Genomic DNA, 57,671 nt, shown 5'->3' with positions numbered 1-57,671 from the left:
GTCTAACCTTGCGATAATTAAAGCGCAAAGAAAAACAAGGAATTAATTTAACCATTTGAAAACAAGGTAAACAAAGGCGTTCCACTTATTTTCGAAATACAAAAATTCAAAATCCACAGCCGTTTTTTATTATTTTTTTAATTATTCATTATTTTTAATTCTCTCCAAAACACATCTTTATGTAAACCAAATTCTGCCACCAACAAGTTGTTGATATAAGGAATTTCAGCGAGCTGATAGGATTTCTTTTCGAAGATTCTTTCCAGATATAGCTTTCGGTAGGTGTTGTCTTTTAATTCTTCTTCCCAGCTGATGTTTCCCAGTTCGAGATCAAATCCGACTGCTGAATAATGGAAGCGTATTAAAATATTTTCCAGTAATTTAATCAAACGATCTTCGGGATCGGCCTGTTGCAAAGCCAGAATGATCTGCGGTACAAATCTTAAGGATAAATCTGCAGATAAGATGGCTGAAACATCTCTCTTTCCATTGAAAGGCGGAATTAATTTGTTTAAATCCTTTGCCGTATTTTCTCTTATTAAATACAGCTGGGCACTGTGATACAGAATTTTTGCAGCCCAGATTGCAGCTTCTTTGTCATAGCTGATGGTATCGGATAAAAACTCCAGCCGTTCTTTTTCAAATTCGGTTTCCAGATATTCGGCGGCATCATTTTCTTCTTTCCGGGAAATTTCCTGAAGTTCTGTGAAAATAGTGATGCATTCTTCTTGTCGAAGCAGAAATAAAGTGTCTAAAAACGGCGATTGGGCTTTCATGATGTAACAAAAATAGAATTATTTCTTTGAGAATAAAACTTTTTAATGCTGATTGGTTTATTATTTTAATAAATCTATCTCAACGAATATCACCTGAGTTAGCGATAGCATTATATTGCAATAGCGTCGGGCATTAGCCCGACATTTCAAATAATGAACAAATAAAGGCTTTAGCCGAAACTTATAATAGGTTTCGACTAAAGCCTGTATGGTTTTTTATTCATTAAATGGGTTAAAGCCCATTCCTATTGATATTACAAACTTCCCCTACCTCCAAATTGAGATTAATTGATTTTCTAATACAAAAAGAGCTTTACCTAATCCGTAAAGCTCTTGTGTGTTTATATTTTTATGTAACGACGGCTATGTCTTAAAAACTTTTCCAAGCAGATTCCAGTGCCAGCTCCATCATCGGTTTCAACGCTCTTTCCCTTTCGTCGGCAGAGATCTTTTCATGCGTTGGGATGATATCGGTAACGGTAAGAACCGTCGCTGCATTTTTGCCTAAATGTTTCGCATTGGCAAATAATCCGAAGGCTTCCATTTCTACCGCGGGGCAGTTGTATTTTGTCGCGATTGCAGGTACCGCAGGATCTTTCCTGTAGAAAATATCGCTGCTGTGAACATTGATGGCTTTTGTCTTTAACGAAAGTTCTTCTGCTGTCTTGTTAATAGTATCATAGATATTTCCCTGGTGTGGAAGTATTTCATCTTCTATTTCCCAGGCATATTTGGCATAGGTACTTTCACTGGCTGCGTTTTCAACATTTAAAATATCAAAAAGCTTCAGGTCGGTACTGTAGGCACCACAGGTTCCAATTCTGATGATCGTGTCTACGTCATATTCTGTGAATAATTCAAAAGAATAGATCCCAATGCTCGGAAAGCCCATTCCACTGGCGCCAACGGTGATTTCTTTTCCTTTATATAATCCTGTATAATAGAAAATACCTCTCGTTTTGCTTACCAGTTCGGCATGTTCAAGATATTTTTCGGCGATAAATTGTGCACGAAGTGGATCTCCCGGCTGCAATACGACTTTGGCAATATCTCCTTTGTTTGCACTAATGTGAATACTCATAACTTTATTTTCAGTGTGACAAAGATAACAAGAAAATATTTTTTGCGGCTCCGGCAACGAAAACTTTTAAGTTTTAACATTAAGGAATTAAGGAGTCTGTCTTATTTTTTTGCTTAAGAAACTTAATATCTTAATGTTGAAATTTAAGATAAACAAAGTTTATTGGGTTAAGTTAATTAAGCATAATGATTGCTTGGTCTGTAATTTTCCTGTAAGGCAAGATAACAAGAAAATATTTTTTGCGGCTTCGGCAACGAAGACTTTTAAGTTTTAAACATTAAGGAATTAAGGATTGATTCCTTTTTTGGCTTAAGAAGAACTTAATATCTTAATGTTGAAATCTAAGAATAAACAAAGTTTATTTGATTAAGCAAATTAAGTATTATGTAATTTCCTGTGGGGAAATATCAAGAATATATTTTTCGAGGGAGTCGTTATTTTTTATGCGGAATCGCTTTTGTTGTGAAGATGCTTTCGCAGATTGAGCGGATTGTACAGATTTTTTTTCAGATCTGCGTAATTACCAAGATCTGCGGGAACTTATTTTTCAGGTAAATTTAAAAAGACCTTACTTCATTTATCTGGTTAAGCAAATTAAGATTTACTGCTTCACTTTTCTTTTCTTATAGTGGGTAAGATAGATGCCTTTCTCCGAGTTTTTTGAAAAATTGGTCCCGAATTCCCAAAACAAACGGGCATTTTCCCTGGCTTTTTCGTTGGTGAAGTTTTCGTATTCGATTCTGTAAATAGAACTGAACAAGCGGGAACGCCCAACCCCGTGATGACAATGAATAAGAACAGGATAATTTCCCGGATCATCCATGATTTTCAAAAACTTCTGTACCGTGCTGTCCTGAGGGATCTGGTCGGTGGGTAAGTTATAATAATGGAGACCTGCAATTTTATCCGCTGCAAATTCTTCGGCATTTACCTGCTTTTTTGTTTCCGGATTTAAAGCGGTCTGTACCAGGCCGTCGCGTAAATCGACAATGGTTTTTATTTTGTGATCGCTTACGAAATCCGCCAATTTTTCCGGAGGAACAGCGCCCGAATTATAGACCTTGTTTTCTGATATCGTAACGAGATTATAACGCACTTTTTTCTGATATAATACAAATGCAAGAATCAGCACCGCTAAGATCACTAATGAAATTATCATTCTTTTAACAATATTATTTTTAAAACTCAGATTCATAATCTCTTTGAAATACAATTCGATCGTGCGAATCTACAATCTTTTTTTTAAGAAGAGAACAAAAATATACTGTTGATTGTAATATCTACGCCCTCTATACATTCCTGAGAATTTATTTGCTTAGCTGCGTCCCGGTCATGCTGTAATTTGCTTTCATTTTTTTTCTTTTAAAAATTTTCTTATTTTCGTTTCTCTTAAAAAAAACACAAGGTTTTATATCAATTAGTATTAACATAAAATCAAAAATGATGGGATTAACAAATTTGAACTCCACCCATTTGAGCAGTACAAAGATTACTGCGGCACAGGATGCCATTGCATTACTTGAAAGTGCACTTGCTGAAATTACAATCAATCTTTCTGCGGCTGACCGTAAAAAATATGGCAGCATCAATGAACAAAACAAGCTGTTCGTCAACAAAGTTCACGACTACTTTCAAAATCAGCCAAACCTCAGCTCTCCTGATGTCGACTGGGCCGAATTTGAAAGGGATTACACTTCCCGAAACCATATGGAAGGAATGATCAGCAGGCTTGAAAGCATCATTACAAGGCTGAACAACGCTAAAACTCTCCATGATTTTGATAATTATCAATATGCACTGGATGACTATTCTTTCACAGCTTACAGAGCAGGAACTGCGGCAGTGGGATTCGAAGACAAGTTTAGAGATCTGAAACAGTTCTTCGCCAAACCTACTCCACCCGAATCCGATTCGTCAACCAAAGAAAATAAAGAGAAAAAATAATATTAAATACCCCTTCGATTAAAACGGAGGGGTATTTTTATACTCTTAACTAACGTTTACTTCTCCCGACATGTGTTTGGATGGTCGGGAGACGTTGTTATGGGTTGCGATACGTCTTTCACGGGTCCAGCGACGTCTTTTAGGGCTCCGGTGACGTCTTTTATGGGTCCGGCGGCGTTCTTTACCCATCGCGAGACGTCTTTCACGGGTCCGGAGACGTTGTATAACGTGTTCTGAGACGTCCAAGACCCCGTTGGAGACGTCGATAACCCCGCCGGAGAGGTAACGAACGTGTCGAAAGGGGTTATACAACGTGTCGGAACCCTTACAGAACGTGTCTGGACCGGTCCGGAACGTGTCGCGATACGTTCGGGACGTGTCGGGAGGGGTTGGGAACGGTAAGTTTGTTTTTAAAGGACACGAGCGGGACGCTCGCGCCAGCGGTGCTTTTATGTAAATCTGAATTTAGGTTTTGGCTAAAGCCAAACGAGTTTGACTTATAAAAAACGGGCTGAAGCCCGTTCCTACTGAAAATATTATTACAATAAAAAAGTGCCTGCATTGCTGCAGACACCTCAACTCAAACTTCTTCTTACACATTGATCATTATATTAACACCATCATCTTTAATTTATTGTGTGTAATCATCAATTTTCGAATATTGTTAATTAAAATTCGAACTCACCAATGAGAATACCATCCTCATTTCTTCCGTTTTCTTTTTGATTCTGGAACACTACTATTTTTCTTTCCTGTTTACCGGTCGCATAATTGATGTAAATTTCCGCCATAATGGCTGTCGGACCAGCAATTCCTACCTGTCTTTCCCCAAAGAAATTGGTCTGGATCTTATATTTTCCTTTCAGTGCTTTTTTCAGGAGAAACTGTTCGGGGCCGAAGCCTCTGGTAAAATCGTCACTTAATCTGCCCCCGATTTCTGTTTCCTTATTTGAATAATAGCAGCGTTCATTGTTGGGATCGGTTACCCAGAGATCGATATCCGTATCATCTTTGTTCCAGTTGATCACAACGCGGATGTTTACCGGAAGATCTGCCATGATTTTTGGATTGATATTGTTAAGATTCAATTGTTTTCCATGATTTGCGATAAGCTGATTGATTTCCATGATAATAATTTCTTCAATTCCGTTGTCGCGATCGGCCAGCTCTTTTGTATAAGATTGGGTAAGCACTTTATACAGATTATAAAGAGCAGCCTGGTAATTTCCGTTGTCTTCAAAAGCCAGTGCAACGTCCCTGTAACTTTGAGGATCAAAAGGCCTCCATTCCAACACTTTCTGAGCTGCGAAAAGCTCTTTGTCATACACTTCCGCCTGCTTTAGTTTATAGGCTAATAATTTATAGAGTTCTTCATTCTCCAGATCAAGGTCTGCAATAGCGCTCAATACTTTCAGTCCAAGTTTCTTGTCATTATTTTTAAATAAAAGCTGTGCAACATCGAAGTAATATTGAGGAAGGTTCTCATATTCTTTTCTGTTTTGAAGATAGATGCCATAAATGGTTCCAGGATCATTTTTCCCGCTGAAGAGCTTCATATATTCCGCTTTCGATTCTACCTGAATGGTGGTGATTCTTCCGGGATTGATGAGCGCAGCGCTGTTTGAATATTCATTTCTGTATCCGACCTGAATTCCTGCAACTCTTCCTTGAAGTGCCTGAGGTGTATTTGATGCGATATAAGTCATTTCCTTTAGACTCATTTGTGCCTCGCGTCTTCTTTCAGAAACTGCTGATGTCTTCGCTTGTCCAAGCCCGGTTACCACTACTTCTTCAAGATCATTTTCTCTTGCCGTATCACTTCTTGAAACCGATGTAGGCGTAGGATATCGTTTTGGTTTTGGGGTATATTCTTTTTTCCACCATGCCTTCAGGTTTTCAGTCATTATTTCGGCTTGCTCCATCAGATCTTTCAGCCTTGCCTCTTTGGCAGTCCTGTTGTTTTTAACCATCGCATCAAACTGTGTTTTAAGCTCCAATGGCGGCGTGATATCATATCGTACATAGTCTTCAACATTTTCGAGAACCATCAAGCTCATGTTGCTGCTGACCAGGCCGAACTGCTGGCTCAGGTTTTTAATTTCGTCTTTATTTTGCTTTGAAAAGATTTCCAGTTCGTTAAGCTTTTTCTGTGCCCAGAACGCTGAGATTTCCCAATCTTTCACAGCTTGCTCCTGTGCATTTAAAGTAATAATCCTGGTTTCGGTGACTTCATTCCCATAACCGAATTTTGCTTTAAGGCTTGTCTGATTTCCATTTAAAATTCCGGTCAGCACAAAATCCTGTGAAATGGTTTGAGACATTGAGGGATATATTTCAGAAACGGCTGAATTACTTTCAATTCCTAAGAACTTCAGCGGTTTAAAAAGTAGTTTTCTCACTTCTTTTTTGGGATCACTCTCATTTAAATTTAAAAATCCTCCCTTTGTTTTGTTGCTGATGTACTTCAACTGATTAAAATTGGCCGTGTTGGATGATGAGATGGTATAAGTGGGCTTATTCCAAATTATTTTCATTTCGCCAAAAGATGATATTCCGTCTGTAAAGAACAGGATTTCGTCTTCTTGCAATGGTTTTAATTCTCCGAAATCAGTTCCCCCATCGTAAGAAATTTTTGATAAATAAGATTTGAGTTCATTCCAGTTTCCATCTGTTATTTTAAATGTTTTTCCTTTATCGAATGTATTGCTGATGAAATATGTTTTTACGGTAACATTTGTATTGGCTTTAAAATATTCATCCAGCAGTATAAATTCTTTGGTATGGTCGCGGTTCTTGCCGCTCAAGGAATTATCCCAAACCACAGCAAGCTGATTGGGCAGCTTTTTGGCTCTTTCATTCGGAAGCACATTCAGATTGGCCAGAAAATACGAAGAATTACCGGAAGCCGGCTGCATCAGAATGTTCTGACTGCCTTCACGTTGCGGAAAATTGATCTTCAGATTATTTCCTGGTCTGTAATTGATTTTATGGATTTCTGCGGTCCAAACATTCCCCTTTTGTACAAAATTATATTCTCCATCCGGTTTTTCTTCCAGTATGGGAGTTTCCGTATTCTGAAAGACTGTCGTTTTAATGATAAATTCCGGAATTTGCTGCGTATAATTTAGCGGCAAAAAGTATTGATAAACATTCCCGGATTTCTTTAGTTCATCATGATAGGTAATCTGCAGGGTTCTTTCGCCTCCGTTCGGAGCGATGGGATATACCGTTGTCCGGAAATTATTTCCTTCCACTTTTTCCAGCACACCGGGATCAACATTTCTTTTTTTAATGGTTTCATAAACCTCCTTGGCTTTTTCTTTTTCTACCGGAACCGCATTTCTAAGTTTTCCGTTAATATCGAGTGCATAACCGCTTGCGCTGATTCCTTCCGGAAGCGGAAAGGTAACCCGCCCCTCTCTCAGACGCCCGGAATTGTTCTTTAACACCATCGTGATGGTATTGGTAGAAATTTTCCCTACGATTTTTGTCTCAATCTGTAATTTCTGAAGGATAACCTGATCACTATTTTTATATCCTCCTTTACCATTGGCTATTTCAATCTTTGGAATCTGGGTAAGGAAGAAAACCGGCAAAAATAAAAGAATTTGTATATACAGCCTTTTCATAGATTTTGTATTTCATTGTTCTACAGATATAGATGCATGAAAACGAAAAAAGGTTGGAAATTTATATTAATGCTAAATTCATTGAGAGATTATGAGTACTGTCATAAAGCGAAAAAGCCTGTTGTCTCTAACTTTGAATAATTAGTCATCCACTTTTTGCAGCTTATTTTATTTTGAGAACTCTTCTTTTTTTAAAGGAGAGTTTTTTTTTTTAAACAGATTAAGTATTATGACTAAAATCTTCCAAGCAAACTTATATTGCCACCGAAGCCTGTATTTATTATAGAATTTTTAATATCAACCCCGCTCAGAAATCAAAATCTTTTGGTTCACCGTTCAGTTCTCTGCCTTTCAGGATTGCTTCTTTCCAATTTTTTCCAATATCCATATAAATTTTAAATTGTTGCTTTTCTCTTTCTGTACCGAGTGAAATTCCTAACTGATGGGTCGCCTTATATTTTTGGAAAGCCAAGGGTAAATGCTCTATGATCTTTTTTGATCTGTAACTTTCTACTGCTCTGTTTAAAGCGACGCGATAGTCGTTATGGGCTTCTATGGGAATTAATTCATCTTTTATCTCGGACAGATATTGCAGATTCTCATCTGCTCTTTCATTTTCATAAGTACGATGATGTTCGGTTCCTTTTAAGTATTCTGTTATGAGTTTACTGGTCTGTTTATCCTCTATAAGCTGTGCTAAAGCTATATGTAAGCTGGTATCAAAAATATTCATGTAGGGCTTTTCTAATTCCGGATCTTTTACATAGGAATTAGGAGGGGAATGCTTCCGGGAATCTTCAATACATAAATTTTGATAAAATTTCTCTTTTTTACCCCGAATATCGGGAAGAGTAAGAAGGACTCCATTTCCTGTTTTCCCGTTATGAAAATCATACCATTCGGGAAAGTTTCGGTTTTCGTTATCGGTTTCATAAGCTTCTTTTATTTCATCATAATTCTGCCAGTCCTGCAACCAGTCTTGTTCAGGCTCCACATTGTTTTGTGAGAGGTATTGGCAATACCAGTCTACCTCCTGTCGGGTAATTGGAGGTATAAAAGAACAATTGAGTATATCTTCTTCCCATGCTCTAAAGTCAAAACTGATTTCTACTTCTTTTATTTCCAGTTGCTCGGCCCTCCAAAGACATTGTGCATCAAAAAGCTTTTTTTGTTGTATAATGGAGAGGTGTTCGAATGCGGCATCAATCCATTCGTTTTGTTTTTGCTCATTTAATTTTTGGTACATTTCTCCCCATTTCAAACCGGATGCTTTCATGTTAGCATAGGCATTACAGAAACTTTCTATTGAATATTTTTGATACACCTTGCAGTAATCCTGTACGGCAGGGTTTTCCATGAGTTCTTTTGTCCATTGCTCACAAAATTGGTGGTAATCTGTTTTTTTTTCTTCGTTCATTGTTTTTTAAAAAAATTAGCAATTATGGATAAAGTTAAAAATTAAAACTTTTGCATTATTTACAGATCTCAACTTACTCAAATTTATTTTAATATTTCACCTTCAACATACTGAATAACAGTAATAAAAATACAGACAGACATATCGCTTAATGGGAATAGCAGTTTAAATATCTCAGAGCTTTAATACAAATCCATTTAGCTCTACATTTTTTGCAGGGATTTTATTTTATCTGCATTTTCATCATATACTCATCCATAACATTATTGAGAAGAGACTTCAGAAAGATTTGAGTGATGGTCAGACTGCTATGTCCCAGCATTTGTGATATCGCCTGCAATAGAAGATTCTCTAAACCGCATGAGTCGCAAAACTGTGTCTTGATACATAATAATTCTATAAAATCAGCGGAATAAAAATCTGCTTTTCAACTCCGCACATTGTCAATAAAATTTTTTACGGAGTTTCGATCTAATTCCATCAAGTATAAGTCAGCCTTATATGATTCATGCCATCTATAATCTTTTTTATGACGAATAATTTTAAATCCGTTGTTCAGGTATCTATGGTAGTTTTCAGCACTACATTTTATTAAAATTCTATCTGTTCTGATATAATTTATTATTTGATTTACAAAGAAAACCTCATAGTAATCACGCAAGTGTTTGTATTCAAAAAACTCGTATAATAATTCAATATAAGCTACTTCTTTATTTTTTTTAATTTCTAATTTATATCCTCCAATTAAACAGATATTGTTATTTACTTCCACGCAATATAATCTGTCAACAGACTCAATCTGTTCATTCACAAAATCTTCTGCATCATTTTCTTCAAAATAGTATGGAGTATTTATTAAATTTTGCACTGCTAGTTTAGAATCTTTTTTTTCATACTTTCTAAAGGAGTAATTATTTGACATAATATTGGTAAAACTATATACATTATTTTTGCTTGCTTTTATTGTAAAGCAGAAAACTTACGAAAAATTAAAACAACCCATTTTAGGGTATTATAAGCCAAAATTTACTTGCAAATTATGTGCAAATAAAAAAGAGCTACAAACGAAAACGTTGTAACTCTCTGATTTTAGCGTGGTCCCACTTGGGCTCGAACCAAGGACCACCTGATTATGAGTCAGGTGCTCTAACCAACTGAGCTATAGGACCGCAAAATTGGTTAAATTTTGTGACTGCAAAAATAACAAAATTTCTCGCACTACAAAATTTTTTATTGCTTTTCTTGACAAAGTTCTACCAGTACTCCATTGGTAGATTTAGGATGAAGAAAGACAATTAATTTATTATCAGCTCCTTCCTTCGGCTCTTCAGAAATAAATTCAAATCCTTCTTTTTTTAATCTTTCAATTTCTTTTATAATATTTTCCACCCCGAAAGCCAGATGATGAATCCCCTCACCTTTCTTATAAATAAATTTTGAAACCGGGCTTTCTTCTTTGCTCGCCTCCAAGAGCTCAATTTTACTCTCTCCCGCAGCATAGAAGGAAGTCGTGACACCTTCTCTTTCTACAGATTCTTTTTTGTATGATTCTTTTCCTAAAAGTTTTGTGAAAAGCTCATCGGAAATTCCTAAAGATTTTACGGCGATACCGATATGTTCTAATTTCATAAATATTTTATCTAATTAAATTGTAAATTTGATAAAGCTTCAAATTTTCAAAGGATCAATTCAAACAAAAGTACTAAATTTGCACCACTTATGGAGAGTAACAGACAACGAAAAGTAGCACAGATTATACAGGAAGATTTCGCAGAACTTTTCCGCAAGCAGGCTGCAGAAAGCAGACAAAGTATTTTAGTATCGGTTTCCGATGTGAAAGTGACCGCAGATCTTGGTATTGCTAAAATTTATTTAAGCATATTTCCGCAGGAATTCCGCGCAGCTGTGATGAAGGAAATTGAGGAAAACAAAGCACAGTACAGAAATTTTATCGGCCAGAAAATGGCAAAGCAGGTACGTGTAATTCCTAACCTTAATTTTTATCTGGACACTACTCTCGATGATGTTGAAAAATTAGACCGTGAGCTAAGAGGCGAAGGTGATAATCCTATTCTGTAAAAATTGAAAAACATTGCATTTTATATCGCTTCGAGATACCTTTTAGCAAAAAAAGGCAGTACTGCCGTTACGTTCATTACGTGGCTGGCCGTGGGAGCCATGACGGTTGCCGTCACTGCAATGTTTGTCATTATCTCCGTTTTTTCAGGGCTGGAAGATCTCAACAAAGAGCTGATTTCCAACCTTCATGCTGATCTTACCATTAAAAGCTCTTCAGGAAAGACACTGAAAGATTTTGATAAAATCAATTCGATTCTGAAAAACAATAAGGAAATCAGCAATTTTTCAAGACTGATTGAAGAAAAAGTCTACATTAGTTACAATGGCAAAGGCGACATCGCTTACCTGCGAGGTGTTGATTCTGCCTACACGAAAGTAAACCCCATTGACAAAGATATTTTCTACGGATCTTACCCGGGCTTCAAATATTCTAATGAGGTTTTGATGGAAAATTCGCTGGATAACAGACTTTCTATTCCGGTATCTTCGGATTCAGGATATGCCACTATTTTCATGCCCAAGCCAGGAACAGGAATCATTAATAAAGAAGAAGATATTTATAATAAAAAAGACATCCTCGTAACAGGGATTTTTCCGGGAAAAGATCAGTTGGATAATTATATCATTTCACCCATTGAGCTTACCGAAGAATTATTAAACCTTCCTAAACATTCGGCTTATCAGATTGTTATCAAGCTTAAAAATCCTGACAATTCAAACACGGTAAAGCAACAGCTTCTTTCTTCACTGGGAAAAAACGTTGAAATCAAAACCAAAGAAGAGGAAAATGCCGCTTTCTGGAAAATGATTAATACCGAAAAGCTGTTTATTTATTTAATTTTTGCTCTGGTTATATTTATAACAACTTTTAATCTGGCTGGTGCGATCATTATCTTACAGATTGATAAAAAGCAACAGGCAAAGTCTTTAATATCGCTAGGACTTCCTTTAAGCCATCTGCGACAAATTTATTTTTACACAGGAATTCTTATTGTCGTTCTGGGAATTATTTCAGGATTGATCATCGGGACTGCTCTCTGCTATTTTCAGCAATATACAGAGTTCTTTAAAGCGAATGACGTTTTACCTTTTCCTATTAAAATTGTGGGTAAAAATTATCTGATCGTTTCCTTTACTGCAGCTATCTTTGGCATTGGTATTTCATGGATATTCTCTAAAATCGGCAAAGACTACATTACCAAAAATTAATATTCACAAGTACAATTTTTTTTTACTTTTACCGACCAAATTTAAAAAAAATGAAACGTACATTATTCTCATTATTAATGAGTTTTGCATTTATTCATGCATTTGCTCAAATCCCTACCGGATATTATGATGGCACTATCGGTCTTTCAGGAGCCGCATTGAAAACCAAACTGAGCCAGATCATCACAAGCGGACATGTAGATCACGGTTATGGAGGGCTGTGGACAGGCTATGAAACAACAGACCGCGATAATATCGCAGGAATTCCCGGCTACGAAAATGACGGAACCATTCTGGATATGTATTCTGAAAATCCTAACGGATCCGATCCTTATACATTCACTTATTTTACAAATCAGTGCGGAACTTATGGTGTAGAGGGAGATTGCTACAACAGGGAACACATTGTTCCACAAAGTCTTTTCAACAGTACTGCACCCATGGTTTCAGATATTCATTTCATCAGACCGACCGACGGAAAAGTAAATGGGATGAGATCAAACTATCCATTCGGAATTGTGGGAAATTCAACGTTCACGTCTCAGAATGGGTCAAAAGTAGGAAATTCTGTATCGCCAGGATATTCAGGAATTGTTTTCGAACCCATCGATGCTTTTAAAGGAGATGTAGCAAGAATGATTTTTTATTTTATAACAAGATATGAATCTCAGCTTTCCGGATTTTCTACAGGGAATATGTTGGGAGGTTCTGCTTTCCCCGGATTACAGACGTGGGAACTTAATCAACTCTTGATCTGGAATACTTTAGATCCGGTTTCACAGACAGAAATTGCCAGAAACAATGCATCTTACGCCTATCAGGGAAACAGGAATCCATATATTGATCACCCCGAGTATGTTAATGAAATTTGGGGAACTCCCGTTATAGATACGGAAGCACCAACAGCACCCACCAATTTGGCAGCAAGTAACCCTACAACAAATTCAATTTCTCTAAGCTGGACAGCTTCTACAGACAATCTGGGTGTTGCTGCTTATGATGTTTATAAGGATGGTGTTTTAAACACAACAGTGACAGGAACTACTACCATAGTGTATGGGTTGATGCCTTCAACAACTTACAACTTTTATGTGATTGCTAAAGATACAAGTGGAAACCCTTCAGCACAAAGTAACGCAGTTACAGAAACAACTCTTTCAAGTGGTCAGACAGGAACCGTTTGTGGAACAGAAAATTTCACCAACATTCCTGCAAGCGCAAATAATTACACAACCAGAACATGGACTAGCAACGGTATTACCTGGAATGCAACTGATGCAAGAACAGATCAGACTATTAACGGAAAAGCCATTACCATCAGAGAAGGATATTTGTTGAGCTCAGCAATTTCGACTGGAGTTCAAAGTCTGACGGTTACCACACAGTTAAAATTTTCAGGATCGAACAGTGCATTAATCGTTGAAGTAAACGGAATTCAGGTGGGAACCATTCCTTACAGCTCAGCGGTAGGAACATTCACTATCAATAATATTAATGTCACAGGAAATGCAACCATTAAACTCATCAATCCTGTTTCTTCAAACAGAGTAGCCATTGATGATGTAAGCTGGACGTGCGCCGGGGTACTTGGAACTGCTGAAAATTCTAAAAATAAAGACAACTTTTCCATCTATCCTAATCCCGTAAAAAACAATGAGCTATTTGTAAAGGGTGAAAATCTTAATAAAATTTCAAAAGCACAGATCTATGATTTTTCAGGAAAATTAATCGAAACCATTGAAAATCCTTTTAAACATTCAAATAAAATAAATCTTAAGGGACTTTCAAAAGGAAATTATATCCTTAGAGCAGATTCATATTCAGTAAAATTCATTGTCGATTAAATCTTAAAATATTTTTATAAAGGCCGGCTTTTGTCTAGTTATGGTCGGAAGAAATTCCGACCATTTTTATGTTTTGAAAACCTTGGCAGGGTCACCACCTGCAAAAAGGATTAGAATGGCAGTAATCATATTGCAAAGTTCCATGGTAATGCGTCTCTTTGCCGTTTTGTATCCTAAGTCGTTTGCTTCCAGATAGGTTTTCCGGTGTACAGTTTTACCTTACTGTCTTTAATAACTTTCCAGCCATCCCATTCTACTGGACTTTCCGGTTTAAGAAAAGATTCGATCTCTTCAAATTTTCTGTTTTCTTTGGAGCGAACAATAAATTTTAGATCTTTTTCTTCAAATTCTTTTATGGTTCTGGTGGATTGTAAGCCCCGGTCTATGATATAAATATTATCGTGGTGTTCTTCTTTTTTTATCTGCTTCAAAATAGCCTCAGCAAGAGCATTGTCTTCTGGCGAATACTTTTGTTCCGTAAAAATCTCTACTGCCGAGGGTATTAAGTTATATTTTTCGATTTCGGCCCTGGAATAAAGTTCCGAAAATTTTCCGTACATCTGTTAGCTTTTGTCCGGTCTTTTTTTTAATTTTATCGTATGGATTCCAACAAAAAATTAGGCCTGATCGGAAGAAACATATCGTATTCTTTCTCTAAGAAATTCTTTGAGGATAAATTTCAGAAACTGATGCTGAAAGGCTATTCATATAATATTTTTGATTTAAATGAAATTGAGGAAGTGAATAACCTATTTTCCGTTCCGGAGCTTTTAGGATTTAATGTGACTATTCCTTATAAAGAAAAAATCATCGATTATCTGGATGACCTCAGTGATGAAGCCAAGATAATTGGTGCAGTAAACTGCGTTTTAATTGAAAACGGAAAGAAAACAGGTTACAACACAGACGCTTTCGGATTTGAAAAAACTTTACTTCTTCATAAAAAGCCTTATCAGAATTCAGCAATAATTTTAGGAAATGGCGGAGCTGCAAAAGCTGTAAAATATATTCTGGATAAAAATAATATTCCTTCAGTTACTGTTTCCAGAAAAACAGAAATCAATTATGAAAATCTGGACGAGAAAACTGTTGAAGATCACAAAATAATCATTCAGTGTACTCCTGTAGGAACGTTCCCTAACGTGGATGATTGCCTTGAATTTCCTTTCGACGGTATTACGAAAGAACATTTGATCATTGATTTAATTTACAATCCGAATTACACCCAATTTATTATCAAAGCATCAGCAAAAGGGGCCAAAACGGTGAACGGATATTATATGCTGGAACAGCAGGCAGAAAAAGCCTGGGAAATTTGGAACTTTCAAAAAAAATAACATAAATTAGTGCTATATTAGCTTTTTGCTATATATTTAGAGGATATTAATGCCACTCACAATAAACGATTTGCTATGATTACAGAAAACAATCTTTCTGAAAACGAGGAAAACAAAAATTCTAATCCTAAATCTTTGGAGGAAACTTCAGAAAATGTTGTACCTCAGGATGATCACGTTCAAAACGAAGAAAATGAACATGATGAAGAACCCGAAGAAGTAGACATCTCTCTGGCTGATGCTTTGAAGGAAATGGAAAAAATCATCAATGCTCCTAATGCTGGTGAGGATTTCAAAAAATTCAATCAGCTCAAAGAAAAAGCAAGTCATTATATCCACGATGAAGTAGAAGATAAAAAGCACGAATATACAGATGCAGGAAATGCACCTGAAAATTTCAGTTATGAGCATCCGTCTCAGGCAAAATTTTCAGCTTTGGTAAACATTTTCAGAGAAAAGCATGATGCTTACCAAAAAGGCCAGGAAGAAGAACAGAAAAAGAATCTTGAGCATCGTCAGAATATTATTGAAAGACTTAAAAATCTTTACACGAACTCCGAACCGGGAACCAATCTTTTCAAATCAATCAGAGAAATTAAAGAAGACTGGTCCAATGCCGGTCAGGTTGCAAAATCTGAATTTAAAATTCTCAACAATAATTATTTCCATCATCTGAACCAGTTTTACCAGATGCTGGATCTCAACAAAGAATTTCTTGAGCAGGAATACAGCCACAATCTTGAAAAAAGACAGCATATCATCGAAAGGGCAAAACAACTTGAACATGAGCCTGTCATTCAGAAAGCGCTTAACGAGCTGCAGTATCTTCATAAGCTCTGGAAAGAGGAAGCAGAGCCGGTAGCAGAAGAATTCCGTGAAAAGACCTGGGAAGAATTCAAGGAAATTTCCAATAAGATTCATGAAAGAAAATCTGAGCTTTCCGCAGCAATTGAAACAGAGCAAAATGAAAATCTTGAGAAGAAAAATCAGATTATTGCTGAAATAAAAAAGCTTTCAGAACCATCTGAAAATCCAAACCACAACTATTGGCAGAATGCGATCAAAAGGGTTGAAGAGCTAAGATCAGAATTCCTGAAAACAGGTAGTGTTCCAAGAAAACTGTCTAATCAGAACTGGAATGATTTTAAAACTACATTAAGAGCTTTCAACACAACAAAGAATTCTTATTATAAATCCTTAAAAGGTTCTCAACAAGCCAACCTTGAGGAAAAATTAAAACTGATCCAGACGGCTAAAGACAATCAGAACAATGAAGAATGGGACATTGCTGTTCCTTTATTTAAAAAGCTACAGGAAGACTGGAAGAAGATCGGACACGTTCCGAAAAGTATGACCAATAAAATCTGGGACGAATTCCGTGATGCCTGCAACGCATTCTTTAATAATTACAGAGAAAAAAGCAACGCTTCTACCGATAACTGGAAAGAAAATTATAAAAATAAGAAAGTTCTGCTTGACGAGTTGAAAACGGTTACCAATGAAGAAGGAAGCATCGAAAGAATTGAAGCTATAAAAACAGCCTGGAATAATATCGGAAAAGTTCCGAGAGATAAGATTTCAATCAATACGGAATTCAACAAAACATTAAGAGAAAAGCTTAAATTAAACAAAATCAATGAGCTGGAGCTTAAAGAAGAAGGGTTGTCTGAAAATCAGCTAACCGATAAAGCAAGAAAGATGAAAAGCCAGATCTCTGATCTTGAAGCGGAAATCGTAAAATTAGAAAATAACCTTTCTTTCTTTAAAAATCCGTCAAGAGAAAATCCTTTACTAAAGGAAACATTTGACTCAATTGATGAGAAAAAGGCTCATTTAGAAACTTTAAGACAAAATCTTCACAGCATTATTGCCGGAGAATAATATAAATTAAAAATTAATAAAGCGGAGCAAAGCAATTTGTCTTCGCTTTTTTCATTCAATATGCAAGACGAATTTTATATTAAAAGATGTATTGAGCTTGCCAGTAAGGCGATAGGGAAAACATATCCGAATCCACTGGTAGGAAGTGTAATTGTACATCATGATAAAATTATTGGTGAAGGCTATCATCATAAAGCCGGTGAAAATCATGCGGAAATCAATGCTATTAATTCCGTTGAAGACAAATCTCTCATTCCGGAATCAACAATCTACGTTTCTTTGGAACCCTGTGCCCATTACGGGAAAACCCCTCCGTGCGCTTTGAAAATAAAAGAACTGGGATTTAAAAGAGTCGTTATCGGAGCGATGGATTCTCATGACAAAGTAAACGGAAAGGGCAAAAAAATCATTCAGGATGCAGGAATAGAAGTAATTTCAGGAGTTCTTGAAAAAGAATGTGTAGCGCTTAACAAAAGATTTTTTACCTTTCATGAAAAGAAAAGACCTTATATTATTCTGAAGTGGGCGCAGTCCGGTGATGGATTTATAGATAAGGATTTCAAACCGTTTTCAATTTCAAATTCTTTGGTCAATCAGTTTGTTCATCAGTTGAGAGCCGATGAACACGCCATTCTTGTAGGAACACAAACTGCGCTGAATGATAATCCCAGCCTCACGGTAAGAAATGTAGAAGGGATAAATTCGGTAAGAATATTAGTCGATTTCGATCTGAAGGTCCCTGCGGATTTTAATATTTACAATACTAAGGCGAAGACAATTGTCATTAATGCTACAAAAGAAGAGATTCAGGATCATATTTATTTCATTAAAATTAATAAAGAAAATTTTCTTCAGGACCTGATGAATGTTTTATATAAAGAACAGATTCAATCGTTGATCATTGAGGGCGGCAAATTTACGCTGCAACATTTCATTGATGCGAATTTATGGGATGAGGCCATTATTATTAAAAATGAAAATCTTAAGCTTGAAAAAGGGACAAAAGCACCAATCATTTCCCATCATAAGCCCGTCAGGAATGAATTATTCAGAGACAATATTGTTGAATTTCACACATTGAATCCTTAATAGTTTAATAATCAAAGCTTAACACATTTTTCCTGTTTTTTAGATATTCTTTCAAAAATTTTACCTTTGAGTAATAATTCAATAATTCGAGCAGATCATTTTCCTACAATTAAATATGTTCAATTTTAAAACAATAGAATACCCGGTTGAAAATACTTTATTAAAAGAAAAAGGAAGCAAGTTCATTGGTTTTGCTTTTCCGGTGAATAATGAAGACGAACTGAAGAATGCATTGGAAAAAATACGCGCCGAACATCCGAAGGCCACCCATCATTGTTATGCCTTCAGAATGGGACTGAATGGAGAAAACTACCGTGCTAATGACGACGGCGAGCCTTCAGGAAGTGCGGGATTACCTATTTACAATCAGTTACTTGCTCACGAAATAACAAATATTCTTGTAATTTCCGTACGATATTATGGAGGAACAAAGCTTGGCGTTTCAGGATTGGTAAAAGCCTACAAAGAATCGGCAAAGATCACCCTCGAGGAAGCCAATATTATTACTAAGGAACTGGAAACTGTGGTTGAAATTCAGTTTAACTTTAATCAGCAGAATCTCATTTTTACACTCCTTTCAAAATATGATGCAAAAGTCATTAATTTTGATGCTGATGAGCAATGTGTTGTCACAGCATCTCTAAAATTGTCACAAAAAGAAAACATCTCAGACAAATTGTCCGAGATGCAGTATATAAACTTTAATTTTAAGAATTAATCTCTTCTGCCTCCCATAAGGAGTGATAGCCAGTATAAAAGCTGTGCGAGAGAGCCTATTGCAGCAATCACATATGTTCTTGCCGCCCATTTCAGGCTATCTTTTACGCCTACATATTCTTCAGTGGTCACAGTGCCGGTATCACGCAGCCATTTCATAGCTCTGTTGCTGGCATCGTATTCTACAGGAAGCGTTATAAATGCAAAAAGAGTCGTGAAAGCAAACATGATTACTCCTATTGCCAAAACCAATCTGTTTCCGGTAGGATTTTCAATGGATTGTGTAGCCACCATAATCATAATACCTGCAATAATAACAAACTGCATTAAATTCGAACTGATCTGCACAACAGGCACCAGTTTAGATCTTAATTGCAGCATAGAATATCCCACCTTATGCTGTACAGCATGTCCGCATTCATGCGCAGCAACTGCCGCTGCCGCTGCATTTCTCTGCATATAAACCGCTTCAGAAAGATTTACCGTTTTATTTTCAGGGTTGTAATGATCTGTCAATTGCCCCGGAACTGATATCACCTGGACATCATGTATTCCGTTATCTCTCAGCATCTTTTCCGCCACCTCTTTCCCGGAAAGCCCATTCCGAAGGTGCACCTTTGAGTAATATTCAAATTTCGACTTCAACCTGGAGGAAACCCACCAGCTTACAAGCATGGAAATTCCAATGATTATATAATAACCTATCATTTTATTAACTTTACAATATATTTTCACCCGTTATGATGTAAAAACTGTGCCAAAGTATTACATTTAATTGGTTATATTTGCTGATTAATTTGCCTTTCAAAACTATGTCTAAAGTTTCAGTAATTGAAGTAAAAACAACGGATGAGTTGAAGCTATTCGTAAGATTTCCTATGGATCTGTACAAAGACAATCCGTATTTTGTACCATCATTTATTAATGATGAACTCAACATTTGGAATCCGAAAGAAAATCCGGCGCTGCAATACTCTGAAGCGAAACAGTTTCTGGCATACAAAGATCATAAAATCGTAGGAAGAATTGCGGTAATGATCAATCACAAGGAAGAGCGAGAGCTTGGAATAAAAAAAGTACGTTTTGGATGGATTGATTTCATTGACGATACCGAGGTGTCAAAAGCATTGATCGATACAGCTATAGAATATGCAAAAGGAAAAAATATCGACAAAATAGAAGGGCCGATGGGCTTCACCAATCTGGACAAAGCAGGAATGCTGACACTCGGTTTTGACAAACTGGCAACGATGATCGGAATTTACAACCATGAATACTACCCGAAACATCTTGAAAATTTAGGTCTGACAAAAGAAAAAGAATGGGTAGAATTTGAAATCATGTTCCCAGATTCTTTACCGGAAAAAATTTATAAATTTAACGAGCTTATTTCTCAAAAATACAAACTTAAAGTTTTAAGATTTAAATCAAAAGAAGAAATCCTGCAATACGTTGACGCCATGTTCGACCTCCTCGACGAAACGTATAAGCATTTATCTACTTACACTCCAATATCAGACGAACAGAGAAAAACTTATAAAGAAAAGTATTTTAAACTGATCGATAAAGATTTCATTATCTGTATTGCCGATGCTGACAACAATCTTGTTTCTTTTGCGATTACGATGCCTTCCTATTCCAAAGCGCTGCAAAAATCAAAAGGTAAATTATTCCCGTTTGGCTGGTGGCACTTTTTACAGGCAGGCAAAAAAAATGACAGGGCCAATTTTTATCTTATAGGCATTCACCCGGATTACCAAAGACGCGGTGTAACATCAATTATTTTTAAAGAAATCTGGGATATTTTCAATAAAAAAGGAGTAAAATATCTGGAAACAAATCCGGAGCTTGAGGAAAATAAAAGCATTCAACTGCTGTGGCAGGATTACCATCCTGTAAATCACAAAAGAAGACGTACGTATTCTTTAGACATCAGATAATTTTTAATCTTAAAAAAGTAGACTTATTTGTCTTGATCTATGAAAACTCATCTCATTATATTCGGAATTTTAATTGCAGGATTTATTATATTCAATATTTTTCTGCAGTCAGGGAACGACAGAACGGATACTGCCGTCAATATTATTTACGCAAGTGTATTGTTTGCATACATTTCTTTTATGGCATTTTCTCTTCTTAAAAAAATGAAGAAATAGCGCTATTTTTATTCATTCTAAATTATCAGTTTTCTTCATTTTGAAGCGACTTTTAACCCGATAAATTTCATGCTTTCTTGTTTATTCGCTAAATTTGCAAATTGAGATAATAATGCAAAAATGAATTTACCTGAAAGTTATATTCCAATCCTTATACAAGCAGGTGTTGCGATAGGGTTCGTAGCCATTTCTTTGCTTGGAGCGCATTTTTTAGGTCCTAAACAGAAAAAAGGAAACTCTGTAAAAAACCAAAGCTGGGAGTGTGGAGTCCCGGTAGAAGGAAATGCAAGAACACCGTTTTCCATTAAATATTTTTTGACTGCGGTATTATTCGTACTATTCGATATTGAAATCGTATTTTTTTATCCCTATGCTGTAAACTTCAGAGAATTCGGAATGGAAGGATTCCTGGCAGTACTCACATTCGTGGCGATTTTTTTCATGGCATTTTTCTATGTCTGGAAACGTGGCGCTCTGGACTGGGATAAATAACGAAATAGAAAATTTAAATAAGAATTTTAGACAGTAAAAATCTTTGTAAAACTAACATTAACACTGATTTTCAATCTAAAAAGTAAATCTTAAATCAAAAAAATGTCAGATAACAAACCAGTAATAAGAACAGATGCACCTGCTCCGGAAGGATTTGAAGGAGAAGGGTTTTTCGCAACGAAACTGAGCAGTGTAATCGGGATGGCAAGAAAGTTTTCTCTTTGGCCGCTACCTTTTGCAACCTCTTGTTGTGGTATCGAGTTTATGGCGACCTTAAACCCAACGTATGATGCTTCAAGATTTGGTATGGAAAGAAACTCTTTCTCACCGAGACAGGCAGATATGTTAATGGTTTGCGGAACTATATCTAAAAAATTAGGACCTGTCCTAAAAGAAGTTTACACTCAGATGGCAGAGCCGAAATGGGTGGTAGCAGTTGGAGCCTGTGCTTCCAGCGGTGGTATTTTTGATACCTATTCTGTATTACAGGGTATCGATAAAATTATCCCTGTAGATGTTTACGTTCCGGGATGCCCTCCGAGACCAGAGCAGATCATAGAAGGTGTAATGCAGGTTCAGGCTTTGGCTGAAAGCGAAAGCATCAGAAGAAGAGACATGCCTGAATACCAGAAATTATTAGATTCTTACAACATTAGTAATTAATGGAAATGACAAACGAATTTGTATTAGAAGCAATCACAAGAGAATTTCCGGAATCTGTAATCTCTAGTTCAGAGCCTTACGGAATGTTGACCATCGAAGTAAAGAAGGAAGATCTGAAGAAAATCGTTCATTACCTCAAAGATTCATCATTAGAAATCAATTTCCTGACAGATGTTTGTGGGATTCATTATCCTGAGTTTCCTGAAAAAGAAATCGGAGTAGTTTATCATCTTCACAATATGATGACGAATTTCAGATTGCGTCTGAAAATCTTTATGTCCAGAGAAAATATCGAAGTTGATTCTTTAGTAGAATTATATGCCGGAGCCAACTGGATGGAAAGAGAAACCTATGATTTCTTCGGAATTAAATTTAAAGGTCATCCTGATCTGAGACCTATTTTAAATATGGAAGATCTTGGATACCACCCCATGTTGAAGGAATATCGTCTGGAAGACGGAACCAGAACCGATAAGGACGATGCAATGTTCGGAAGATAAAAATATAAATGATTAATGATGATTGATTAATGATCAATTATCGCTTATCGATTATCAATTATATATTATGAAAGATAACTCATTATCTAATATACTAAACCAGTACGACAGTAAGGAGCAAATTGACGGACAGTTATACACCCTCAATTTAGGGCCTACTCACCCTGCAACGCACGGGATTTTCCAGAATATCTTAACGATGGACGGAGAAAGAATCCTTCACGCCGAGCAAACCGTGGGATACATCCACAGAGCATTTGAGAAAATTTCCGAGAGAAGAAACTACGCTCAGATCACTACCCTTACCGACCGTATGAATTACTGTTCTGCGCCTATCAACAATTTAGGTTGGCACATGACTGTGGAGAAGCTAATCGGCGTTGAAGTTCCAAAGCGTGTAGACTACATGCGTGTCATTTTAATGGAATTAGCAAGAATCGGTGACCACCTGATCTGTAACGGTGTGACGGGAATGGACTCTGGAGCAATTACCGGCCTTACTTATATGTTCATCGAAAGAGAACGTATTTATGATATGTATGAGCAGATCTGCGGAGCGAGAATGACGACCAATATGGGAAGAATCGGAGGCTTTGAAAGAGATTTCACTCCAAAATTCCATGAGTTGATTAAGGATTTCCTTAAAACGTTCCCGCCAAGATTTAAAGAATTCTGTACTTTATTGGAAAGAAACAGAATTTTCATGGACAGAACCATCGGAGCAGGAGCTATTTCTGCAGAAAGAGCATTAAGCTATGGTTTCACAGGTCCGAACTTACGTGCAACAGGTGTAGATTATGACGTGAGAGTTGCACAGCCTTATTCTTCTTACCAGGATTTCGACTTCATTATTCCAGTGGGGACATCTGGAGATACTTACGACCGTTTCATGGTCCGTCAGCAGGAAATCTGGGAATCAATCAAAATCATCAAACAAGCATACGAAAATCTTCCTGAAGGGCCGTTCCATGCGGATGTTCCTGATTTTTATCTTCCTGAAAAGGCTGATGTTTATCAAAAAATGGAAGCATTGATTTACCATTTTAAGATCGTAATGGGAGAAACGGATGTGCCGAAAGGTGAAGTTTACCACGCGGTAGAAGGTGGAAACGGAGAATTAGGATTCTATCTGGTGAGCGATGGTGGAAGAAGCCCTTACAGGCTGCACTTCAGAAGACCATGTTTTATCTATTATCAGGCGTATCCGGAGATGATTACAGGTTCTGTAATTTCTGATGCGATCGTGACCATGTGTAGTATGAATATTATTGCAGGAGAATTAGACGCATAACTGAAATTATAAATTTTAGATTAAAGATTTTAAAATTAATCTAAAGTAAGTGTTCAAGATAAATTATAAAAAATGATAAGATTTTTAGACCATGATTTTGCATCTAGAATCTAAAAATCTAAAATCTTTAAATATGAGCGAAACAATAGCTTTTAAACCGGAAAGTTTAGCACAGGTGCACAAAATGATCGCAAGATATCCTGAAGGCAGACAAAAATCTGCTCTTATTCCTGTACTGCATTTGGCACAAAAAGAATTCGGAGGATGGTTAGACGTTCCTGTGATGGATTATGTCGCAGAATTATTGAGTATTAAGCCAATCGAAGTATATGAAGTGGCAACTTTCTATACGATGTTCAATATGAAGCCGGTAGGTAAATATGTACTGGAAGTTTGCAGAACGGGGCCTTGCATGGTTTCGGGAAGTGAAAAAATCCTTAACCATATCAGAACCAAACTGAACATTAAAGACGGAGAAACGACAGAAGACGGAATGTTCACCTTAAAGCCTGCTGAATGCCTTGGCGCTTGTGGATATGCGCCGATGATGCAGTTAGGAAAATTCTTTCATGAAAATTTAACGATAGAAAAAGTAGACGAAATCCTTGATCTTTGCAGAGAAGGACAAATCGCTTTAGACTAAAATAAATTTTAAACTAATTAAAAAGGCGTGCAGCTGTCCCACTGAGCTTGTCGAAGTGCAAAAGCCATCGCTAAAAGCATATAACAATGAGTAAAAAACTTTTACTTAAAGACGCACATATAGAAGGAATCCGTTACTTTGAGACCTACCGTAAACAGGGAGGTTACACAGCAGCTGAAAAAGCCTTGAAAATGACACCGGACGAAATTCTTGAAGAAGTAAAAGCTTCGGGACTTCGTGGACGTGGTGGAGCAGGATTTCCAACCGGAATGAAATGGAGCTTCCTGGCAAAACCGGAAGGCGTTCCGAGACACCTGGTTGTAAACGCCGATGAATCTGAACCTGGAACTTTCAAAGACCGATATCTGATGGAATTTCTTCCTCATTTACTGATTGAAGGAATGTTGATTTCATCGTATTGTTTAGGTTCAAACACTTCTTACATCTACATTCGTGGAGAATATTCATGGATTCCGGACATTCTGGAAGAAGCCATCGAGGAAGCCAAAGCAGCAGGATTTTTAGGTAAAAATATTTTAGGAACCGGCTTTGATTTAGAAATCTATGTTCAGAGAGGTGCCGGAGCCTATATCTGTGGTGAAGAAACTGCTTTACTTGAGTCTCTTGAAGGAAAAAGAGGAAACCCAAGATTAAAACCGCCATTCCCGGCTGTAAAAGGGCTTTGGGAAAGACCAACAGTAGTTAATAACGTTGAATCCATAGCTGCAATTGTTCCGATCATTGATATTACAGGAGCCGAATACGCTAAAATCGGTGTTGGAAGATCTACCGGTACAAAACTGATTTCAGCTTGTGGAAACATTAATAAACCGGGAGTTTATGAAATAGACATGACCATTACAGTTGAAGAATTCATTTACTCTGACGAATATTGCGGTGGTATCAAGGACGGAAAAAGATTAAAAGCTTGTATCCCCGGTGGGAGCTCTGTTCCGATCGTTCCAGCCAATTTATTACTTAAAACTGTAAACGGAGAACCAAGATACATGAACTACGAATCGTTGGCAGACGGTGGTTTCGCGACCGGTACCATGATGGGTTCAGGAGGTTTTATCGTATTGGATGAAGACCAGTGTATCGTAGAACATACCATGACTTTAGCGCGATTTTATAATCACGAAAGTTGTGGACAATGTACTCCTTGTCGTGAAGGAACGGGATGGATGTACAAGATTTTAAAGAAAATCGAGAAAGGAGAAGGAAAAATGGAAGATATCGATCTGCTTTGGGACATCCAGAGAAAGATCGAAGGAAATACAATTTGCCCATTGGGTGATGCCGCGGCTTGGCCTGTTGCAGCAGCGATCCGCCATTTCAGAGATGAATTTGAATGGCACGTTAAAAACCCTGAATTGTGTTTAACACAAAATTACGGATTGGCTCATTATGCAGACCCAATTCCTACTGTTGAGAATAAAGCTTAAAATGAAACAGATATTAGCAATCGGCTTAATGGTGTCGGGTTTTGCTTTTGGACAAGTCAAAAAAGACACAATAGAAAAAAAATATAAATTGGAGGTTACTCCATTTAAAACTGAAAAGAAAGAAAAGCCATTACCACTAAGCAGGAAAGGACAAGTTTTTGTTTTTTACGGTTGGAACCGGGGAGCTTACAGTAATTCGGATATTCACTTCAGTGGAAACGGTTATGATTTTCAATTGAATAATGTATCTGCTAGAGATAAACCTACAAAATTCGGGATCGTTTATTTTGACCCCAGCTGGTTTACGGTAACGCAGTACAATTTCAGACTGGGTTATTTTATTAAAGATAATTTGGCTCTTGTATTAGGTATTGACCATATGAAGTATGTAATGAAGCAGGAACAGACTGCTGATTTTTCAGGATATATTTCAGATCCGAAATATGCGGCAATGGTACAAAACGGACAGGTAAATTTATCTGATGGACAATTCCTGACCTTTGAGCATACAGACGGACTTAATTATGAAAACTTAGGTCTTGAAAGATACAAGAATCTCATTCATAAGAAAAATATTGATCTGGTATGGTCTTATGGAGCCGGATTGGGAGTAATGTTCCCGAAGAGTAATGTAAGACTTTTCAATAATGACAGAAGCGACCGTTTTCATGTGGCAGGGATGGGAACAGATCTTAGATCCAGTTTAAACTTAGTTTTCTGGAAAAACTGGATGCTAAGAGCAGAAGCAAAGGCCGGATATATTAACATGTGGGATATAAAAACCACACTCAATAACAAACCGGATAAAGCTCATCAGGATTTTGTTTTTGGAGAGGTATTAGCCGGAATAGGATATACATTTAATACAAAGAAGTATAATTAAAAGTGAATCAACACATTCAAAATATTGAAATTTCCAATTTCAAATCTATTAAGGATTTGAAAATAGAAGGCTGTAAGAAAATAAACATTTTTGCAGGAAAACCGAATGCGGGAAAGAGTAATATTTTGGAGGCAATCTCGATGTTAAGACTAGATACTATTGAAGATGACTTTAGAGAGTATTTAAGATTTACAGAATATAATGATTTGACCTATTTTGGGAATACAGCAAATCATATAAAAATAAATTCAAATTTAGGCTTTATAGAATTTGATGCTTTCGAATTATTTGGAATTTCATATTTAATTGGTACCAAAAAAAATAATTTCAAAATAACTATTGACGATGAAAATTTTAAAAATAATTTTCATGGCGAAGAAAGAGGTTTTCCAAAAAATTATAGATCTTTTGATTACAATGTTATTTTATACAAACATAAAGAATATACTAATAAAAAATTTTTTTTTAATAAAAAGTTAAATGTTTTTGGTAGAAATTTAGGAGAGATAATTTATAGAGAATCAACTTCTAATCAAAAGAAGCTATTTGATACTATCGCTAAATTAGTACCAGAGAATTTCAAAATTAAAGTTAATTCTCATAATTATGAGTTAACTGTATCAAAAGAGATTACTCCATTCGTAGAATATTCAATCCCTTATTCTATGATTGCTGAAACTTTACAAAGATTGATTTTTTATAAAGCTGCTATTATAAGTAATAACAATTCTGTTTTATTATTTGAAGAACCAGAAGCACATTGTTTTGAACCTTATATTTTAGAATTTACGAATGAAGTTAAATTCAATGAAAACAATAATCAGTTTTTCATGGTTACTCACAGTGATTTTATTATTCAAGAGTTTCTAAGAGATGAAGAAAGCAGAAATAACCTACAAATTTATCTGGTAAATAATGTGGATGGAAAAACTGAAGTAAAAAAATTAGATATTGAGAAAAATGATGATGTTTATGAATATGGAATGAATGTATTTTTCAACTTCGACAGTCTTTGGGAAAATAACTAATCATGGAAAGGATTGTTGCAGTTGAATGTTTTGCAGATAAATATTTTTTCGGAAAATTATTACAAAATGAAAAACGTATCCGGAAAGAAAAAAATAAAAATGAAGTAATCAAAGCATTTGGAAAAGTAAAAGGAGAATTTCTTATTGGAATCGTAGATGAGGATAGAAAAGATTTATTACTTAACCCTAATTTAAAAACCTTTGAAAAAATAAAAGAAGGAAGAAGTTTCAAGATTTATAAGGATAAAACAAAATATCATTTTATTTTTGCACTTTGTCCCAAAGCTTTTGAAGATTGGATTCACCAATTTTTAAAAACTCAAAATAAAGATTTAAATGAATTTGATTATATCAATTTCGAATCATTCAAAAAAGAAACTAAAAGTGAACAAATAGACAAAGATAATAAGTATAAAAATTTGGTTAAGCATGTCATTAAGACTTATCCGGATTTTGATAATCACATCAGAGAATTTAAAGTTCATATTGATTATCTTCTTTTGGAAACTTATAACTTTGATTTAGAAATATTTAAAAATATAGAGCTTAATTAAGCGAAAAGCATAGAATATGAGCGAAGAGGTAAAAAAATTCAAAATAACTATAGACGGACAGACTACCGAAGTATTGCCTGGAACTTCCATCCTGGAAGCAGCAAGACAAATCGGCGGAAAATCTGTACCTCCTGCAATGTGCTACTACAGCAAATTGGAAACCAGCGGAGGAAGATGCAGAACTTGCCTGGTAGAAGTATCTAAAGGATCAGAAGCAGATCCGCGTCCTATGCCGAAATTGGTCGCCAGCTGCAGAACAAATGTAATGGATGGGATGGAAGTAAAAAATCTTACTTCCGAAAAAGCTCAGGAGGGAAGAAAAGCAGTTACTGAGTTTTTATTGTTAAATCACCCGTTAGACTGTCCTATTTGTGATCAGGCCGGTGAATGCCATCTTCAGGATTTAGGATATGAGCACGGTGTGGAAAATACAAGGACAGAATTCGAAAGAAACACCTATGATGCCGATGATCTTGGTCCGCATATCAAACTGAATATGAACCGTTGTATTCTTTGTGCAAGATGTGTATTAGCTGCAAACCAGCTCACAGGCGAGAGAGAGCACGGCATTCTTTTCAGAGGAGATCATGCTGAAATTTCTACTTATTTAAATAAAGCCTTAGATAATGACTTCATTGGAAACGTAATCGACGTTTGTCCGGTTGGAGCATTAACCGACAGAACAGCACGTTTTGCCAGCAGAGTTTGGTTTACAAAGCCAATGAACGCTTCCTGCAATTGCGATAAATGTTCAGGAAAAGCTGTTGTGTGGATGAAAGGTGACGAAATTGTAAGAGTTACTGCAAGAAAAGACCAATGGGGAGAAGTTGAAGAATTCATCTGCGATACTTGTCGTTTCGAAAGAAAAGAACTTTCTGACTGGAACATCGAAGGTCCGAGACATATCGACAGACACTCAGTTATTTCATTGAACCACTACGAAAAGCCTAAAGATGAGCTAAGAGTTTTAGACAATCCGATGGCTAAGGAAATCAGTGAAAAAGACGAAAAATAATACTAAATTATAAATTTTAAATTATAGATTTTAAATGAATTTACAATCTATAATCTAGAATCTAAAATCTAAAATTCAGAATGGATTTACTTACATTTAAACTTATACTTGTACTGGCACTTTTCCTGCTTTCATTAACGATTGCGGCCTACTCTACATGGGCGGAGAGAAAAGTTGCGGCTATTATGCAGGACCGAATCGGGCCAAACAGATCAGGACCTTTCGGATTGCTGCAACCTCTTGCTGACGGTGGAAAGTTTTTCTTTAAAGAAGATTTTACCCCTGCCAATGCAGAAAAATTCCTTTTCGTATTGGGACCAGCTTTAGTAATGTTTATATCATTAATCACAGGAGCCGTTATTCCCTGGGGTAAAAGTTTAAATATTGCAGGCACTTCCTATGATCTTCAGGTGGCTAACATTGATGTTGGTGTGCTTTTCATCATCGGAATGGCTTCCATCGGTGTTTACGGAATTATGATCGGAGGTTGGGCTTCCAACAACAAATATTCATTATTAGGGGCCATCCGTGCTTCCTCGCAGATGATTTCTTATGAATTGGCAATGGGATTGGCTTTGCTTTCTATCATTATGATGACAGGAAGTTTAGATTTAAAAGAAATTACAGCAAGTCAGACAAATGGAAAACTTTGGGGAGTTATTCCTTGGGTTTCCGGTTTGAATTGGAATATTTTCTACCAGCCGGTTGCTTTCCTGGTATTCATCGTGGCGGCTTTAGCGGAAACCAACAGACACCCTTTCGATTTACCTGAGTGTGAATCTGAATTGGTAACCGGATATTCCACTGAATATTCTTCCATGAAATTAGGATTGTATATGTTCGGTGAATATGTGAATATGTTTATTTCTAATGCTTTCATGGTCGTTCTTTTCTTCGGAGGGTATAACTATCCGGGAATTGAGTGGGTAACTCAGAACTGGGGTGAAAATACAGCCGGAATTTTGAGTATCGTAGCATTTTTAGCTAAAACAGTAATCGGAATTTTGATCTTTATGTGGATCAGATGGACACTTCCAAGATTCAGATATGACCAGCTAATGCACTTAGGTTGGAAGACTTTAATTCCAATGGCATTGGTAAACTTATTAATTACAGGTGCTGTAATTTTAGCATTTGGAAATTAATTAATTTGAAAATGAGTTAATTTGAGAATTTGAAAATGGTAATATGACCAATCATTCAATTTCTAACAAGATATAAATTTGAAAATGAGCTGATGTGAAAATGTGACGATGCAATAAAATTCATCCTCCGGCTTCCATCTTCTAACATTTAATAATAAAAATAATGAAACTTACGAACAGATCAAAAGTTGTTTCTAATAAAGAAATGACCCTTGCTGAAAAAATCTACTTGCCTGCGATTTTTACAGGAATGGGGATTACATTTAAGCATGCTGTAAGAACCGTACTGAAAGGTGCTCCTGCCGTATATTCGTATCCGGAAGTACAGAAGCCCAGAGCGGATATCTGGAGAGGTCAGCACGTTTTGAAAAGAGACGAAGAAGGCAGGGAAAGATGTACAGCGTGCGGACTTTGTGCGGTGGCGTGTCCTGCAGAAGCAATTACAATGACTGCTGCTGAAAGAACAAAAGAGGAAAAGCATTTATACAGAGAAGAAAAGTATGCTTCAGTATATGAAATCAATATGCTGAGATGTATTTTCTGCGGTATGTGCGAAGAGGCTTGTCCGAAATCTGCGATCTACCTTACCGACAGATTGGTAGACGTAGAAACCAACAGAGGTTCTTTCATTTACGGAAAAGATAAATTGGTTGAAAAAATAAATGAAAGGATTGATATCACTGAAAGACAATCCGAGAAACAAAAAAATGCGGTAAAATAATGGATCAGTTTTTATTTTTCTTGGTGGCGTTTTTAGCAGTGGCAAGTGCGGTATATTTCGTATTTGCTAGAAATCCTTTATATGCTATTTTGTCATTGATTGTTACGATGTTTTCTATTGCGGGCATGTACATTCTGCTGAATGCACAATTCCTTGCGATTATCCAGATTATTGTATACGCCGGGGCCATCATGGTATTATTCCTTTATATCCTGATGATGCTTAACCTTAATAAACAAGACGAAAGTAAGAAGAACAATACTTTAAAATTTGTTGGAGTTTTTACAGCAGGTCTTTTATTAATTGGGGTTTTAGGCGTATTCAGAGGCGTTCAGCAGAACCAGATTGTAGTTGAAAATGTGGATGGAAGTGTTGGGCTTACCAAAAATCTGGGCAGACTTTTGTTTAATGAATATGTTTTACCGTTTGAGCTTGCGTCCATCCTTATTTTGGCAGGTATTGTAGGTGCGGTATTAATCGGTAAAAAAGATTTATAAAATTATGGGAGAAGTAAATACATTTATACAAAGCATCCCTCTGAATTATTTCATCATTCTTTCGTCAGTATTATTCTGTCTGGGAGTGTTGGGCGTATTGTTGAGAAAAAATGCTATTGTTATTTTGGGTTGTGTAGAGCTTATGCTGAATTCTGTAAACCTTTTATTAGCAGCATTTTCAGCGTATAAAGGAAACGGCGACGGACAACTTTTAGTTTTCTTCATTATGGTGGTGGCTGCTGCGGAAGTAGCGGTAGGTTTGGCAATTATTGCTATGCTGTATAGAAATACCCGTTCTGTGGATGTAAGTATATTTAATAAATTAAGAGGATAAGAATGGAAAATTTAGTGTATGCAATAATACTTTTACCACTTTTAGGTTTTCTTATTAACGGTCTGTTCGGAAAAAATCTTCCAAAAATTGTTGTGGGTAGTTTGGCTACGGCAATGGTTTTTGCATCTTTCTGCATCGCAGTCAGTATTTTTATGAATTTTGATTCTGAAAGTCAGCCCGTAATCGTAAAAGCTTTTGAATGGTTTAGAGTAAACGGAGTTCAGATCAATTTTGGATTCCAGATCGATCAGTTGTCATTAATGATGATCATGATTATCACAGGAATCGGATCTTTAATTCACCTCTACTCTATCGGATATATGAGCCACGATAAAGGTTTCTATAAGTTTTTTACTTATTTAAATCTATTTATCTTCTCCATGTTGTTATTGGTAATGGGAAGCAACTACCTGATCTTATTCATCGGATGGGAAGGGGTAGGATTGTGTTCTTATTTATTAATCGGATTCTGGTATACCAATGAAGAATATGGTAAAGCGGCAAGAAAAGCTTTCATCATGAACAGAATCGGTGACCTTGCGTTATTGATCGGGATATTCATGCTTGCTTCTCAAACCAATGCTGTTGATTATCTAACCATCAGAGAGAACGCCGGAAAATTTGAATTAGACGGAAGTGTAATTATCTTTATTACGGCAAGTTTATTTATCGGTGCTACTGGTAAATCAGCTCAGGTTCCGTTATATACATGGTTACCAGATGCGATGGCTGGGCCGACTCCTGTTTCTGCGTTAATTCACGCGGCAACGATGGTAACAGCGGGTATCTATTTGGTCGTAAGATCAAACTTCTTATTTACTTTAGCACCAACTGTTCAGGGAGGAATTTTATTCATCGGATTCTTGACAGCTGCTTTGGCTGGCTTCTACGCACTGCGTCAGAACGACATCAAAAAAGTATTGGCCTATTCCACAGTTTCTCAGCTTGGATTTATGTTCATCGCTTTAGGATTGGGAGCTTATACCACAGCGATGTTCCACGTAATGACACACGCTTTCTTCAAAGCATTATTGTTCCTAGGGGCCGGTTCTGTGATTCATGCGATGAGCAACGAGCAGGATATGCGTTTCATGGGTAGTTTGAAAAAATATATTCCGCTTACTCACGCTACTTTCCTTATCGGAACATTGGCGATCTCAGGATTCCCTTTACTATCAGGGATGATTTCTAAAGACGAAATTTTAGTAGCTGCTTTTGCTAAAAATCCGGTATACTGGGTGATCTTATTTATTTTAGCGGCAATTACGGCAACTTATATGTTCAGATTGTACTATTTAACTTTCCATGGAGAGTTCAGAGGTACTGAAGAACAAAAACATCACTTACACGAAAGCCCGACAAATATGACATTACCATTGATCGTATTGGCGATTCTTTCTGTAGTTGGTGGTTTAATCAACCTTCCTCACTTTATCGGTCACGGTCATTATGCAAAATTAATGGAATGGCTGAAACCGGTTCTCACTGAGGAGAGTTTTAACCAAATGGAAGCAACTCTTTCCGGGGTTCCGTTTGGTACTGAAATGATACTTTTAGGCGCTACAGTTCTTATGTTCTTTACTGTTTGGTTTATGGTTAAAAACACTTATGTAAATAAGAAAAAACAAGCATTGCCGGAAGAACAGTACACAGGATGGGAAAAACTGTCTGCCAGAAAATTATATATTGACGAGCTTTACAATGCATTGATTGTAAAAACTGTTGAAGGATTGGGACGCGGAGGAAGGATGTTTGATAAGGGTATTCTTGATCGTTTTGTAGACTTCGTGGGCGAAGGTGCTGAAGACAGCGGAAAAGCCATGAAGCGCATCCAGAACGGAAATGTTGAGAACTACATTCTGATCATGTCTTTGGCGGTGGGAATTATACTGATTGTTAACTTTATATTACAATAATGTCTGGTTTATTATTAACATTATTACTATTACCTCTAGTAGGTTCGGGATTAGTTTTTGCATGGAAAGATAAATCCAGCAAATATTTGGCACTGGGAATTGCGTTGGTACAAATGCTTATAACCTTCTACATTGCAGCGGATTTTGATTTTAATCCGACAGTAGACAGCGTATTACAGCACGAGATCAATTACCCATGGTCGCAATTTATTAAGAGCACGCTTCACTTCGGTATCGATGGGATGAGCCTTCTTCTTTTATTGCTGACGAATATTTTAACGCCAATCATTATTTTATCTTCTTTTAATGAAAATGTAAGCTACAGAAATACCTTCTACGGTTTAATCCTGCTGATGCAGTTCGGATTAGTGGGAGTTTTCACCTCGCTTGACGGACTATTGTTCTATATTTTCTGGGAAGTAACGTTGATTCCGATCTGGTTTATTGCCGGACTTTGGGGTCAGGAAAATAAAAGATTTGAATTCACGACGAAATTCTTCGTTTATACATTCGTTGGATCATTATTCATGTTAGCCGGATTGATTTATGTTGGAATACATTCACCATCTTTTGCGCTAACAGATTTGTATAATGCTCAATTAAACGAAACCCAACAAACGGTGGTATTCTGGTTTATTTTCTTTGCTTTTGCAGTGAAATTACCGGTATTTCCTTTCCATACCTGGCAGCCGGATACGTATACTTATTCGCCAACGCAAGGGTCAATGCTTTTGTCAGGGATCATGCTTAAAATGGCGATTTATGGAGTTATGCGTTATTTATTACCGATCACACCGCTTCCGATAGCAGGAATTTCAGGACAGATTGTAATTATCTTAGCCATCGTAGGAATCGTTCATGGAGCTTTGATCGCAATTATCCAGACCGATATGAAGAGAATTATTGCATATTCTTCATTCTCCCACGTGGGGCTTATGGTTGCAGGTATTTTTGCTTCTGCAGTAATCACATTAAGAGGAACTTTCAATATTGAAGGGGCGGAAGGAGCTTTGGTGCAGACTTTTGCTCACGGTATCAACGTTGTAGGTTTATTCTACTGCTGTGATATTTTATACAAAAGATTCAAATCAAGAGATATCAGACAAATGGGAGGTTTGGCAAAAGTAGCGCCTAAGTTTGCTGTATTGTTTCTGATCATTATATTAGGTTCTATGGGCGTTCCATTGACCAATGGTTTCATCGGAGAATTTATCTTGTTGAAGTCTGTTTATGATTTCAACGGATTGGCGGCAGTAATTGCCGGTCTTACCGTCATCTTTGCCGCTGTTTATTTATTGAGATTCTACGGAAAAGCAATGTTCGGACAGGGTGATGAGGCAGTTTTGAGTACAGCAAAAGATTTATCTACAGTAGAATTCTCTGTGTTGGCAAGTTTAGCGGTTTTTGTGATTGTATTTGGTATTTTCCCACAGCCGATCATCGAAATGGTGAACAGTTCGTTGAAGTTTATCTACACGGCAATGGCCAGTTAAAAATTAAAAGATTTAAAAAACTAAAAAATTAGGAGATCGGGGAAGATTAGAGAAAAGCTAAAGACTTTAAACTTCAAATCTCAACTATAAATTATGAGTGTTTTAATTATTGTTTTCCTAACGGCAGTTGTTGCGTTATTTTCAGGAGTTTTTGAACAGGGAAAATTCGCAAGATACATTGGGATTTTGGGATTGATCATCGCATTATGGGTAAGTTTCATGCCGGAATGTGCATTCTTCGCACAATACCGACACATGTATGATTATACCGAAAATACTGCGTTGTTCACAAAAATATCAATTGTAACCACACTATTATTATTCTTTTTGGGAGGTTTTGCATTCAGCAACCACAGAAGCCATCAGTCAGAATTATATGCATTGATGCTTTTCGCACTATGTGGCGGAATTATCCTTTTTGGATACCAGAATCTAGTAACGCTATTCTTAGGAGTGGAAATCCTTTCTATTCCTTTATATGTAATGGCGGGCGCCAACAAAACGGATTTAAGATCAAATGAAGCTTCCATAAAATATTTCTTAATGGGTGCATTTGCGACAGGATTCCTGTTGTTTGGTATTGCATTTATCTACGGAAGTACCGGAAGTTTTGATTTATATAAAATCCAGGATTTTGGAGTTTCAAATCCTAAAGATGTAATGTTCATCCTGGGCGTATTACTGATTCTTTGTGCATTGGCATTCAAGGTAGCATTGGCACCTTTCCATATGTGGAGTCCTGATGTTTATTATGGGGCGCCTTCATTGATTACAGCTTTTATGGCAAGTGTGGTGAAGATCTCCGGGTTTTATGCATTGTTCAGATTAATGACCATTGGTTTCGGAGGTGTTACAGAAGAATGGATCAACGTTTTCGGCGTATTCCTGATCATCACTTTATTACTGGCAAACGTTATGGGTCTTGCTCAGACAAATGCAAAGAGAATGCTGGCATATTCATCAGTTTCCCATGCAGGATACATCGGTTTAGTGTTCTTCGGAATGACAAGCCTTTCCACTTATAATCTGGCATTTTATTTATTTGCATATGCTTTAGCAACAGTGGGCGTTTTCATGTGTCTGATTTATGTTGAAAAACTAAAAAGAGAAACATCTTTTGGAGCTTTCAGAGGCCTGGCAAAAACAGAACCATTGTTGGCTACAGTAGCATCAATTTCTATGCTTTCAATGGCAGGAATTCCACTGACAGCCGGCTTTATGGGGAAATTTGCATTATTCTCTCAGGCAATGAATTCAGACCACGGAGTCTTCCTGGTATTGGTAGCCGTTTTAGGATCTGCCCTTTCCATTGCTTATTATTTAAGATTAATTATCTCAATGTTCTTCTTTAAAGAAAGTACATTCAAATCTTCAGAGAAAGTAACTTTAACTTATAATATTGTTGCGATAGTTATAATTGCTTCAATTATTATTTTGGGAGTTTTCCCTGACCTGTTTGCAAAGCAGTTCGGACTATAAAAAATCGTTTAAAATAACAAACCACAACCGCTAAGTTGTGGTTTTTTTATACCTTTACTTTAAATTTCAGTTTTGGCAAATCTTTATAAAAAAGACGCTCCATTTCAGGTTTATATTTCTTTCAAAAAATATTTGGATGTACTGGAACACATCCGATATAATGACCGTCTGGATTATCGTGTCAACTATGCCAAATCGTTGATCGATAAGACCAAAAATTTCCGGGAACTGAGAGATGGTTTTCAGGATATTTCCCTGCTGGAAAAACATGATGAACTTATTAAGCTTCTGCTTTCAGATCTCTTTCCTACAGGACTTACCAATAACGAAATAAAAGCGGCCAGTATTCCTCTTTCCAATGTAACATTCAACTACACGGAAAGATTTAAAAATATTCTTAAAGATGCCGGAAAAGATTTCGAAATCGAGCTTCGGAATATTGATGATGATGAATTTTATGTATTCTGCTGTTGCCTGATCCTACAGGTCTATTACAAAAGAGATATCAAAAGCTCGCTTCCGTTTTATTATGATATCCCGAACAGGCTGGGAATCATGAAGCATTACAAAATCACAGTGAATTCCGATTTTACAGAAGTATATCCTAAAGAAGGCACAAAACTTCCTTCGGAAGAAGTGGTGGATGCGCTGCTGGAAAATCTTGATGATTATAAGATGTGGAAAAAATATTTCCCGTCAGAATCTTGGATATTAAAAGGCTTTACCATCATTTCCCTGGTAGACTGCACCTCTGAAGTGGCGTTATCCGATCTCAAATCCAGCATGATCAACATTGACCCCGAAAACCTTTCGCCGGATGAAAATCTGGTTGAAATTTTCAAATCTTATTTTGATGTTGCGGAGCTTAATTTTGGATTAATGCTTTTTAACAAAAAAGACCAGCGTCTGGAGAAACTTCCGATTTATGAAAATGTTTTTACCAACCATATTCTTGATTTCTGGATCAATGCTTCTGATGAAGAAACGAGACGGAGTACTTTCACAAATTTAAATCATAATTCCAAGCCTATCGTAGTTTCCAACATTTCGAATTTGGATCACGATATACAATCTCTGCCTTCATTTAAAATTTTAAGTGATAATAAGATCAACAGTTTCATGGTCATCCCGATCATGAAAGAGAATGAGTTAGTCGCCATCATAGAATTTACCTCCCCTATTGTCAACAGCTTCAATGGCCTGAAACTAAAAAAACTCGAATTTTTTTCGGATATGATCCTGTTTTCAATAAACAGATTCAGTTTTGAAAAAAACTATCAGATCGAAGCAATTATCCAGCGTGAATATACCTCGATCCATGATAGTGTTGTCTGGAAATTCAGGAATGAAGCTGAAAAATATTTTAATGCCTCTCTTTCTAAAAAAATATATACTCTAAAGCAAATCACCTTTAAAAATCTTACGCCTCTTTTTGGGTTTTCAGATATCCGCTCATCTTCCGAAAAGCGTTATAATTTTATGCTCGAAGACCTCAACCAGCAAATCGAATGTCTGCATGAAATTTTCTCTATGCTGGAATCTGATACCGAAAAATATGTTCTGGCTATCGATATTTTTGAGAATGAACTGAATAATGAAATAAAAGCGGACAGTGAACAACGTTTTCAGCGGCTGTTAAGGGATGAGATCCACCCTTTTTTACAGGCTAAGTTGGAGATCAAGTCTTCCAGTGAAGTAAAGGCAAAAATAAAAGATTATTTCAGTCAGGTTTTTATACAAAATGATTTATTTTACAGTAAACGTAAAAATCTTGATGATTCAATTACATTGGTAAACAGAAAACTTGCGGACGTATTGGATGAAAGTCAGATAAAGGCGCAGCAGATTTTCCCGCATTATTACGAAAGGTTTAAATCAGATGGAATTGAACATAATTTGTATATCGGACAAAATATTGCTCCGGAACTTCATTATCATTCAAAAGTTGTTCATAAACTAAGATACTGGCAGCTCAAGACGATATGTAATATGGAAAGAGAATTTCATAATTTTAAGAAAGATCTGCCAATTCCACTGGATATTGCCTCATTAATTTTTGTGTACAATGAGAAAATAGATATCCGTTTCAGAATGGACGAAAAGCGTTTTGATGTTGACGGAGCATTCAACTCTTACTACGAAATCATTAAAAAGCGTCTTGATAAAGCCCATGTAAAAGATTCTTCCGAGAGAATTACCTGTCCCGGGAAAATAACCATCGTGTATTTCGGTATGGAAAACCAGAGAGAATATCTTGATTATATAAGCAAGCTTCAGAAAAAAAGTATTTTGAAAAATGATATTGAATTCCTCCGCGTAGAAGATCTGCAGGGAATTACAGGACTTTTGGCATTAAGAGTTTCATTTGCAAAATAAAAAAGCTCATCCTGACAGATGAGTTTGCAATATGGAGTTAATATTGATTTAAAGACTTAAAAAAGCATATCCGAAAGATAATACGGAAATCACGATTCCCGCCATGAAAATCTGGTATGTGATTGATAAAAGCCTGTATTTCCTATCCAAAACTTTTCCGAGATAATATAAATCTTTTACCATTGAGTCATAAATATAATCTCGGTCTTTGATGAGAATGTTCATCGCATCCTGATAATCATCAAAAATCATACGATTGAAATTCCCGAAAAATAACAGATTTACCTTTCTGTCAGCAACATCTTTTGCTGTAAATCTTGCTTTGGTAACATTTGGTTTTGTAGAAAGAATGGCAAAAATGATCGTTAAAACAGCAGATAATAACAATATAAAACTCGGAATGATTAGGTGAGAATTCTTTGGAGTATCAAGCTTTGGAACCAACACCGATAGACAGACAGAAATGATAATCGCATTGACCGACAACAGAATATTGGCTTTGCTGTCTGCAATATCACTTAATCTGGTATGGTTGCTCAATGTCACTCTGAACAATGTATCAACACTGCGGTCTGATTTAGGCTCTTTCTCTTTAGATTTTTTACTTTCAGAGCTGTCTTTTTTATCGTCTTCCTTTTCCAGTTTCTTTTCAATTTTTTTAATATTCTTATCCTTTAAAGGCTGCCAGTTTTGTTTTGCATAATCGGTGTAAAAACGATGCTTATGCTTTAACATATCGAGATTTCCGGCGTTCCATTCATCGTTGGAAAAACATCTTACATTGGTAAGTTCCCACTCTTTCCGTAAAGAATCAGAAATATCATTATAGTCATGGCTGGCAAAATGGCTGCAGTCTGCATCCTTTACAATTTTTTCCAGAAGATTTTGTGGCTCATAAGTGATTTTCGTTGCCAGAATAAGTTTTGCGATATCATCAATATCATTTTCAGCATACCCTTCTTTCTGGAGAAAATTTTTCATGATTACTACGCCTTTCTCTTCATGGTCTTTGGCACATTCTATGTATCCTGTATCGTGAAACCAGAGAGCAAGCAATACCTTTTCCTGATCTTTTGCAGCTACAGGAGTATTTTTTAAGATTTCTTCAGCTTTATTTACCGTAAATGTAGTATGAATAAAATTATGATAAAAATATACCGAAGATAGCTTATCTTTGAATAAGGTTTCAACATAATCTTTGGCTTTTTGTAAAATGTCCATCACCGAAATTTTGTTAATGTAAATTTATGAATTTATACTCGAAAACTCATCTAAAATATACTTCTCTTGCTGTCAGATTCGTATTGTCTGCCGGAGTTCTTTATTCCTGCGCAACATATAACGTAAAAAAAGGCAAAAACTTATCTGAAGTAAACAATTCGGATATAAAATCAGATAATGATTTTAAAATTTTCCTGGTAGGAGATGCAGGAAATGCAGATGAGCCTCAGTCTCAGCATACTTTAAATTTACTCAAAAGCCAGCTGGACGCCGCAGACAGCAATTCAATGCTGATTTTTCTGGGTGATAATATTTATCCCAATGGGATGCCTGACAAGTCTGATAAAAATTATGATGTGGCAAAGAAAAAACTGGAAGACCAGCTTTCCATCGTAAAAAACTTTAAAGGAAAAACACTGGTTATTCCCGGGAATCACGATTGGTACAACGGTTTGGATGGAATGAAAGCCCAGGAGGATTTTGTAAAAAACTATTTAAATGATAAAAAAGCTTTTCTCCCTAAAAACTCATGTCCGATTGATGACATCAGCTTAACAAAAGATATAAAATTAATTGTCATTGATTCGGAATGGGCACTGCTAAACTGGGACAAACATCCGGGAATCAACAAAAACTGTGATATAAAAACCCGTGATGATTTTTTCACTGAATTTAAGGATCTTGTTAATAAAAATCAGGATAAACAAATCATTGTTGCCCTCCATCATCCTGTGATCAGCAGCGGTACCCATGCAGGATTCAGCTCAGCAAAATCTAATCTTTTTCCTCTGAAGAGTAAAATTCCGGTACCGGGAGTAGCAAGCCTCATCAATGTGGTGAGAAGTTCATCAGGAGCAAATCCGGAAGACATTAACAATCAACATTATGCTGATCTTGCGAACAGATTAAAAAGCATCGTTCAGGAAAAGGAGAATGTTATTTTTGTTTCCGGGCACGATCACAACCTGCAATATCATGAAGCAAGAAACATCCGGCAGATCATCAGTGGTGCCGGCTCTAAGGTAGATCCTGCGTCGATCAAAGAAAAAACAGACTTTTCCTATGGAGGAAGCGGATTTGCCGTATTAAACATCAGAAAAGATAAAAGTGCTGACGTTGAATATTTTTCGACAAAAGATAATTCTTTAGAAAAACTTTCACATATTCAGGTAACAAAAAAACCGACCGATTTTATCAATAATTATCCCGATTCTTTTCCCTCTACCGTAACATCTACAATTTACCCTAAAAAACTGACGGAAAAAAGAAAATTTTACAGATGGCTCTGGGGTGAGCATTACAGAAAATATTATGGAATGCCTATCGAAGCTCCGACCGCTAATATTTCTACACTTGACGGAGGATATACCCCGTTCAGAGAAGGCGGAGGAAATCAATCAAACAGTCTTCGTCTGAAAGTACAGGACGGACAGGAATTTGTGATGAGAGGCGTGAAAAAAAGTGCGGTACGTTTCCTTAACAATATGGCATTCAGAAAAAGTACTTTTGGAAATGAACTGAACAACACGTTCCCGGATAAATTCCTGCTGGATTTTTATACTGCCAACCATCCTTTTACTCCGTTTGCTGTAGGAAATATGGCTGATAAAATTGATCTTTATCACAGCAATCCAAGATTATATTATATTCCTAAACAAAAAGCGTTGGGAGAATATAATCTGAATTACGGAGATGAAATGTACATGATAGAAGAACGTTTTTCTTCAGATCCTAAAACGCTTGCTTCATTAGATAACGCAAAAGATATTGTTTCAACGGATGATGTGCTTAAAAATTTTAACAAAAATTACAAATATTCGGTAGACCAGGAATTGTATATCAGGGCCCGACTTTTTGATATGCTGATCGGCGATTGGGACCGCCATTCCGACCAATGGAAATGGGCAGAATATCAGGAAGGCGATAAAGTAGTTTATAAACCAATACCCCGTGACCGGGATCAGGCGTTCAGCAAATATGATGGTAATGCCTTTAAGATTATCATGAATATTCCGGCAATACGCCACATGAAAACTTTTAAAGATGATATCAGAAGCGTAAAATGGCTTTCCATGGAACCTTATCCTCTTGATCTCGTTTTCCTTAAGGGTGCAACCCAGGAAGAATGGATCGCACAGGCAAAATATATTCAGGAGCATCTCACGGATGAGGATATTGATAATGCTTTCAAGAATTTACCAAAAGAGGTACAGGACGAAAATATTGCAGAAATTCAGAGAAAGCTTAAATCAAGAAAAACAAAATTAGAGACCTACGCGACTCAATACTATGATGTTTTACAGAAAAAAGTTCCATTAGCAGGAACGGTAAATCCTGATAAATTTGTCATTACGAAAACAGGAAATTCAGTTAATGTTAAACAATATAAATTAGACAAAAAGAAAGAAAATCCTGAGCTTGTTTTTGAAAAAACGTATGACGATTCCAAAACAAAGGAACTATGGATTTACGGACTTGAAGATGATGATATCTATGAAGTTTCAGGGGATGGAAGACCGAAAATGAATATCCGCCTGATCGGAGGTTATAACCATGATACTTATCATATTGCTGACGGCAGTAAGGTAAAAATTTATGATTTTAAATCACAGAAAAATACGTACAATACGAAAGGGACTACAAAACATATCTCAGATGATTATGCCATTAACACTTATAATTACAAACATCCGAAATACAATTTCTTTGCAGGCTATCCGAATGCCAATTTCAATCCGGATGACGGAGTTATTCTGGGCGTTGTAGCCAATTATACGGTAAATAATTTCATCAGGGATCCTTATACTCAAAGACACAGCCTCAGAGCCAATGTATACACCGCTACTGGAGGATTTAATCTCGGTTACAGGGGAATCTTTAAGAAAGTAATCGGAGGCTGGGATGCCGGTATTGACGCATCTTATACCACACCGTTTTTTGCTAGAACGTTCTTTGGCCTTGGTAATGAAACTGAATATGATAGAGAGGCCGTTGAAAGAGATTACAACCGTGTACGGATTTCACAGTTTAAATTTGCCCCGTCATTATCCACAACAAGCTGGCATAATCTTAAACATCAGTTCCAGCTGACCTTTGAGCATGCCAAAGTACAGAGAAATGATGACCGTTTTGTAGCCGTTTCCCCGGATGTCAGTCCCGAAGTTTTCAACGGACAGCAGTTTGCAGGCGCCAATTATACATTTGGTTTTAAAAATTTAGATAATAATGCGTTTCCTACGTTAGGAATGGAATTTGCCCTAAATGCCGGCTGGAAAGCCAATATCTCATCCTTCGATCAAAATTTCGCAACCTTTCAGGGAACTTTGAATATATTCCACAGAATTGATAAAAAAGGCAGGTTTGTATTTGCCAATTCTACCAATGCCATGATTATCAACAATAATAATTTTGAATTCTACCAGGCAGCCGCAATAGGTGGAAATAATGCCATGCGTGCTTACAGGAATGAAAGATTTGCAGGGAAGTCTTATTTTGTCAATAATGCCGAAGTAAGATGGGATTTTGGAAGAATTAAAAATAACATCGCTCCCGCCAATATGGGAGTCCTCATTGGTTATGACCTCGGAAGAGTTTGGATGGACCGGGAATCCTCTGACAAATGGCATCAGGGTGTTGGTGCAGGGTTCTGGCTGAATATTCTTGAAATGTTTTCTGCAAGAATAGATTATTTCACCGGGGAAGACGGGGGTAGAATTTCAGGTGGTGTGGGACTTGCGTTTTAGCTTACCGTTAAATAATCTTTTAGCACATGAGTCACATTAGATTTCAGGGGTAAACTTTACGCATATTCTAGAGCACAGAAGAAGAAAATCAAAGATTTTCATTGGAGTGCTTAAAATATGCAGCTCGTTTGCCACTCCCTCAAGGAATCCAGATGTGAATCTTTCCGTGCAATCTCTCATACGATGTTGAGATTCACTTCGGGAATGACAAGCGTTGTGTTAAACTATGTAAATAGTCTTTACTCCCTAGTTAAAAAACTGAAATCTTAGACCAATCGTAACAAAGCCAACCTTGGAGGTCTCTTATAAGTGAAACGGCTCCGTGAACTTTTAGCAGCATGCAGGAAAATTCTCTCCGTGAACTTTGCGTTCTTAACGGCTGGGCAGAATCCAAGCCACGTCATCCATCATATGTAAAAACTACGTTATCTGCCAAATCTGCGTGCTAATTCTTAACGCAAAGGATTTCCTGCACAACTATTATTTAGAGAAAGCAAAGCATGAATCAGCAGGCTGATTGATGAAGCGTCTGTTTAAGCTTTGCGAAGCTAATTTATTTTCCTTTACCTTCTGAAATCAACGATATGAAAAACTCATCTTTGCGTTGAAAAATTTCCGCAGCTAAAATCATCAGTTAAATTTTATTTCAAATTAAACCGATAGACGTTGCCTCCGGTTTTTTTATCCTTTTCATCGGCGATCAGCAATGTTTTGTCATCAATAAAAGTGATGGCTTCTTTCTGAGAATTATGATCCAAGGATATTTTCTGAATCTTGGCGGAATTAAAATCGTTCTCCGTAAAACCCGTGAGAATCTGAACATTTTTATGGTTCAGCAAAACAATTTTATCCCCGGTACGGTTGATTGCCGCTGAAGTAATGGCAGCATCACTATATCCTCCATCAAGCTTTAATGTACCAATTAATTTTGCCTCAAAATCTCCTTCCCTGTTAGGAACTTTAAAAACGAGAAAAGTCCCGTCAAAACCCTTGCTTCGGTTTTTGGTAAACAGGTAAAAATTTCCTTTCGTCTCTACAAAAGCTTCACAGTCGTAAAGCCATTTTGATTTTTTCGGAGGAAATTCTGTCTGCCCTTCATAATGAAATCTTGTCGTCTGGATTACCTCTGTTGACTTTTGTGAAGCATCTTTAAGATCAACTTTTAAAATAGAAAGATTTTGGCGGTCATTGTCGTTATTCCCAAAATCCCCGATATAAAAATTTCCCTCAGAGTCTGTTGTGATATCTTCCCAGTCGTTGTTTTCAGCATTATTTACCAGCACGTCAGCAATTTGCTTTCCTTGCCTGTCAAGACCATAAATAACGTTCTTGTTTCCCCGATCTTCGATGGCCCAGATCGTTTGCTTATCTTTAGACAAAGCAATTCCTGAAACTTCTTTAAGCTTTTTAGGCAAAGAAAATTCTACTTCCAAACCGCCGTTATTGGGAGAATCCTGAGCTTTAGGATTACAGCTCAATAGTAAGAATGCCGATAAAACAAGAACTCGTAACATATTTATTTTTTTAATTTTTTAAACTGAAAATAAGAGAATCTGATATTTTTCTCTAAATTATTGATCATCTGCTGATGATGAAGAAAAAATCCTGCTGCCAGACCGATCAGACTTCCAATAATGGTGTCAAGTAATCTTGCATGCATCAGAGATTCAACATTATGGTGAACCGTACTCCCTGTTTCTGCCAGAAGAATAGTTAGAGGGGTGATAAACACAACCGCAAAACCGTAATTTCTGACAATCAATAATTCAATAACGAATTGAAGAACCGTGATGATCACAATCATGAACACCTTTTCAGGATTGAACAAAAGAATAATCCATGCAAAGCCGATTCCGATAAAAGTTCCAAGGATCCTGTGCATATTTCTCTGCCTTACATGCTCAAAATTCCGACCCTGAATAATAGCAACCGCCGAAATAGATATCCAATAGGTATTGTTAAACTGTAACAGATGCCCGACGATCAGTGTTAATGCCATAAAAAAGCCAATGATCGTACTTTCTACAAACTTGGTATATCGTCTTTTGTTAAATGTTCTTCTCGGGAAAGTAATGACTTCGCTTTTTTCAATAAAAACCGAATATAAAAAAGCCAATGAGCATGATAAAATAGCTCCCATCGCCATAAGCCCCACTCTGGTGGGAATCATTTCCAGATCAAATTTGTAAGTGCTTGCCATAGCCGCCACCATGATAAAGAAAAAATTTCCGGGCGGTGGAATTTTATAATAAGAAGAGATAAAATGTGCCAGAAAAGCAATAATACCCAATGATAGCGCTGCCGCATAGGCATTAAATCCAAAAAAAGAGCTTACCGAAAATGAGAAAACGATTCCAAATGCACAAACTGCCAGGTGAATCATTCGCTGCGTGATCGGGGCAGAAGTAAAATATAAAATCGTTAATGCTCCCAAACTGGAAAGCGCTCCATAATTAGGTTTCCCTGAATAATAACCAATAAACAGGCAGCTCCCGATACAAAGTGCCGCAAGAAAAGGAAAATGCCATTTGCGCTCGGTCTGCTTAAATTCCAACAGATATTGAAAACGGTGATGTATCGGATTCTTTACCTTCATTTTACTGTAACTGTTTAGCCTTTTCCCACAAAACATCCATTTCCTCCAGTGACATTTCTGCTAATTTTAAATTTTGTTCAGAAGCTAAATTTTCCATTTTCTGAAATCTTGAAATAAATTTTAAGTTGGTTCTTTCAAGGGCAGAATCCGGATTAATTCCTGAAATTCTTGCATAATTGATCAGGGAAAAAAATACATCTCCGAGTTCCTGTTCCTTTTTATCCGGATCTGTTTCAGCATGAAACTCCTGAATTTCTTCATCTACTTTTTTCCAGGCGTCTTCCGCATCGTGAAATTCAAACCCGATTCCCTTTACCTTATCCTGAATGCGATAAGCTTTTACCATGCTTGGCAAACTTTTCGGAACGCCGCCTAAAATTGATTTATTACCTTCTTTAAGCTTTAATTTTTCCCAGTTCTGCTTTACCTCTTCTTCATCTTTTACCTCGGTATCTCCATAAATATGAGGATGACGGAAGATCAGTTTTTCATTGAGTGAATTAATGACATCTGCAATATCGAAACTTTCTTTTTCTGAACCTATTTTGGCATAAAAAACAAGATGCAGCAATACGTCGCCCAATTCTTTTTTGATTTCCTGTAAATCATTCTGAAGGATCGCATCTGATAGCTCGTAAGTTTCTTCCAGTGTTAAATGGCGAAGGGATTCCAGCGTCTGTTTCTGATCCCACGGGCATTTTTCACGCAGATCATCCATAATATCCAATAATCTTCCGAACGCTTCCAGTTTTTCCTGTTTGGTATTCATAATTGAGAATTCAAGTCTTACAAATTTACGGGAAATATTCTGTTTGGTTCTTTTGCGTTAAAATTTAAACGACAGATGGGCACTGATTTTCGCAAATGCAGGCATCGCTTCTGAAAGCGGAACACAAAGTTCTCGGAGAAAATGTTCCTGCATGTTGCTGAAAGGTTCACAGAGACGTTCTACTTATAAGAGACCACTAGGTCTGGCTTCACGACAATTGATCACGCTACTGAACGGTTCTTTCTGAAGGCAATGTTATATAAAATTAATCTGCAAAAACTCACCACAACGTTTGTCATTCCCGAAGGGAATCTCAACATCGTATGAGAGATTCGCATGGAAAAATTCGCGTCTGGATTCCCTGCGGGAATGACAAACGGATGCCTATTCTGGTACTCCAATGAAAATCTTTGATTTTCTTTCTTCTATGCTCTGAAATGTTTTCAAAGCATTCATCTTAAATCTCATGCTTCTAATGTGTTTTAAAGCTTTTGCCTCTTTTGTGGTTAAAAATCTACAGTTTATTTTGAATTCCTTTCCACGATCAGCCAAGCGGCATCAAGCATTTTCACGAGCTGGATATACGGGATAACGATCCTATTTTCCTGATCACATCTGGAATTTCCCAGCGAGAAATACACCAGCGCCGACAGAAACTCATCGAATTCTTTCAGGCTGCAGACTTTAAAAGCATTCCGAAATACCCGCACCGGAATCCGGTATTCTTCTTTTGAGAGGGAATTCGGAATCATAAGATGGATGTTTTCTGAAGCTCTGAGCATTTCCTTCTTTGCTTTTTCCCCAATCAGGCGGCCGGCCCGCACCAATGACCGCAATGACTGGTGCAGGTGGAAAATTTCCGCAAGCTCTTTTCTGATCCGGGCTTTCGGCTGTACCGAACACTGCAACATCATGCTGAGCGTTTCTTTCACTTCACTCAGTTCATTGAACTGGAAAAATGCCTCCAGCAATCCTACTGCAGAATATTTCCGGGTGCCGGACCAGAACCGGGCTTCGAAGTCGGTTTTTTTATTTTTCATCATTTTTAACTATCCGTTATTAAGCATAATACGTTTAACGCAAAGAGTCACTAAGATCTTTTTTATAGCCACTGTTTTTAAGTTCGGAAAGGCGCTTCACTCAGCAAATGATACATGTGCTTCAAGAGATCAACAATTGAATAAGCATTGCGATCATTCGCTGAACATAAACTGAAGATTTACGAACATAGTTCAGTCTTGGCGACGGTAAACTAACAAATAACAAAGCATTGCTTTGCGATCGTAGCGTCAGATATTCAATAGTAATCAGTTGTTTAATTAATATCCCACTGATTACGCTGATTAGATGCGATTTATCAAATTAACTTATTTATCGCAACGCAAAACAGTGAAATGTTAACTTTTTGAAATGCTTTTAAGGCACACAGGCCACTTCGCCTATTAAGATTATACAAAAATTTTTCAATCCTTAAGCATACCGGAGCCGGCCTGCCTTTTGGCAGGCCATTACCGGATGTTCACAACAATCACTACGCTGCTGTATGCAGACCGTGTACTTTTTTTTAAATTCCTTTCGGGATGAAAATAATTTGGAAAATTGACAGAAAGCCAGTACTTTTAAGGGTGAGTTTAAGCGTACTTCGGCTTTCCTTTAGGCATAAAGGAATTTCGGAGGGTGGCGGTTTTTGGGTGAGGCTATACCCCGCCTTCCTGCACTTGCGGGCAGTTTTGTATAGCGCTGTCATGGGCTAAGCTGCAAGGCCGCAGTTATTACGGCGGACCTGTGAGCGACGGGATTAAAATTTTCTTTCTCATCATTTGTGTAGTATGAAAGTTTTCACCTGAAACCTGCGTAAAGGCTACATTTTTGCCGACGTTGTTGACTCGGAATGCGTCTTTTTAATTGGTCTTCCAGGCTGATTGTTAATTCGCTGATACAAATGTAAAAAATAATTTTAAAACACCCAACATATTGGGTTATTTTTTTAATAAATATGCAAAATATATTTTCTTTCGAAACTACCGGATTTGATTTTGAATTTATAAATCATGTAAGAAAGATCCGAAAAACCAAGAAACTTAGCGCAGAACAGCTAAGTCTAAAAATGGGTGTAGCAAAAAGTTTCGTAAATAATGTAGAATCCTATACACAACGTCATAAATATTCTACCCGTCACATTTCATTGCTGGCAAAAGCTTTCGGCTACAAAAATATTTCAGAACTGATGGACTTCCCTACTCCGCAACATGACCGAATAAAAGTCACAGTGAAACAGGTTTATAATGAAAGCGGAACGAAGGTGATGGAGAGTGAGGTGGTGGGGATTGAGGGGATTGAGTGAGAAAGTTTTTTGTAATTTTTTACTTAAAATTTTAATAGTTATAAGCCTACTAAATATAGCAAGTAGGAGTAAATATATATTAAAATTAAAAGTTAGTTGTAAAATTTATTATTCTGAGATTATTGTATAGATACGTTCATAAATAATTCTTTAGTAGCTAAATGTTAAAAACTATACATTTAATAAAAATATTTTTCAAGCGATCATTATATTTCTCCATATATTTTGCTTTAAAAAACGTATTTTCGTATTCAATAAACTTTCCAGAATTTCACATAGTTAATTTCAAAAATGGAAAATAATAAGTATAAGTTTTGAAAATATATATAAATGACTAAAGAATATGTAGAACAGTTAATTTCCAACATGGAAAATGACTGGATAGAGAGAACAATCTCAATAAGAGAAGATAAACTTGGTCCAGCAATTTGTGCATACTCTAATGATTTTCCAAACCATAAACATCCCGGTTATATCTTACTAGGTGTAAATGATGACGGAACCTTAGCCGGAATGAAATGGACAGACGATCAGTTACAGACCATTGGAAATATTAAAACTAATGGAAAAGTCTTACCACAGCCATCCATTGTTGTTAGCCCAGTTTTTAAATTTCCAGAAGGAGAAGTGGTTGTAATTGAAGTAAAACCATCGACTTATCCACCTGTAAGATTTGATGGAAGATGCTGGATTCGAGTTGGACCGAGGAGAGATAAGGCTACATTAGAAGAGGAACGTATATTGACTGAACGACGAGCTTCATATGCTAAAACATATGATTTAGTGCCCGCACTTGGTTCACATTTAGAAGATATAAGTGTGGAACTTTTTAAAATTAATTATTTAACCTCAGCAATTGATAAGGAAACTTTAGCGGAAAATGGGAGAACTATAGAAGAACAGTTATCTTCATTGCGATTTTATGATATAAAAGAAGACTGTCCAACTAATGCTGGTATTCTATTATTTGGTTTGAATCCTGAATTTTATCTACCGGGTGCTTACGTACAATATGTTAAATTTTCTGGAAAAGAAATAACTGATGATGTAGAATTTGAAAAAAAATTTTCAGGTGCCCTCATTACAGAATTAAGACAACTAGATGATTTTATAAGAGGAAATGTTATAAAAGAACGACCTATTAAGAATGAAACTTTTCAAGAAGAGCTCTTTTCCAATTATCCTTTTTGGGCACTTCGAGAATTAACAATGAATGCCGTAATGCATAGAAGTTATGAGTCAAATGCACCAATATACATATATGAATTTTCAGATAGAATTGAAATAATTAATCCAGGAGGACTATATGGAGAAGCTACTCCACAAAATTTTCCAAATGCAAGTGATTACAGAAATGTAGTATTAGCTGAAGCCATGAAAATATTAGGATATGTTAATAGATTTAATTATGGAGTGAAAAGAGCAAAAGTAGAATTAATAAAGAATGGAAATGGTGAGCCCGATTTTGATTTAACTTTAACGACAAAATTTAAGGTTACAGTTCCAATAAATAAATATTGGTTATGAGAACTATTACTTTTTTTAATAACAAGGGAGGAGTTGGAAAAACAACTACGGTTTATCATGTTGCATGGATGTTATCTGAATTAGGTATAAAAACAATTGCTGTAGATCTTGATCCACAATCCAATCTTACATCTATGTTTTTGAATGATGACCGACTTGAGGAAGTATATGAAAATAACAATCATTCAACAATATTGCACGCAATTACGCCTATTGTAAACGGTGAGCCTGCTGTGCAAGTTCACATTGAACATATTAATGATAATCTTGGGGTAATCCTTGGTAACCTGGCACTTTCAATATTTGAAGATCGATTAAGTGATGCTTGGTTAAAATGTTTAAATCGTGATATTTATTCTTTTCGTGTAACTAGTATCTTTAAAACAATCATTGAAGAAGCTGCGAGTCGGTTTGAGGCTGATGTAGTATTAATAGATGTGGGTCCGAATTTGGGAGCTATTAATAGAGCCGTTACTATAAGTTCAGATTATATAATTATGCCTGTAGCTTCAGACCTTTTTTCACTACAAGGTATAAAAAACTTAGGTACTACATTGAAGCAGTGGAAAGAAGAGTGGGAACAGAGAAAACACTACAAGCCACAAAATCTAACATTTAACATACCTGAAAATCATACCAATCCCATTGGATATATTGTGATGCAATACACAGCAAAAGATAGTCGACCAGTTAAATCTTATATAAAATGGGCTAATAGAATACCAAATGTCTTTAATGAGTATGTTTTAAATACCACTACTGATCACCAAATAAACAATGTTGAGACTGATCTAAATTGTATTGCTCTTCTAAAACATTATAGGAGCTTGGCACCAATGTCTATGGAAGCGCATAAGCCAATATTTTTGTTAAAGCCGGCAGATGGTGCTATTGGTGCACACGTCTATGCTGTTCAAAAAAGTTATGACGAATTTAAAAATTTGACGCAAAAAATTCTTGATAGATGTCCAAACATAAATTATTGAATTCCTAACAAAAAAGAAGGTGTATCACAATTAGATAATGTGGGTTGAGAATCGTTTAAACGAAAACCCTTCTCCTATAGGGATACAGGACAATTTCATAAAAAAGGCCGTTTTCACGAATTGTGAGACGGCCTCTTCTATTGTAAAATAAGATAAATCAATTATCCCTGTTTTCTGTGCGTGCTTTTAGGAGCGGCTTTGGCTGCGGAAGTGGCTTTTACTTTTGGAGCGGCTGGCTTTTCAGCTTTTGGGGCTGCTTTTTTAGGCGCTTCTTTTTCTACGTTTACTTCTTCAGTTGCCGGTTCGCCATCCAGTGTTTCAGGCTCTGCTTTTACAAAGCTTTCCGGAGTGATATATCCTGCTTTCTGAAGAATGTTGTACCACTGTGCCAATTTTTTGATATCAGAAGCGTAAACTCTTTCTGTATCGTAGTTTGGAAGAGAAGCCGTCATGAATTCTTTTAATTCGGCATCTGTTGCTTTGTGGTGAATCGCTTCTTTGTACTCGTAGTTTTTCGCAATATTTTCAAAAACTTCGAACAAAGGAACTTCTTTTTCAAATGTGAACATCGCGATATTATCCAGCAGGCTCACCTGGCTTGAATTACCGATGCTTACTTTTTTCTTCGTTGTAACGTCTTCAATGATAAATCCGTTTCTTAATTGAGAAACTAATTTGTAAAGTCCTGGTTTTCCTGAAATTGAAATTATTTTTTCTAACAGCATAATTTTATTTTTTGTAAATTCTGCAAGCCGCTGTTTCACTTCGACAAGCTTGGTGTGACAACTTTTTGCGCTTTATTATTTCTTCTTTTTATTTAAACTATTTGGGGAATCTCATTTTATAATTGATGCTTACGTCACCCTGGGTAATTTTTGTCAGCTTTCCTTTTACCAGCTTCTTTTTCAAGGCACTTAAGTGGTCTGTGAACAAAATTCCTTCAATGTGATCGTATTCATGCTGAATTACACGGGCTCTAATATCGGAAAAAGTTTCTGTATGTTTCACAAAATTTTCGTCATAATATTCGATCACGATGGTTCCTTTTCTCTTTACATCTTCTCTCACATCAGGAATAGAAAGGCATCCTTCGTTGAATTTCCACTCTTCCCCGGATTCTTCAAGAATTTTAGCATTGATGAAAACCTTTTTGAACTCTGCCAGTTCATCTTTAATATCTTCATAGTCCTCATCTTCCGCCAGCGGGCTCACATCGATCACAAACAGACGGATATCCAGTCCGATCTGCGGGGCAGCCAGGCCAATTCCGTTGGCACTGTACATGGTCTCGAACATGTTTTCTATCAATTCCTGCAGGTTGGGATAATCTTTATCAATATCCTTTCCTACTTTTCTTAATACGGGGTCACCAAAGGCTCTTATCGGTAAAATCATCTTGTTCTTTGTTCTAAAAAATTCTGCAATATGATGGTTGCACTTACTTTATCTATTAATCCTTTCTGCTGTCTCTGTTTTTTATTTTTTCCGCTCTGGGAAATAAAAAAAGAAGCCATCTTGGACGTAAATCTCTCATCGAAGCGGTTGACTTTAACCGTTGGAAATTCGTTTTTAAAAATATCTATAAATTTTAAAATGTCGGTTTCCACTTCGGAAATATTTCCTTTCAGATCTACAGGAAGGCCTATTACCACTTCATCTACTTTGTTTTCACTGAAATATTTCTTTAAAAATTCAGTTAAAGCCTGCGTAGGCACGGTGTCCAGACCGCTTGCAATGATCTGCATATCGTCGGTTGCGGCAATACCACAACGTGCCTTTCCGTAGTCTATTGCAAGGATTTGTCCCATAGGTTTGCAAATTTAGTAAATTTTAATGATTTTATTCCAAACACATTTTTTTTATAAATCATGTTTTTATTCCGCTATTTTTTTTATAATTTTAATTTTCTAAAAACGAAAATATGAAGAAACTCATTCTCGTAAGACATGCGAAAAGTGACTGGCCCGAAGAAACAGAGGACTTCGACAGACCTTTGGCAGACAAGGGGTTAGAAGAAGCCATGCAGATGTCCAGGTTTATGAAAAATAACAATGTGGCAATCGACTATTTTGTGTCGAGCCCGGCTGTACGTGCATTGAATACATGCAAAATCTTCAATCAGTCTTATGACATCAATATGGTCACGAATGAGAAACTTTATAATCCTTCGGAAAGCAATTTTGAGTCTGTGATCTATGATTTAGATGACAATGTAAATTCTGTAGCATTTTTCTCCCACAATAATGGAATTTCCAATTTTGCCAATTCTATTTCTGAAGATATCTTCCACTTCCCGACTTGTGGTGTTGCGGGTTTTGAGATCGACTGCAATTCGTGGTCGGAATTTGACGGAGCCAAAAAGAGACTGCTCTTTTTTTATGATCCGGGAAAAATTAAATAAATCGTCTGTAAATAGAGGCTTTTGCCATTCTGAGAGCAGCGAAGAATCTTCATAAATCAAACAACGGATTTTCATAGAGAATTCATACACATTAGCCACAGAAGAATTTTGATAATTTTGAAAAATATTTTAGAGCACATTAGAAAAAAATCAAAGATTTTTAAAAATTTGGGTGTTCTAAAATATGCGCAACGCTTTATCATTTAATCTAATATGACTTATGTGTTAAAAGCTTTGTCACTTTTGTGGTTACATAAAAAGTTCAAACAAACTTAACCCATCATTTTCGGCTAAAGCCTTTTTCTCCAATCCAAAACAGAAAGACGGGCTAAGCCCGTCCCTATTGATAACCATCCCCTGAATGATTTTTTATAAATTATTTCCGTCTCAAATCCAGATCATCAAAATCAAAACTGAAATCGGTAACATCGGAAATCGGTTTCAGTCTGGCAGACTGCGCTTTTCCTGTCTCGTCATAGTCGAAAATAATATAAGCATCGGCATCATAGCTTCTGTCATCCCATTTGATAATAAAAGAATTATTGGAAAAAGGCAGTAATTCCCCTTTTAATCTTGGAGAATTTTTACAGAAAATCCTGTAAGCATTTCCCTGCTGTGAGATTTCTACATCGCCAAACCATTTGTCGCTATAGGTTCCGACGAATTGTTCTGCTTTTGGCTGAAGGTTTTTATCCTTTCGGAAAGCTTCTGATTTGGCAAAGGCTTCTTTTTTCTGTTTGTCAAAACCTTCTTCCATTTTCTTCATTCTGTCGCTATACGTTTTCAGCCAGTTACGGTCTGCAATACCTAAATAAGAATCTTTTATGGTGTTGGTAATCGTACTGAAAGCAGCTCCGGACTGTTGATTCGTTAAAACGACAATTCCCAATTTCATATCCGGGATCAGCGTAAACTGCGTAACCGTTCCGATTAATCCGCCGGTGTGCTGAATTTGTTTATGACCTTTCACATCACTTAAAAACCAGCCCATTCCATATCCGTAGAAACTGGTGTCATAAGGATTTTTTGCCGCCACTGCATCTGGAATCTGTAAGCTCCAAAGCTGATGAACGTTTTTATCTGAAACTAATTTTTTACCGTCTTTCGTGGTGAAATTATTCAACAGAAATTCTGCCCATGTTGTCATGTCTTTAATATTGCTCAAAATTCCTCCCGCAGCATTGCCTGTTTCGTTCCAGTCGTGGGGAACGGCAACGGCTTTTCCGTCAACCGGAGCATGCGCATCGATTTTATTGGCAACAGCTTTTGCCCTGTTGTAGCTTCCGAAACTTGAAGTCATCCCGACAGGTTTCATAATTCTCTGTTCGATAAATTCTGCCCAGCTTAATCCTGAAACTCTGTGAATGACTTCACCGGCAACAATGAACATGATATTATTATAATCTAATGTTGTTCTGAAAGGATTTTCAGGCTTTAAATACCGTACATTGTGAACAATATCATTGACCGTTAAATTTCCGCCTTCCGGAAAGAACATCAAATCTCCTTGTCCCAGTCCCAGTCCGGTTCTGTGCGTCACCAAATCTTTAATGGTAACATTTTGAGAAACATACGGATCATACATCTGAAATTCAGGAATATATTTGGAAACTTTATCGTCCCAATCCAGCTTTCCTTCATCGGCTAAAATAGCCAAAGCCGTACACGTAAAACCTTTGGAGTTGGAGGCGATTCCAACAAGTGTATTGTCATCCATCGGTTGTTTGGTCATTAGAGAGCGTACGCCAAATCCTTTTGAATAAATCACTTTGCCATCTTTGATAATTCCCACTGACATACCCGGCACATCGAATGTTTTCAGGGTATTTTGTACAAGTTCATCAAGTTTTTTCTCTTCCACCTGTGCGTTCGCAATACCGACAGCAAGTAAAAGAAGGAAAAAAGAAAGTTTCTGCTTCATTTAATTTTTGCCTAAAGGTAATAAATTATGACGTCTGATTTAATCTTAATTTAAGACGTTTATTTATATCTTTTTAATGTTCTTAAAAAATCAGTTTCCGGAATTTTTTTTAAAGTTTATCTTTGTAAAAATTTAAACATTAAATGAAAACAAAAAAACTATTGACATTATTCCTATTAATTTCCGGTCTAAGCTTTTATTTTTCCCAAGAAGTTGTCATTAAAGACGATAAAGTTCTGCTGGATGGGAAACAGATCCTGAAAGCCGAAAAAATCAATGTACTGCAGTATTCATTTTACAGCATGAAAGATGATGAAGAAATCCTTATGTTCAGACAAATGGATAATGAAACGCCCAAATATATGGATGATGATTACTATGTTCTAAATTTCCTCACTGAAAAAACAAAGGTTGAATCCACTGATTTTACAAAAATCTTAAATTTCATGAACTCCAGAAAAGCGATGGAAAAGCTGATCAAATGGTTATTAAAAGAAAGAGTAATCAATAATGATGGTGAATTGAATCC

Annotated in this window: 51 protein-coding genes and 1 tRNA gene (1 of these 52 only partly in view); 33 read left to right on the top strand and 19 right to left on the bottom strand. The window is 36.6% G+C overall.

Annotation, left to right across the window (positions count from 1 at the left end; all coding sequences use genetic code 11):
• Positions 1 to 137: 137 nt before the first annotated feature.
• From AC3WV0_RS08035 to AC3WV0_RS08025, 3 genes are all read right to left on the bottom strand, one after another.
• Positions 138 to 776: a hypothetical protein gene (locus tag AC3WV0_RS08035; RefSeq protein WP_488845523.1), complete on the bottom strand. Its 639-nt coding sequence runs from the start codon at positions 774 to 776 to the stop codon at positions 138 to 140.
• 370 nt (positions 777 to 1,146) lie between these two features.
• Entirely contained in the window at positions 1,147 to 1,857 is a 711-nt protein-coding gene (deoD, locus tag AC3WV0_RS08030) for a purine-nucleoside phosphorylase (protein WP_488845521.1), read from the bottom strand.
• Between the two features lie 601 nt (positions 1,858 to 2,458).
• Positions 2,459 to 3,016 (bottom strand): dual specificity protein phosphatase family protein, encoded by a 558-nt coding sequence (locus AC3WV0_RS08025; RefSeq protein WP_488845519.1) that lies wholly within the window; start codon positions 3,014 to 3,016, stop codon positions 2,459 to 2,461.
• 281 nt (positions 3,017 to 3,297) lie between these two features.
• Between AC3WV0_RS08025 and AC3WV0_RS08020 the strand changes: the two genes are divergently transcribed.
• Positions 3,298 to 3,801, top strand: a complete 504-nt coding sequence (locus tag AC3WV0_RS08020; RefSeq protein WP_488845517.1) for a hypothetical protein — start codon at positions 3,298 to 3,300, stop codon at positions 3,799 to 3,801.
• A gap of 668 nt (positions 3,802 to 4,469) precedes the next feature.
• On the opposite strand, the gene AC3WV0_RS08015 is transcribed toward AC3WV0_RS08020, so the two are convergent.
• The 5 genes from AC3WV0_RS08015 to mce form a co-directional block, all read right to left on the bottom strand.
• Positions 4,470 to 7,430, bottom strand: coding sequence for a DUF2135 domain-containing protein (locus tag AC3WV0_RS08015; protein ID WP_488845515.1), 2,961 nt, complete (start codon positions 7,428 to 7,430; stop codon positions 4,470 to 4,472).
• 307 nt (positions 7,431 to 7,737) lie between these two features.
• Positions 7,738 to 8,847, bottom strand: coding sequence for a hypothetical protein (locus AC3WV0_RS08010; RefSeq protein WP_488845513.1), 1,110 nt, complete (start codon positions 8,845 to 8,847; stop codon positions 7,738 to 7,740).
• A 427-nt stretch (positions 8,848 to 9,274) separates the two neighbouring features.
• A complete protein-coding gene (locus tag AC3WV0_RS08005; protein ID WP_488845511.1) occupies positions 9,275 to 9,769 on the bottom strand; it encodes a hypothetical protein in 495 nt (164 codons plus the stop codon).
• A 173-nt stretch (positions 9,770 to 9,942) separates the two neighbouring features.
• Positions 9,943 to 10,016, bottom strand: a tRNA-Ile gene (locus tag AC3WV0_RS08000).
• Positions 10,017 to 10,077: 61 nt separating this feature from the next.
• Positions 10,078 to 10,476 carry a methylmalonyl-CoA epimerase gene (mce, locus tag AC3WV0_RS07995; protein ID WP_488845509.1) on the bottom strand — a complete coding sequence of 133 codons (399 nt, stop codon included), beginning with the start codon at positions 10,474 to 10,476 and terminating at the stop codon, positions 10,078 to 10,080.
• Positions 10,477 to 10,566: 90 nt separating this feature from the next.
• Here mce and rbfA point away from each other — a divergent pair, with 90 nt between their 5' ends.
• Genes rbfA through AC3WV0_RS07980 form a run of 3 tightly spaced genes read left to right on the top strand, consistent with a single transcriptional unit; the run spans position 10,567 to position 13,979 of the window.
• Positions 10,567 to 10,926 (top strand): 30S ribosome-binding factor RbfA, encoded by a 360-nt coding sequence (gene rbfA, locus AC3WV0_RS07990; RefSeq protein ID WP_090000182.1) that lies wholly within the window; start codon positions 10,567 to 10,569, stop codon positions 10,924 to 10,926.
• Positions 10,927 to 10,929: 3 nt separating this feature from the next.
• Complete coding sequence (locus AC3WV0_RS07985) at positions 10,930 to 12,135, top strand: ABC transporter permease (protein ID WP_488845506.1); 1,206 nt, start codon at positions 10,930 to 10,932, stop codon at positions 12,133 to 12,135.
• 50 nt (positions 12,136 to 12,185) lie between these two features.
• Complete coding sequence (locus AC3WV0_RS07980) at positions 12,186 to 13,979, top strand: endonuclease (protein ID WP_488845505.1); 1,794 nt, start codon at positions 12,186 to 12,188, stop codon at positions 13,977 to 13,979.
• Between the two features lie 173 nt (positions 13,980 to 14,152).
• On the opposite strand, the gene AC3WV0_RS07975 is transcribed toward AC3WV0_RS07980, so the two are convergent.
• Positions 14,153 to 14,539, bottom strand: coding sequence for a transposase (locus AC3WV0_RS07975; protein ID WP_488845503.1), 387 nt, complete (start codon positions 14,537 to 14,539; stop codon positions 14,153 to 14,155).
• Between the two features lie 39 nt (positions 14,540 to 14,578).
• Between AC3WV0_RS07975 and AC3WV0_RS07970 the strand changes: the two genes are divergently transcribed.
• From AC3WV0_RS07970 to AC3WV0_RS07955, 4 genes are all read left to right on the top strand, one after another.
• The gene (locus AC3WV0_RS07970) at positions 14,579 to 15,316 is read left to right on the top strand and encodes a shikimate dehydrogenase family protein (RefSeq protein WP_488845501.1); all 738 of its coding nucleotides are present in this window, start codon (positions 14,579 to 14,581) and stop codon (positions 15,314 to 15,316) included.
• A gap of 75 nt (positions 15,317 to 15,391) precedes the next feature.
• On the top strand, positions 15,392 to 17,197 hold the full coding sequence (locus AC3WV0_RS07965) for a DUF349 domain-containing protein (RefSeq protein ID WP_488845499.1): 1,806 nt from the start codon (positions 15,392 to 15,394) through the stop codon (positions 17,195 to 17,197).
• A 60-nt stretch (positions 17,198 to 17,257) separates the two neighbouring features.
• Complete coding sequence (ribD, locus tag AC3WV0_RS07960; RefSeq protein WP_488845497.1) at positions 17,258 to 18,286, top strand: bifunctional diaminohydroxyphosphoribosylaminopyrimidine deaminase/5-amino-6-(5-phosphoribosylamino)uracil reductase RibD; 1,029 nt, start codon at positions 17,258 to 17,260, stop codon at positions 18,284 to 18,286.
• Positions 18,287 to 18,401: 115 nt separating this feature from the next.
• Positions 18,402 to 19,004, top strand: coding sequence for an IMPACT family protein (locus tag AC3WV0_RS07955; protein ID WP_488845496.1), 603 nt, complete (start codon positions 18,402 to 18,404; stop codon positions 19,002 to 19,004).
• On the opposite strand, the gene AC3WV0_RS07950 is transcribed toward AC3WV0_RS07955, so the two are convergent.
• Positions 19,001 to 19,711, bottom strand: a complete 711-nt coding sequence (locus AC3WV0_RS07950) for a zinc metallopeptidase (RefSeq protein ID WP_488845494.1) — start codon at positions 19,709 to 19,711, stop codon at positions 19,001 to 19,003. The two genes, AC3WV0_RS07955 and AC3WV0_RS07950, sit on opposite strands and share 4 nt — an antisense overlap.
• 104 nt (positions 19,712 to 19,815) lie before the next feature.
• On the opposite strand from AC3WV0_RS07950, the gene AC3WV0_RS07945 reads away from it, so the two are divergent.
• The 19 genes from AC3WV0_RS07945 (at position 19,816) to AC3WV0_RS07855 (ending at position 39,634) form a co-directional block, all read left to right on the top strand.
• Complete coding sequence (locus AC3WV0_RS07945; RefSeq protein WP_488845492.1) at positions 19,816 to 20,943, top strand: GNAT family N-acetyltransferase; 1,128 nt, start codon at positions 19,816 to 19,818, stop codon at positions 20,941 to 20,943.
• Between the two features lie 336 nt (positions 20,944 to 21,279).
• A complete protein-coding gene (locus tag AC3WV0_RS07940; protein ID WP_027380112.1) occupies positions 21,280 to 21,651 on the top strand; it encodes an NADH-quinone oxidoreductase subunit A in 372 nt (123 codons plus the stop codon).
• A gap of 102 nt (positions 21,652 to 21,753) precedes the next feature.
• The gene (locus AC3WV0_RS07935) at positions 21,754 to 22,314 is read left to right on the top strand and encodes an NADH-quinone oxidoreductase subunit B (protein WP_047397471.1); all 561 of its coding nucleotides are present in this window, start codon (positions 21,754 to 21,756) and stop codon (positions 22,312 to 22,314) included.
• Between the two features lie 5 nt (positions 22,315 to 22,319).
• Positions 22,320 to 22,814 (top strand): NADH-quinone oxidoreductase subunit C, encoded by a 495-nt coding sequence (locus tag AC3WV0_RS07930; protein WP_090000436.1) that lies wholly within the window; start codon positions 22,320 to 22,322, stop codon positions 22,812 to 22,814.
• A gap of 67 nt (positions 22,815 to 22,881) precedes the next feature.
• The gene (gene nuoD / locus AC3WV0_RS07925) at positions 22,882 to 24,105 is read left to right on the top strand and encodes an NADH dehydrogenase (quinone) subunit D (RefSeq protein WP_090000173.1); all 1,224 of its coding nucleotides are present in this window, start codon (positions 22,882 to 22,884) and stop codon (positions 24,103 to 24,105) included.
• Positions 24,106 to 24,238: 133 nt separating this feature from the next.
• Positions 24,239 to 24,748 (top strand): NADH-quinone oxidoreductase subunit NuoE family protein, encoded by a 510-nt coding sequence (locus AC3WV0_RS07920; RefSeq protein ID WP_029298766.1) that lies wholly within the window; start codon positions 24,239 to 24,241, stop codon positions 24,746 to 24,748.
• Positions 24,749 to 24,834: 86 nt separating this feature from the next.
• Complete coding sequence (gene nuoF, locus AC3WV0_RS07915) at positions 24,835 to 26,193, top strand: NADH-quinone oxidoreductase subunit NuoF (RefSeq protein ID WP_488845490.1); 1,359 nt, start codon at positions 24,835 to 24,837, stop codon at positions 26,191 to 26,193.
• A gap of 1 nt (position 26,194) precedes the next feature.
• Positions 26,195 to 27,076: a hypothetical protein gene (locus AC3WV0_RS07910; protein WP_488845489.1), complete on the top strand. Its 882-nt coding sequence runs from the start codon at positions 26,195 to 26,197 to the stop codon at positions 27,074 to 27,076.
• 2 nt (positions 27,077 to 27,078) lie between these two features.
• The gene (locus AC3WV0_RS07905) at positions 27,079 to 28,104 is read left to right on the top strand and encodes an AAA family ATPase (RefSeq protein WP_488845487.1); all 1,026 of its coding nucleotides are present in this window, start codon (positions 27,079 to 27,081) and stop codon (positions 28,102 to 28,104) included.
• 2 nt (positions 28,105 to 28,106) lie between these two features.
• Entirely contained in the window at positions 28,107 to 28,658 is a 552-nt protein-coding gene (locus AC3WV0_RS07900; protein WP_488845485.1) for a hypothetical protein, read from the top strand.
• 16 nt (positions 28,659 to 28,674) lie between these two features.
• The gene (locus AC3WV0_RS07895) at positions 28,675 to 29,673 is read left to right on the top strand and encodes an NADH-quinone oxidoreductase subunit G (protein ID WP_488845483.1); all 999 of its coding nucleotides are present in this window, start codon (positions 28,675 to 28,677) and stop codon (positions 29,671 to 29,673) included.
• Positions 29,674 to 29,753: 80 nt separating this feature from the next.
• On the top strand, positions 29,754 to 30,818 hold the full coding sequence (gene nuoH, locus AC3WV0_RS07890; RefSeq protein ID WP_090000170.1) for an NADH-quinone oxidoreductase subunit NuoH: 1,065 nt from the start codon (positions 29,754 to 29,756) through the stop codon (positions 30,816 to 30,818).
• Positions 30,819 to 30,981: 163 nt separating this feature from the next.
• Positions 30,982 to 31,539: a NuoI/complex I 23 kDa subunit family protein gene (locus tag AC3WV0_RS07885; RefSeq protein ID WP_029298761.1), complete on the top strand. Its 558-nt coding sequence runs from the start codon at positions 30,982 to 30,984 to the stop codon at positions 31,537 to 31,539.
• Entirely contained in the window at positions 31,539 to 32,036 is a 498-nt protein-coding gene (locus AC3WV0_RS07880) for an NADH-quinone oxidoreductase subunit J family protein (protein ID WP_090000169.1), read from the top strand. Before AC3WV0_RS07885 ends, AC3WV0_RS07880 begins: the two co-directional genes overlap by 1 nt.
• A 4-nt stretch (positions 32,037 to 32,040) precedes the next feature.
• The gene (nuoK, locus tag AC3WV0_RS07875) at positions 32,041 to 32,370 is read left to right on the top strand and encodes an NADH-quinone oxidoreductase subunit NuoK (RefSeq protein ID WP_027380123.1); all 330 of its coding nucleotides are present in this window, start codon (positions 32,041 to 32,043) and stop codon (positions 32,368 to 32,370) included.
• A gap of 2 nt (positions 32,371 to 32,372) precedes the next feature.
• Entirely contained in the window at positions 32,373 to 34,286 is a 1,914-nt protein-coding gene (nuoL, locus tag AC3WV0_RS07870) for an NADH-quinone oxidoreductase subunit L (RefSeq protein ID WP_488845480.1), read from the top strand.
• Positions 34,286 to 35,779 carry a complex I subunit 4 family protein gene (locus AC3WV0_RS07865; RefSeq protein ID WP_488845478.1) on the top strand — a complete coding sequence of 498 codons (1,494 nt, stop codon included), beginning with the start codon at positions 34,286 to 34,288 and terminating at the stop codon, positions 35,777 to 35,779. The genes nuoL and AC3WV0_RS07865 overlap by 1 nt, the downstream gene beginning before the upstream one ends.
• 93 nt (positions 35,780 to 35,872) lie before the next feature.
• Positions 35,873 to 37,258, top strand: coding sequence for an NADH-quinone oxidoreductase subunit N (locus AC3WV0_RS07860; protein ID WP_488845476.1), 1,386 nt, complete (start codon positions 35,873 to 35,875; stop codon positions 37,256 to 37,258).
• Positions 37,259 to 37,330: 72 nt separating this feature from the next.
• A complete protein-coding gene (locus AC3WV0_RS07855; protein WP_488845474.1) occupies positions 37,331 to 39,634 on the top strand; it encodes a GAF domain-containing protein in 2,304 nt (767 codons plus the stop codon).
• Positions 39,635 to 39,682: 48 nt separating this feature from the next.
• On the opposite strand, the gene AC3WV0_RS07850 is transcribed toward AC3WV0_RS07855, so the two are convergent.
• Positions 39,683 to 40,855: a Pycsar system effector family protein gene (locus tag AC3WV0_RS07850; protein ID WP_488845472.1), complete on the bottom strand. Its 1,173-nt coding sequence runs from the start codon at positions 40,853 to 40,855 to the stop codon at positions 39,683 to 39,685.
• Positions 40,856 to 40,881: 26 nt separating this feature from the next.
• On the opposite strand from AC3WV0_RS07850, the gene AC3WV0_RS07845 reads away from it, so the two are divergent.
• The gene (locus tag AC3WV0_RS07845; protein WP_488845470.1) at positions 40,882 to 44,598 is read left to right on the top strand and encodes a metallophosphoesterase; all 3,717 of its coding nucleotides are present in this window, start codon (positions 40,882 to 40,884) and stop codon (positions 44,596 to 44,598) included.
• A gap of 641 nt (positions 44,599 to 45,239) precedes the next feature.
• Here the strand turns inward: AC3WV0_RS07845 and AC3WV0_RS07840 are convergent.
• The 4 genes from AC3WV0_RS07840 to AC3WV0_RS07825 all read right to left on the bottom strand — a co-directional run bounded on the left by AC3WV0_RS07840 (position 45,240) and on the right by AC3WV0_RS07825 (position 49,006).
• On the bottom strand, positions 45,240 to 46,112 hold the full coding sequence (locus AC3WV0_RS07840) for a hypothetical protein (RefSeq protein WP_488845469.1): 873 nt from the start codon (positions 46,110 to 46,112) through the stop codon (positions 45,240 to 45,242).
• Positions 46,113 to 46,114: 2 nt separating this feature from the next.
• Positions 46,115 to 47,194, bottom strand: a complete 1,080-nt coding sequence (locus AC3WV0_RS07835; protein ID WP_488845467.1) for an FUSC family protein — start codon at positions 47,192 to 47,194, stop codon at positions 46,115 to 46,117.
• A gap of 1 nt (position 47,195) precedes the next feature.
• Positions 47,196 to 47,963 (bottom strand): nucleoside triphosphate pyrophosphohydrolase, encoded by a 768-nt coding sequence (gene mazG / locus AC3WV0_RS07830; protein WP_488845465.1) that lies wholly within the window; start codon positions 47,961 to 47,963, stop codon positions 47,196 to 47,198.
• A gap of 521 nt (positions 47,964 to 48,484) precedes the next feature.
• Positions 48,485 to 49,006, bottom strand: coding sequence for a hypothetical protein (locus tag AC3WV0_RS07825; RefSeq protein WP_488845463.1), 522 nt, complete (start codon positions 49,004 to 49,006; stop codon positions 48,485 to 48,487).
• 953 nt (positions 49,007 to 49,959) lie between these two features.
• Here AC3WV0_RS07825 and AC3WV0_RS07820 point away from each other — a divergent pair.
• From AC3WV0_RS07820 to AC3WV0_RS07810, 3 genes are all read left to right on the top strand, one after another.
• A complete protein-coding gene (locus AC3WV0_RS07820; RefSeq protein ID WP_488845462.1) occupies positions 49,960 to 50,307 on the top strand; it encodes a helix-turn-helix domain-containing protein in 348 nt (115 codons plus the stop codon).
• Between the two features lie 330 nt (positions 50,308 to 50,637).
• A complete protein-coding gene (locus tag AC3WV0_RS07815; protein WP_488845460.1) occupies positions 50,638 to 51,834 on the top strand; it encodes an RNA/DNA-binding domain-containing protein in 1,197 nt (398 codons plus the stop codon).
• Positions 51,831 to 52,820: a ParA family protein gene (locus AC3WV0_RS07810; protein WP_488845458.1), complete on the top strand. Its 990-nt coding sequence runs from the start codon at positions 51,831 to 51,833 to the stop codon at positions 52,818 to 52,820. The genes AC3WV0_RS07815 and AC3WV0_RS07810 overlap by 4 nt, the downstream gene beginning before the upstream one ends.
• Before the next feature lie 161 nt (positions 52,821 to 52,981).
• On the opposite strand, the gene AC3WV0_RS07805 is transcribed toward AC3WV0_RS07810, so the two are convergent.
• From AC3WV0_RS07805 to ruvX, 3 genes are all read right to left on the bottom strand, one after another.
• Positions 52,982 to 53,545, bottom strand: coding sequence for a DUF5606 family protein (locus AC3WV0_RS07805; RefSeq protein ID WP_312900709.1), 564 nt, complete (start codon positions 53,543 to 53,545; stop codon positions 52,982 to 52,984).
• Positions 53,546 to 53,642: 97 nt separating this feature from the next.
• Positions 53,643 to 54,215 carry a peptide deformylase gene (gene def / locus AC3WV0_RS07800; protein ID WP_089856665.1) on the bottom strand — a complete coding sequence of 191 codons (573 nt, stop codon included), beginning with the start codon at positions 54,213 to 54,215 and terminating at the stop codon, positions 53,643 to 53,645.
• Entirely contained in the window at positions 54,212 to 54,628 is a 417-nt protein-coding gene (gene ruvX / locus AC3WV0_RS07795) for a Holliday junction resolvase RuvX (protein WP_488845455.1), read from the bottom strand. The genes def and ruvX overlap by 4 nt, the downstream gene beginning before the upstream one ends.
• Positions 54,629 to 54,741: 113 nt before the next feature.
• On the opposite strand from ruvX, the gene AC3WV0_RS07790 reads away from it, so the two are divergent.
• Complete coding sequence (locus AC3WV0_RS07790; RefSeq protein WP_312900707.1) at positions 54,742 to 55,221, top strand: SixA phosphatase family protein; 480 nt, start codon at positions 54,742 to 54,744, stop codon at positions 55,219 to 55,221.
• Between the two features lie 376 nt (positions 55,222 to 55,597).
• Here the strand turns inward: AC3WV0_RS07790 and AC3WV0_RS07785 are convergent, their stop codons facing one another.
• Positions 55,598 to 57,142, bottom strand: a complete 1,545-nt coding sequence (locus AC3WV0_RS07785; RefSeq protein ID WP_488845452.1) for a serine hydrolase — start codon at positions 57,140 to 57,142, stop codon at positions 55,598 to 55,600.
• 143 nt (positions 57,143 to 57,285) lie between these two features.
• On the opposite strand from AC3WV0_RS07785, the gene AC3WV0_RS07780 reads away from it, so the two are divergent.
• Positions 57,286 to 57,671 carry the 5' portion of a hypothetical protein gene (locus AC3WV0_RS07780; protein ID WP_248390861.1) on the top strand. The gene runs 64 nt beyond the window's last position, so only the first 386 of its 450 coding nucleotides appear in the window; it begins with the start codon at positions 57,286 to 57,288; its stop codon lies beyond the right edge, outside the window.

The organism is Chryseobacterium sp. 27AL (genome assembly GCF_057815395.1).
The sequence above is the reverse complement of the archived record's forward strand: the minus strand, read 5'-3'. Positions and strand labels throughout refer to the sequence as shown.

Excerpts from the sequence above, each read along its gene's own strand:
- AC3WV0_RS08035 (WP_488845523.1), bottom strand. The coding sequence starts at position 776 with ATGAAAGCCCAATCGCCGTTTTTAGACACTTTATTTCTGCTTCGACAA.
- deoD (WP_488845521.1), bottom strand. The coding sequence starts at position 1,857 with ATGAGTATTCACATTAGTGCAAACAAAGGAGATATTGCCAAAGTCGTA.
- AC3WV0_RS08025 (WP_488845519.1), bottom strand. The coding sequence starts at position 3,016 with ATGATAATTTCATTAGTGATCTTAGCGGTGCTGATTCTTGCATTTGTA.
- AC3WV0_RS08020 (WP_488845517.1), top strand. The coding sequence starts at position 3,298 with ATGATGGGATTAACAAATTTGAACTCCACCCATTTGAGCAGTACAAAG.
- AC3WV0_RS08015 (WP_488845515.1), bottom strand. The coding sequence starts at position 7,430 with ATGAAAAGGCTGTATATACAAATTCTTTTATTTTTGCCGGTTTTCTTC.
- AC3WV0_RS08010 (WP_488845513.1), bottom strand. The coding sequence starts at position 8,847 with ATGAACGAAGAAAAAAAAACAGATTACCACCAATTTTGTGAGCAATGG.
- AC3WV0_RS08005 (WP_488845511.1), bottom strand. The coding sequence starts at position 9,769 with ATGTCAAATAATTACTCCTTTAGAAAGTATGAAAAAAAAGATTCTAAA.
- mce (WP_488845509.1), bottom strand. The coding sequence starts at position 10,476 with ATGAAATTAGAACATATCGGTATCGCCGTAAAATCTTTAGGAATTTCC.
- rbfA (WP_090000182.1), top strand. The coding sequence starts at position 10,567 with ATGGAGAGTAACAGACAACGAAAAGTAGCACAGATTATACAGGAAGAT.
- AC3WV0_RS07980 (WP_488845505.1), top strand. The coding sequence starts at position 12,186 with ATGAAACGTACATTATTCTCATTATTAATGAGTTTTGCATTTATTCAT.
- AC3WV0_RS07975 (WP_488845503.1), bottom strand. The coding sequence starts at position 14,539 with ATGTACGGAAAATTTTCGGAACTTTATTCCAGGGCCGAAATCGAAAAA.
- AC3WV0_RS07970 (WP_488845501.1), top strand. The coding sequence starts at position 14,579 with ATGGATTCCAACAAAAAATTAGGCCTGATCGGAAGAAACATATCGTAT.
- AC3WV0_RS07965 (WP_488845499.1), top strand. The coding sequence starts at position 15,392 with ATGATTACAGAAAACAATCTTTCTGAAAACGAGGAAAACAAAAATTCT.
- ribD (WP_488845497.1), top strand. The coding sequence starts at position 17,258 with ATGCAAGACGAATTTTATATTAAAAGATGTATTGAGCTTGCCAGTAAG.
- AC3WV0_RS07955 (WP_488845496.1), top strand. The coding sequence starts at position 18,402 with ATGTTCAATTTTAAAACAATAGAATACCCGGTTGAAAATACTTTATTA.
- AC3WV0_RS07950 (WP_488845494.1), bottom strand. The coding sequence starts at position 19,711 with ATGATAGGTTATTATATAATCATTGGAATTTCCATGCTTGTAAGCTGG.
- AC3WV0_RS07945 (WP_488845492.1), top strand. The coding sequence starts at position 19,816 with ATGTCTAAAGTTTCAGTAATTGAAGTAAAAACAACGGATGAGTTGAAG.
- AC3WV0_RS07940 (WP_027380112.1), top strand. The coding sequence starts at position 21,280 with ATGAATTTACCTGAAAGTTATATTCCAATCCTTATACAAGCAGGTGTT.
- AC3WV0_RS07935 (WP_047397471.1), top strand. The coding sequence starts at position 21,754 with ATGTCAGATAACAAACCAGTAATAAGAACAGATGCACCTGCTCCGGAA.
- AC3WV0_RS07930 (WP_090000436.1), top strand. The coding sequence starts at position 22,320 with ATGACAAACGAATTTGTATTAGAAGCAATCACAAGAGAATTTCCGGAA.
- nuoD (WP_090000173.1), top strand. The coding sequence starts at position 22,882 with ATGAAAGATAACTCATTATCTAATATACTAAACCAGTACGACAGTAAG.
- AC3WV0_RS07920 (WP_029298766.1), top strand. The coding sequence starts at position 24,239 with ATGAGCGAAACAATAGCTTTTAAACCGGAAAGTTTAGCACAGGTGCAC.
- nuoF (WP_488845490.1), top strand. The coding sequence starts at position 24,835 with ATGAGTAAAAAACTTTTACTTAAAGACGCACATATAGAAGGAATCCGT.
- AC3WV0_RS07910 (WP_488845489.1), top strand. The coding sequence starts at position 26,195 with ATGAAACAGATATTAGCAATCGGCTTAATGGTGTCGGGTTTTGCTTTT.
- AC3WV0_RS07900 (WP_488845485.1), top strand. The coding sequence starts at position 28,107 with ATGGAAAGGATTGTTGCAGTTGAATGTTTTGCAGATAAATATTTTTTC.
- AC3WV0_RS07895 (WP_488845483.1), top strand. The coding sequence starts at position 28,675 with ATGAGCGAAGAGGTAAAAAAATTCAAAATAACTATAGACGGACAGACT.
- nuoH (WP_090000170.1), top strand. The coding sequence starts at position 29,754 with ATGGATTTACTTACATTTAAACTTATACTTGTACTGGCACTTTTCCTG.
- AC3WV0_RS07885 (WP_029298761.1), top strand. The coding sequence starts at position 30,982 with ATGAAACTTACGAACAGATCAAAAGTTGTTTCTAATAAAGAAATGACC.
- AC3WV0_RS07880 (WP_090000169.1), top strand. The coding sequence starts at position 31,539 with ATGGATCAGTTTTTATTTTTCTTGGTGGCGTTTTTAGCAGTGGCAAGT.
- nuoK (WP_027380123.1), top strand. The coding sequence starts at position 32,041 with ATGGGAGAAGTAAATACATTTATACAAAGCATCCCTCTGAATTATTTC.
- nuoL (WP_488845480.1), top strand. The coding sequence starts at position 32,373 with ATGGAAAATTTAGTGTATGCAATAATACTTTTACCACTTTTAGGTTTT.
- AC3WV0_RS07865 (WP_488845478.1), top strand. The coding sequence starts at position 34,286 with ATGTCTGGTTTATTATTAACATTATTACTATTACCTCTAGTAGGTTCG.
- AC3WV0_RS07860 (WP_488845476.1), top strand. The coding sequence starts at position 35,873 with ATGAGTGTTTTAATTATTGTTTTCCTAACGGCAGTTGTTGCGTTATTT.
- AC3WV0_RS07850 (WP_488845472.1), bottom strand. The coding sequence starts at position 40,855 with ATGGACATTTTACAAAAAGCCAAAGATTATGTTGAAACCTTATTCAAA.
- AC3WV0_RS07845 (WP_488845470.1), top strand. The coding sequence starts at position 40,882 with ATGAATTTATACTCGAAAACTCATCTAAAATATACTTCTCTTGCTGTC.
- AC3WV0_RS07840 (WP_488845469.1), bottom strand. The coding sequence starts at position 46,112 with ATGTTACGAGTTCTTGTTTTATCGGCATTCTTACTATTGAGCTGTAAT.
- AC3WV0_RS07835 (WP_488845467.1), bottom strand. The coding sequence starts at position 47,194 with ATGAAGGTAAAGAATCCGATACATCACCGTTTTCAATATCTGTTGGAA.
- mazG (WP_488845465.1), bottom strand. The coding sequence starts at position 47,963 with ATGAATACCAAACAGGAAAAACTGGAAGCGTTCGGAAGATTATTGGAT.
- AC3WV0_RS07825 (WP_488845463.1), bottom strand. The coding sequence starts at position 49,006 with ATGATGAAAAATAAAAAAACCGACTTCGAAGCCCGGTTCTGGTCCGGC.
- AC3WV0_RS07820 (WP_488845462.1), top strand. The coding sequence starts at position 49,960 with ATGCAAAATATATTTTCTTTCGAAACTACCGGATTTGATTTTGAATTT.
- AC3WV0_RS07815 (WP_488845460.1), top strand. The coding sequence starts at position 50,638 with ATGACTAAAGAATATGTAGAACAGTTAATTTCCAACATGGAAAATGAC.
- AC3WV0_RS07810 (WP_488845458.1), top strand. The coding sequence starts at position 51,831 with ATGAGAACTATTACTTTTTTTAATAACAAGGGAGGAGTTGGAAAAACA.
- AC3WV0_RS07805 (WP_312900709.1), bottom strand. The coding sequence starts at position 53,545 with ATGCTGTTAGAAAAAATAATTTCAATTTCAGGAAAACCAGGACTTTAC.
- def (WP_089856665.1), bottom strand. The coding sequence starts at position 54,215 with ATGATTTTACCGATAAGAGCCTTTGGTGACCCCGTATTAAGAAAAGTA.
- ruvX (WP_488845455.1), bottom strand. The coding sequence starts at position 54,628 with ATGGGACAAATCCTTGCAATAGACTACGGAAAGGCACGTTGTGGTATT.
- AC3WV0_RS07790 (WP_312900707.1), top strand. The coding sequence starts at position 54,742 with ATGAAGAAACTCATTCTCGTAAGACATGCGAAAAGTGACTGGCCCGAA.
- AC3WV0_RS07785 (WP_488845452.1), bottom strand. The coding sequence starts at position 57,142 with ATGAAGCAGAAACTTTCTTTTTTCCTTCTTTTACTTGCTGTCGGTATT.